The following is a 57,671-nucleotide window of genomic DNA, read 5'->3' as shown; positions in this document are numbered from 1 at the left end:
CGGAGCTGCCACGGGATCTGGGGGAGAAATACGAGATCGCTTGGCAGGGGGAAAAGGATCTATTCCTTTAGCAGGAACTGCCGTATACATGACCTCTTATTCCCGTTTGGAAGAAAATAGGCCTTGGGAAAAAGGAATGCCAGAACGAAAATGGCTGTATCAAACCCCAATGGATATCCTTATTAAAGCCTCCAATGGAGCTTCTGATTTTGGCAATAAATTTGGACAGCCATTGATCAGTGGTTCCGTGTTAACTTTTGAGCATCAAGAAGAAAATCACCATGGTAATGGGCGCAAACTAGGCTTTGACAAGGTAATCATGCAAGCGGGAGGTATTGGATACGGAAAAGCGGAACAAGCCCTTAAGGATACTCCAAAAACCGGAGATAAAATCGTTATTCTCGGTGGGGACAATTACCGAATAGGCATGGGAGGTGCTGCAGTGTCCAGTGCAGATACAGGAGCCTTTAGCGCGGCCATAGAATTGAATGCCATACAACGATCCAATCCCGAAATGCAAAAAAGAGCAGCCAATGCGGTTCGCGGACTGGTAGAAAGTGAGGAAAACTTAATTGTTTCCATTCACGACCATGGTGCGGGAGGCCATTTAAATTGCCTTTCGGAACTGGTAGAAGATACGGGTGGAAAAATAGATTTAGACAAACTTCCAGTGGGCGACCCCACCCTTTCTGCAAAGGAAATTATTGGTAACGAGTCCCAAGAACGCATGGGATTGGTGATTGGTAAGAATGATATTGCCACGCTACAGCGTATTGCGGAACGGGAACGTTCCCCAATCTATGAAGTTGGTGATGTTACAGGAGATCATAGGTTTACTTTTGAATCAGAAACTACGGGACAAAAACCTATGGACTTACAGTTGTCCGATATGTTTGGAAGTTCCCCAAAAACAATACTCAAAGACAAAACGATCACTCGGAATTACAGTGATGCTACCTATACATTGGAATACTTTCATAACTATTTGGACCAGGTATTGCAATTAGAGGCCGTTGCCTGTAAAGATTGGCTTACGAACAAGGTAGATCGTTGCGTGGGAGGATTGGTGGCCAAACAACAGTGTGTTGGACCGTTACAACTTCCTCTAAATAATTGTGGCGCGATGGCTTTGGATTATAAAGGAAAGGAAGGCATTGCAACTGCCATAGGACACTCACCCATTTCTGGGTTAATTGACCCTGTTGCCGGTAGCAGAAATAGTATTACGGAGGCCTTGACCAATATCATCTGGGCTCCTTTAAAAAATGGCTTGCAAGGAATCTCTTTATCTGCCAACTGGATGTGGCCTTGCAAAAATGAGGGAGAAGATGCCCGTTTGTACACTGCTGTGGAGGCGATATCCGATTTTGCCATAGCTTTAGGCATCAATGTTCCCACCGGGAAGGATTCCCTCTCCATGAAACAAAAATACCCAGATGCAGAGGTAATAGCTCCTGGAACGGTAATCATATCGGCTGCGGGCAATTGCAATACTATTTCAAAAATTGTAGAACCCGTATTACAAAAAAAGGGCGGTTCTATCTATTATATCAATATCTCTAAGGACGACTATAAATTAGGAGGGTCTTCTTTTGGGCAAGTTTTAAACGTCATAGGCAGCGAGGCTCCCAATGTTGAGGATGCGGCCTACGTAAAAAGCGTGTTCAACACCTTGCAAAGTCTTATCGTAGATGGACAAATTTTGGCAGGGCACGACGTTGCTTCCGGTGGCTTGATCACTAGCTTGTTGGAGCTTTGTTTTGCCGATGTTGATCTAGGAGCCTCATTGGATATCTCTGGTTTGGGAGAAACCGATACTATAAAAGTACTATTCGCAGAAAATGCCGGTATTGTGTTCCAGGCTAAGGATGACGCAACAGTAGAAACTGTCCTAAATAAGGCACAGCTAGCCTTTGTAAAAATGGGAACTGTAGTCTCTGAACCTACACTGACCATAAGGAATGCAGGAATGGAAATGGGTTTAAATGTCACTTCGCTCCGCGATACTTGGTATAAAACTTCCTTTTTATTAGATAGCAAACAGACAGCCAATAACCTGGCACAAGATCGATACGACAACTATAAAGTACAACCTTTAACGTATAGCTTCCCCTCTTCGTTTAGCGGAAAGCTTCCACAAACAGGTACTTCTAGACCCAAAGCAGCCATCCTTCGCGAAAAAGGAAGTAATTCTGAGCGGGAAATGGCCAATGCGATGTATTTGGCAGGTTTTGATGTTAAGGATGTTCATATGACAGATTTGATTTCCGGACGTGAAACACTAGAGGATATTCAATTTATAGGAGCGGTCGGCGGATTTTCCAATTCCGATGTTTTGGGCAGCGCAAAAGGTTGGGCAGGAGCATTCAAATACAATGAGAAAGCCAATACCGCCTTAAAGAACTTTTTTGCCCGTCCGGACACCCTATCTGTGGGAATTTGCAATGGATGTCAGCTCTTTTTGGAACTAGACCTCATTAATCCAGAGCATGAACACTTATCTAAAATGACCTATAATGACTCTGGCAAGCACGAGAGCAATTTTACTTCGGTAACCATTCAAAAGAACAATTCTGTCATGTTATCGTCTCTGGAAGGAAGTACACTGGGCGTATGGATTTCGCATGGTGAAGGGAAGTTCAATTTACCCATGCCGGAAGAGCAATACGCTATTGTGGCAAAATATGGCTATGAGACCTATCCGGCAAATCCTAATGGAAGTCATTATAATACCGCCATGTTATGTGATAAGACAGGACGTCATTTGGTAACAATGCCGCATATTGAACGTTCTACTTTTCCATGGAACTGGGCGCATTATCCCAAAGATAGGGAAGATCAAGTTTCTCCGTGGTTAACGGCTTTTGTAAATGCCAGAAAGTGGATAACTAAGGAGTAGAACCCAAGCCATGAAAAATGAACCTATAAAAAATGTGCAATCCAAACTCTTGTCTGACAATTGGTACAGTCTTCGGAAATTCACCTATGATTATCAAAAAAAAGATGGAAGTTGGGATCGTCAAGAACGCGAGGCTTATGATCGAGGAAATGGTGCAGCTATTTTACTGTACAATAGTAAGGACAGTACCATTATCTTAACCCGGCAATTTAGATTGCCCACCTATATCAATGGCAATCCTTCCGGAATGATGATCGAGGCCTGTGCAGGCCTACTGGACGATGAGAATCCTGAGGATGCCATCCGCAGAGAAACTGAGGAAGAAACTGGCTTTAAAATTGCTTCCGTCAAACGCGTTTTTGAAGCTTATATGTCCCCTGGCTCCGTGACCGAGATTCTTTATTTTTTTATCGCGGAATACACCGATGCCATGAAAATAAGTGATGGCGGTGGCGTAGATGAAGAATCTGAGAATATTGAAGTTTTAAAGCTTCATATCAATGAAGCGATGCAAATGGTAAAAACAGGTGAAATTAAAGATGCAAAGACCATCTTACTGCTGCAATACATAAAACTGGAAGGGATTATATAAACTAACATTAAAGGGTAATTATACTTAGCCGTACCATCAACAAAATTCCCATTCTTAGCCAGCACAGATCTCTGAAAACAAACAGAAACATTACTGTTTTTTAAGGGAAATGTTAAACCTTATCTCCTTCAATAACACAGAAAAGCGAAATTTGAAGTATTGAATTATTCAAAAATTGAAAGGATTTTATTGGGTTAATCTTCAATAATTTCCCCTGTTTTTTAGCAAGCTTGTTTTAAAATCCCATTTCCTTTTCCTATTTTGCGAAACACTAGCATCCCGTTACAGCTATTTAATTGCAATTTATTGGATGCAATCGTATAAATACGATTCATTTTTTTCGACTTATTTCATAACACCTATATGCAGCAGATTACTAGACTATTCGATTTTCCATACTATCAATTGGAGCAATTTAATTTAAAAGATTCCCTGGCCACGAAATACAATGGGGAATGGGTAAAGACTTCATCCCAAGAATTGGTAGACAAAGCCAATGCCATTAGCCGCGGCCTGTTGCGTCTAGGAGTACAACCAAATGATAAAATTGCACTCATAGCCATGACCAATAGAACGGAATGGAATATTATGGATATTGGCATATTGCAATTAGGCGCCCAAAACGTCCCTATCTATCCTACCATATCCCAAGAAGATTATGAGTATGTATTAAATCATTCAGGAGCAAGTTATTGCTTTGTCTCTTGTACCGAAGTACATGCAAAAGTAGCTGCAATTAAGGCCAATGTTCCGTCCTTAAAGGAAGTATATAGCTTTGATGAGCTGGGCAATTGTAAAAATTGGCAGGAGGTATTGGAATTAGGAGCAGATACGGCGAACCAGGAGGAAGTGGAAAAACTGAAAAATGCTGTAGACCCCATGGATCTTGCGACCATTATTTATACTTCAGGTACTACAGGGAGGCCTAAAGGTGTAATGTTGTCCCATCATAATGTAGTGAGCAATGCCCTTGAAAGTTCCAAAAGATTGCCTGAGGTAAATGAGCATGCCAGGGCATTGAGTTTCTTGCCCGTATGCCATATCTATGAGCGCATGATGATGTACCTCTATTTGTATCAGGGGGTTTCCATATACTTTGCGGAATCCATGGATAAGATCAGCGATAATTTAAAGGAAGTACAACCCCATGTCATGACTGCCGTTCCCAGACTCTTGGAAAAAGTGTATGACAAAATCATTGCTAAAGGGACGGCTTTGACAGGAATCAAGAAAAAATTATTTTTCTGGGCCGTTGAGGTAGGTTTACAATATGAGCCTTATGGAAAAAATGGATGGTGGTATGAGAAAAAATTAGGCTTGGCCCGGAAGCTTATTTTTAGTAAGTGGAGTGAAGGCCTTGGTGGAAATTTAAGATCCATTTCTTCAGGAAGTGCAGCCTTGCAACCAAGGTTGGCCCGTATTTTCAATGCGGCCGGACTACCTGTAATGGAAGGCTATGGCTTAACAGAAACTTCTCCTGTGCTTTCGGTTAACGACATGCGCAACCGAGGTTTTAGAATAGGAACGGTAGGTAAACTGTTGGATCAAACCGAGATTAAGATTGCCGAAGATGGTGAAATATGTGTCAAAGGGCCCCAAGTAATGATGGGATATTATAAAGATCCGGAGAAAACCGCAGAGGTATTAAAAGATGGATATTTCCACACAGGCGATATCGGAGAAATTGACAGTGACGGGTTTTTGAAAATTACCGATCGTAAAAAAGAAATGTTCAAAACCTCTGGAGGCAAATACGTGGCGCCCCAATTGCTCGAAAACAGATTTAAACAATCCCGATTCATTGAACAGATCATGGTGGTCGGTGAAGGTGAAAAAATGCCTGCAGCAATAGTACAGCCTGAGTTTGAATTTCTGGAAAGCTGGGCCAAGAAAAATAATATTGCCTATGAGAACCTGGGAGACTTGGTTCAGAATGAAACCGTAATCGCCCGCTACCAACAAGAGGTTGATTCGGCAAATGAAAATTTCGCCAAATGGGAAAAAGTAAAGCAATTTAGATTAACCCCAGATATCTGGAGCATTGATGCCGGACACCTTACCCCTACAATGAAATTAAAGCGAAAAATTGTAAAACAAAAGTACATTTCATTGTACAACGATATTTATCAGCATTAATAGCTATTTTGGAATTCGCGACTATTGACCTATCAGGATGATGCATAAAAAAATATGCATCATTCTGATAATCAAAACATTGAACTTGACCCTTAGGTTCTGGAAGTGCGCGTTGTTTGTTGAATTTTCTGCAAAAAAAAGGTCGTAGTTCCCTCATCATTGTTTTAATAAATCTCAAAATTTATTATGCATGCATAATAAATTTTTCGTATATTTGATATCTCATATAAATGAATATGACAGACATTACTATTGATTATGCACTACGTGCCACATGGCAAGCTGTTGCACGAATGTACAATGAAGAGGCCAAGAATTTTGATACTACCATGGCTATTGGTTTTACCATGCTCAGTATTGATCCAAAAACTGGAACTCCCTCCACGGCCTTAGGTCCAAAGATGGGTATGGAAGCAACAAGTCTATCCAGGGTACTTAAAAGCATGGAAGAAAAGGGGCTTATTGAACGAAAACCAAATCCTAAGGATGGAAGAGGTGTACTGATTCATTTAACTCCCTTCGGATTGGAAAAACGAAAAATATCAAAAGATGTCGTGATGCGTTTCAATAATACCGTCAAAGAACACATTTCAGATCAAAAACTGGAACATTTTTTTGAAGTCACTGAAACGATCAACAAACTCATTATAGAAAAGAAAATTTATTAACGACAACAATTAATTCATACGTTTTCAATGAATAAGCACATTAAAAAAGTAGCAGTTATAGGTTCCGGAATTATGGGAAGTGGTATAGCATGCCATTTTGCCAATATTGGAGTAGAAGTTTTATTATTGGACATTGTTCCCAGAGACCTTACCGATAAGGAAAAAGCAAAAGGCTTAACATTAGAACATAAAACCGTTCGTAATCGTCTGGTTAACGATTCTCTTAAAACTGCACTAAAATCAAAACCATCCCCTATTTATCATCAAAAATTTGCCAGTCGTATCACCACGGGAAATTTAGAGGATGATATTGCTAAAATAGCTCATGTAGATTGGATCATTGAAGTTGTTGTTGAGCGTCTGGATATTAAACAGCAGGTTTTTGAAAATCTGGAAAAACACAGGACTCCAGGTACTTTAATTACTTCCAATACTTCGGGTATTCCCATTAAATTTATGAGTGATGGAAGAAGTGAGGATTTTCAGAAGCATTTCTGTGGAACACACTTTTTTAATCCGGCGCGCTATTTAAAATTATTTGAAATCATTCCTGGTCCAAAGACTTCTCCGGAAGTACTGGATTTCCTAAATGGCTATGGCGAACAATTTTTGGGCAAAACCAGTGTAGTGGCCAAAGACACCCCTGCTTTTATAGGAAATAGAATTGGGATCTTTAGCATCCAAAGTCTTTTCCACATGGTGAAAGATCTTGGAATGACCATTGAAGAAGTTGACAAATTATCCGGACCCGTTATTGGTCGTCCAAAGTCGGCAACCTTTAGGACTGTTGATGTCGTGGGGTTGGATACCTTGGTTCACGTTGCCAATGGCATTGCTGAAAATTGCCCGGATGATGAAAAAATAGCCTTGTTTCAATTGCCAGATTTCATTAACACCATGATGGAAAACAAATGGCTGGGCAGTAAATCGGGACAGGGTTTTTATAAAAAGGTAAAGAACAATGACGGAAAGAGTGAGATCCTCTCGCTTGATCTGGAAACATTGGATTATCGTGCAAAGAAGAAAGCAAGTTTTGCCACTTTGGAACTTACTAAAACGATTGACAATGTAGTTGACCGTTTTAAGGTATTGGTAGGCGGAAAAGATAAAGCCGGTGCTTTTTACAGAAAAAGTTTTGCTGCATTGTTTGCTTATGTTTCCCATCGCATTCCTGAAATCACAGATGAGCTGTATAAAATAGACGATGCCATGAAAGCTGGTTTCGGATGGGAACACGGTCCATTTCAAATATGGGATGCCATTGGTGTAGAAGCAGCGCTTGCCATAATGAAAGAGGAAGGACAGGAACCTGCGGCTTGGATCGGAGAAATGTTGGCAGCCGGGATGACCTCATTTTATTCGGTAAAAGATGGAGCCACGTATTTTTATGATATCCCCAAAAAGGAAATGCAAAAAGTACCTGGGCAAGATGCGTTTATTATCCTGGATAATATCAGAAAAACCACAGAGGTCTTTAAAAACAGTGGTGTGGTGGTAGAAGATTTGGGCGATGGTATTCTCAATGTGGAATTCCAATCCAAAATGAATACGATTGGCGGGGATGTTCTAGCCGGATTGAACAAAGCGATCGATATGGCCGAAAAAGATTTTCAAGGATTGGTTGTTGGAAATCAAGCTGCCAATTTCTCGGTGGGCGCCAATATTGGTATGATTTTCATGATGGCTGTAGAGCAAGAATACGATGAATTGAACATGGCCATTAAAATGTTCCAAGATACCATGATGCGTATGCGTTACTCTTCAATTCCTACTGTTTCTGCCCCCCATGGGATGACGTTAGGTGGGGGTTGTGAACTTTCTATGCATGCGGATAAAGTTGTTGCAGCAGCGGAAACATACATTGGTCTAGTAGAGTTTGGTGTAGGTGTCATACCTGGTGGCGGTGGCTCTAAGGAATTCGCCCTACGTGCAGCAGATACTTTTAAGAAAAATGATGTGGAGCTCAATGTATTGCAAGAATACTTTTTAACGATTGGAATGGCAAAAGTATCCACATCTGCCTATGAAGCTTATGACCTGGGTATTCTCCAGAAAGGAAAAGACATTGTCGTAGTCAATAAAGACCGTCAAATCGCAATGGCCAAAGCCCATGCAAAATTAATGGCGGAAGCAGGCTATACCCAACCCCCTAGAAGAAAAGATGTGAAGGTACTGGGAAAACAGGCCTTAGGAATGTTTTTAGTAGGTACGGATGCTATGGAAGCAAGCCGTTACATTAGCGCCCACGATCAGAAAATAGCCAATAAATTGGCCTATGTCATGGCCGGAGGGGATTTATCGGAACCCACATTGGTCACAGAACAATATTTATTGGATATTGAACGAGAAGCCTTCCTATCGCTTTGTACCGAACGCAAAACTTTGGAAAGGATTCAACATATGTTAAAAACAGGGAAACCATTGAGAAACTAAATGACAAACATGAACAATTCTCAACACTTAAATCTTAATTCGCAATACCCTAAATAAAATGAAAACAGCATACATAGTAAAAGCATATAGAACCGCAGTAGGAAAGGCTCCAAAAGGTGTATTTCGCTTTAAAAGAACGGATGAACTAGCGGCTGAGACTATCGAGTATATGATGAACGAACTCCCGCAATTTGACAAAACCCGTATTGACGATGTCATTGTTGGCAACGCCATGCCAGAGGGTTCTCAAGGATTGAACATGGCCCGTTTAATTTCTTTAATGGGATTGGACATTGTAGATGTTCCCGGTGTTACCGTAAACAGATTTTGTTCTTCCGGTATTGAAACTATAGGTATTGCAACGGCAAAAATACAAGCAGGTATGGCGGATTGTATCATTGCTGGAGGCGCTGAGAGTATGAGTGCGGTACCCATGACAGGTTTTAAAACAGAATTGAACTACGACTTGGTCAATGCAGGTCATGAAGATTATTATTGGGGGATGGGAAATACTGCTGAAGCCGTGGCCCAACAGTTCAAGGTATCCCGGGAAGATCAGGATGAATTTGCCTATAATTCCCATATGAAGGCGTTAAAGGCGCAAGCCGAAGATCGCTTCCAAAGTCAAATAGTTCCCATTGATGTGGAACAGATCTATGTGGATGAAAATGGTAAAAAGGCTTCCAAAAAATATACGGTGACCAAAGATGAAGGTCCTAGAAAAGGTACTTCTTTAGAGGTACTGAACAAATTACGCCCCGTTTTTGCGGCAGGAGGTAGCGTTACTGCGGGGAATTCTTCCCAGATGAGCGATGGAGCCGCTTTTGTACTGGTGATGAGCGAGGAAATGGTGAAAGAGCTCAATATAGAACCTATTGCACGATTAGTAAACTATGCCGCTGCAGGGGTAGAACCTCGTATTATGGGAATTGGTCCTGTAAAAGCTATTCCAAAAGCCTTAAAACAGGCCGGTCTGGAGCAAAAAGATATTGAATTGATAGAATTGAATGAAGCCTTTGCTTCACAATCCCTAGCAGTTATTCGCGAATTGGACCTCAACCAAGACATTGTCAATGTAAATGGCGGTGCCATTTCTTTAGGGCATCCCTTAGGCTGTACTGGAGCCAAACTTTCGGTACAGTTATTTGATGAAATGCGAAAGCGCAATATGCAAGGGAAACACGGTATGGTGACCATGTGTGTAGGTACTGGTCAAGGTGCTGCAGGGATTTTTGAATTTCTTAATTAATGGAGTACAAACGGCTGCAAGTGATTTCAAACCTATAAGGCTACTGCCCCTTTTGAATCATTCTTTGCTTTTGAAAAAAAATAAAAATAATATGAGTACAGAAACAATAAACAAAGACATTTTACGCGGAGGACAGTTTCTCGTTAAGGAAACGAAGTGTGAAGATATATTTACCTTGGAAGATTTATCCGAAGAACAACGGATGATGCGCGATAGTACCAAAGAGTTCGTCGATCGCGAATTATGGGCCCACTGGGAGAAGTTTGAAAGTAAGGACTACGCCTATACGGAACAGACCATGCGCAATGCCGGGGCCTTGGGATTGTTGGGAATTGCAGTTCCCGAACAATACGGAGGCTTGGGAATGGGATTTGTTTCCACCATGTTGGTCTGTGATTATATCTCAGGTGCAACAGGATCTTTTAGTACGGCTTTTGGTGCCCATACCGGAATAGGAACCATGCCTATTACCCTCTATGGCAATGAGGAACAGAAAAACAAATACGTTCCCAAATTGGCTACTGGAGAATGGTTTGGTGCGTATTGTCTAACGGAACCCGGAGCGGGATCTGATGCGAATTCAGGAAAAACAAAAGCGGTTCTTTCAGAAGATGGGAAACACTATCATATTACGGGTCAAAAGATGTGGATTTCCAATGCCGGATTCTGTAATATGTTCATTGTATTCGCACGTATTGAGGACGATAAGAACATTACAGGCTTTATCGTTGAAAATGATCCCAGCAATGGAATTACCCTTGGCGATGAGGAGAAGAAATTGGGAATCCACTCCTCTTCCACCCGTCAAGTATTCTTTAATGAAACCAAAGTGCCTGTTGAAAATATGCTGTCCGAGCGCGGGAATGGCTTTAAAATTGCCATGAATGCCCTTAACGTAGGACGAATCAAATTGGCAGCTGCTTGCTTGGATGCACAACGAAGAGTAATCACGGAAGCGGTAAAATATGCGAATGAGCGACTTCAATTTAAGACTCCCATTATGAATTTTGGGGCAATAAAATCTAAAGTCGCCACTATGGCCACCAATTGCTATGCCGGGGAATCTGCAAGTTATCGTGCTGCAAAAAACATTGAGGATCGGATTACTTTACGTGAAGCAAGCGGAAACTCGCATCAAGAAGCGGAATTAAAGGGTGTGGAGGAATATGCTATAGAATGCTCTATTCTAAAGGTGGCGGTTTCAGAAGATTGTCAAGGCACCACCGATGAAGGCATTCAGATTTTCGGAGGTATGGGCTTTAGTGCAGATACTCCTATGGAATCTGCTTGGAGAGACTCTCGTATTGCCCGTATCTATGAGGGCACCAATGAAATTAACAGGATGCTCTCTGTTGGGATGCTGATCAAAAAAGCCATGAAGGGTCATGTAGATCTTCTAGGGCCTGCAACCAAAGTTGGCGAAGAATTGATGGGAATCCCTTCTTTTGACACTCCTGATTTCTCCGAATTATTCTCAGAAGAAAAAGATTTGGTAAAAAGATTAAAAAAAGTATTTTTGATGGTTTCTGGATCAGCGGTACAAAAATATGGCCCGGATTTGGAGAAACATCAGCAACTGTTGATGGCCGCTTCCGATATCTTAATTGAAATCTATATGGCGGAGTCAACAATATTGCGAACAGAGAAAAATGCAAAACGTTTTGGCGAAGAAGCGCAGACTACCCAAATAGCAATGTCCAAATTGTATTTGTACAATGCGGTGGATACGGTAATTCAAAAAGGAAAAGAAGCTATTGTCTCTTTTGCTGAAGGAGATGAACAACGGATGATGCTCATGGGACTTAAACGTTTTACAAAATATATCAATCAACCAAACGTAGTAGCTTTACGTACTCAAATTGCGGATAAAGTAGCTGCGGATAATGGTTATACCTTTGACTAATTCGAAAAAAGCTTTGTAATGAAGCAGAATGAATGACCGTTCCCCAGGGAACGGTTTTTTTTTGGAAAAAACCTTCGTTTAGGCCAAAAAAATATAATTTTGCGGGATGGAAAAGAAGCTTTTAGAATCGGTATATGATGCTGGTGATTTCAGAAAAAGAGGACACCAATTGATTGATGAGTTAGCAGATTATCTAGAGGCTACTATCCAGGAAAAATCTCCAAAAGTACTGCAATGGAATCTTCCCGATTTCGAGCATGAATTCTGGAAAGATTACACAAAATCTGGTGATGAAAAAACGCTTTTTAAAGAGGTCCTAAAGCATTCTACCAGTGTTCACCATCCTAAATATATCGGACATCAAATAAGTCCTACCGCACCAATTACCCTATTGTCTGGAATGGTGAGCGCCCTTCTTAACAATGGAATGGCTGTATATGAAATGGGCATGTCGGCAAATTCCATAGAACGTATAATCACCGATTTGATTTGTAAAAGAATTGGGTATACAACAGGTTCCAGTGGTTTTTTAACTTCTGGTGGCACTTTAGCCAATCTTACGGCGCTGTTAACAGCGCGAAAGGCAAAAGTACCCCATGATGTATGGAATCAAGGGCACACCAAACCTTTGGGTATCATGGTTAGTGAAGAAGCACATTACTGCATAGAACGTGCGGCAAAAATTATGGGGTTGGGAGAAAAAGGTATTATTAAAGTTCCAACGACTGCGGATTACACCATTGATACCTCTAAGTTGGAGACCTGTTATGAAGAGGCAAAAAAAAATGGAATCCACGTTTTTGCCCTTGTGGGCAGCGCCCCTTCAACCGCTACAGGAATTCATGATAATTTAGAAGCTCTTGCCGATTTCAGTAAAAAACACAATTTATGGTATCATGTTGATGCTGCCCATGGCGGGGCTGCTATATTCTCTTCTATCTATAAAAAGGCACTTCATGGAATAGAAAAATCGAACTCTACGGTAATCGATGGTCATAAAATGATGATGATGCCCGGAATTACCACAGCTTTACTTTTTAAGGATGATAGGGATTCCTATACTACTTTTAGTCAAAAAGCAGATTACTTACTAGAACAATCTACAGATAGAGAGTGGTACAATTCAGGAAAACGCACTTTTGAATGCACCAAGAGTATGATGTGCCTCCATTGGTATACCTTATTGAAAACCTATGGTGAAGGAGTATTCGATACCTTTGTTACTACATTATACGATGCAGGTCATGCCTTTGGAAATACCATTCAAGAAGATGATGAATTTGAGTTGGCCGTTGCCCCCAAGTCCAACATTGTCTGTTTTAGATGGTGTGCCCCCCATTTAGATTCCAATGCCTTAAATAAAATTAATGAAGGGATTCGACAACAATTATTGGATGATGGGGAATTTTATATCGTTCAAACAAAACTGAGAGGAACGCATTATCTGAGAATTACAATAATGAATCCTTTTACTACGGAAGATCATCTGCAAAAACTTCTGGAACGCATAAAAAAAATTGCTGCCCAGATTACAAGTACCATCCTATAATTCGGGCTAAGGCCATCTTCCTGTTTTATTTAGAAAAAATAAAACCCTAACTATTCATTTCTCGTAAGTAAGTCCAAAGGCAGTTTAGCATACATGCTATTGGGTTATCATGCGTTTCAGAAAAAACGCAATAGTAACGGCCCCCATATCCTTTTCGTTATTGCGCAGCTGGATATGTTTTTAAGATGGCGATGGGAAGTACAGCCTTTTAAAGAACGACGCAATGGATTTAAACAAAAAACAATTATTTCGTGATACTTCCCCTAAAAAAGGCGTGCACTCCGAGTGCTATAACACTATGATAGTAGATTTTCCTTTCTTGAAGATTGTAACCGATAAAGAAGCATGGGGCGATACACTAAAACGTATTGACTCTTATGATTTTTATCATACTTTTGATTATCACCAACTATCAAAAAAAAATAACGAAGAGGCCTTGTTAATTGTATATGATGCGCCTAGTACACTTATTGCCCTTCCCCTGCTAATACGTCCTATTGAAGGAACTTCTTATAATGACGCGACTTCGGTATATGGGTATGGGGGACCTGTCATTAAAGGTATTCCGGAAAACGCTGATTTTACGGATTTCCATATGGCTTTGAATGCATTTTTCAGCGTCAAAAACATTGTAAGTGTATTCACTAGATTACATCCCTTTATAAAAAATCAGGAAGCAATTCTAAACCATATGGGGCATATTGATGAATTGGGAAATGTAGTCCATATTGATCTTGCCAAAGACCTTCAAGACCAACGAAAAGCTTTTTCTGGTACAACGAAGAGATATTTAAATAAAATACGAAAATCCTATCACACTAGAATAGGAAATTCTAAAGCAGATATCCTACGATTCATCGAGCTTTATTACGAGAATATGAATAGGGTAAATGCTAAAGAAGATTACTATTTTTCTGAAGACTACTTCTTTGATTTAATGGAGAGTTCAGAATTTGAGACCTTAATTATTTTCGCTGTAAACAATACCACTAAAAAAGAAGTTTCCGGCGCCATGATGATAAGGACAAATAATGAAATTATCCAGTATCACCTATCCGGAACCATGAACGACTATTTAAAGGTAACCCCTTTACGCTTGTTGATCGATGAAATAAGAATTATGGGTACTAAAGATTGCTATAAACATTTTAACCTTGGTGGTGGTGTCAATAGCGAAGAAGACTCGCTCTTCTTTTTCAAATCGTCCTTTTCCAAAAACTTCAAAAAATTTAAAGTTTGGAAATACATTGTAGATTTGGAAGCCTATTACAGTCTAAGCCAGCAAAACAGCACTAAATATAACTATTCTAGTTTCTTTCCAGTATACCGAAGAAATTAATGATCCTTCATCGACTGCAAAACCCCTTCTTCCTGTGCTTTATTTGAAAAATTAATGGCACATTCAATTAATGCCAAATGGGAATACGCTTGAGGAAAATTCCCTAACAAACGCTTCGATTTAAAATCAATATCCTCACTATATAGTCCCAAGTGATTGCTGTAACCCAACAATTTTTTAAATTGAACCAAGGCCTTCTCTTCTTCACCAATTTTGAAGAGACTATTGATATACCAGAATGTACATATTGTAAATGATGATGAAGGCAAGCCAAAATCGTCCTTGTTTTTATACCGATACAATAATCCATCATTACTTAGTTCATCCCCAATTGCCCGTACCGTACTTACAAATTTAGGATCTTTGGGATCTATAAAGCCATAAGATTCCATAAGCAGTACAGATGCATCCAAATGTATAGTACCATAAGACTGTGTAAAAGCGTTAACCTCTGGATTCCAAGCATTTTCAAGAATATCTTCCCGAATCTCCTGTTCCAAGGTCTGCCATTTTTCAATTTTATGGGTCTTTTCAAAAATATGGGCCACTTTTAACGCGCGATCAATGGCCACCCAACATAACACTTTGGAGAATGTAAAATGCCGCTCTTCCGTGCGGAATTCCCAAATTCCCTTATCGGGTTCTTTCCAGTGTTTATCTACAACCCACACAATACCTTTGGTAATGGTCCAAAGCTCTTCTCCATTTTCCAAATCAACACTAAATTTTGCCAACTGCTCATAAATAACATCCATTAAAATTCCATAAATATCATTCTGACGCTGTTTATAGGCCGCATTCCCAATACGTACTGGCTTTGAGTTTTTATAACCACTTAAGTGGTCCAGACTTTCTTCCGTTAATTTTTTCTCTTTATTGATGCCATACATAATCTGTAATTTCTCATCCTTATCGGGAATAAGATCAATAATGAATTGCAAATAACGACGTGCCGTATTCTTGTGCCCCAACTCAGAAACTACTTTGATGACCATGGAGGCGTCACGTATCCAACAAAAGCGATAATCCCAATTTCGTACTTCCCCAATGGTCTCGGGCAATGAGGTTGTTGCCGCCGCCAATACTGCTCCAGATTTGTCATAACTTAATAACTTTAGGGTCATGGCACTCCTAATAATCTCCTTGTTGAACATTTTATAGGTAGGTGTGCGATCCACCCAATTTAACCAGTACACCTTTGTACGCTCCAATTCCAAGTAGATTTTACGTAAAGTAGGTTGAAAAATCTTTTCATTGTATCCCAAGAGGAAGTACCCATCTTCTGTTAATTGAATCGTATTTCCATCAACGATAGCCTGCTTATCAAAAGAGGTATACAAAAACAGCGTATCAAACTTCTCGGTATCGGTAAGACTTACGATAAAATCCTTCTTTATGTAGGTTATGGTCTCCCCCACCGCATATTCAAGCTTAGGGTTATAGGCTACTTTAAATTCTGGACTACCCGAGACGTATTTGATGTAACGTACAATTTCTGGAGGCGCATGGTAGCCTCCTCCACCATCTTTGTAATAACGGGGCATAAAATCATGGAGTTCAAAAATATGGGGTCCGCTGGCATACCTTGTGACCAAGATACAGCTGTTTGCCTCATATTCTTGGGTTATCGTATAGTCCTCCGAGACTAAGACCTCAAAACTCCCTCCAATTTCCTCATCTAAAATTTTAGCAAATACAGAAGAAGAATCAAATTCCGGCAAACAGCACCAGTCCAATGAACCCGTCTGAGAGATTAATGCGGCACTCCTACAATTACCGATGATTCCATAATTTAAATTGTTCATATTTCAGAAAATCTTAAAAACTGACATCCAGTTGGTTTTACAATCTATTTTGACGAAATTTAGGAAAATTTAACTTTAAAAAACCCAATAACCTTACATTTTATGAACAAAACTATCATAATCTCGAATAGACTCCCCATTCAACTCAAAATTCAAGATCGTAAGGTAACGGCTATTCCTAGTGTAGGAGGATTAGCAACAGGAATGAAATCGGTACATGCGGAAGGAAGCAGCCTATGGATAGGTTGGAGCGGATTAACCATAGAAGAGATTCCCCAAGAACTTGAAAAAAGTATTGATCAAAATTTAGCGGAGTACGATTGTTCCAGGGTTCCTTTGAATAAGGCAGAGGTTGACGGCTTTTATTTTGGATTTAGCAATCGTACCGTTTGGCCACTCTTCCATTATTTTTTGGAGTATTCTGAATTTGAATTGGAGAATTGGAATACCTATAAGACCGTAAACCAAAAGTTTGCCGATGCCATTATTGCCCAAGCAAAGGAAGGAGATACTATATGGGTGCACGATTATCAACTAATGCTGGTTCCGCAGATGGTGAAAGAGAAATTACCCCAAATTTCCATCGGCTTTTTTTTACATATCCCCTTTCCCTCTTATGAAATCTTTAGAACCTTACCTTGGAGAAAAGAAATTTTAGAAGGACTTCTGGGCGCTGACCTCATCGGATTTCACACCTATGATTACGAGCGTCATTTTTTAAGTTCCGTGCGGAGATTGTTGGGGGCAGAAGTAAGTTTCAATGAGATTTACAGGGACAATCGCGTGATAAAAGTGGACTCTTTCCCCATGGGTATCGATTATAAAAAATTCCGTTCTGCTGCCAAAGAACATGCGAAAAACACTTCGGAACAACAATCCGAATTGCAAAGAAAACTGAATACTCATAAAGAATCCACGCCTAATGGTAAATTGGTACTCTCCATCGATCGATTGGATTATACCAAGGGAATTGCCAAAAGATTAAATGCCTTTGAATACTTTTTGAACAAGTACCCCCAATACAAAGAGAAAGTGCGTCTGATTATCCTTGCAGTACCCTCACGGTCCAATGTTCCCCAATATAAGCTGCTCAAAAAGGAAATCGATGAACTTGTAGGACGTATCAATGGCGAATTGTCCACAGTGAGTTGGACTCCTATTTGGTATTTTTATCGTTCTATGCCTTTTGAAAATCTTATTGACCTGTATACCTCTTGTGATATTGCCTGGTTGACACCCATTCGGGATGGAATGAACCTGGTAGCCAAAGAATATATTGCTACGCGTATTGATAAAACTGGGGTGCTCATCCTAAGTGAGATGGCCGGTTCTGCTAATGAGATGAACGAGTCGTTATTGATTAACCCGAATAATTTTGAGCAAATCGCCGACGCCCTCAACAAAGCGATTACCATGCCCTTGGAAGAACAGAAAGATCGCAATGCCCCTATGCAAAAGCGATTAAAACGTTACAATGTGGAAAATTGGGCCAATGACTTTATGACTTCGCTCAAAAATCAAAAAAATAACCAGAAGGCCAATGTCTCCAGGCAGATGAACGCCTCCATTTTAACATCGGTGACCAAAGCATATGCCAACGCCAAAAACCGTATTCTCTTTTTGGATTATGATGGTACCTTGGCCAAATTTCACAATGACCCTCAAAAAGCCGGGCCGGATGAAAAACTCTATGCACTTTTAGATGCACTTAACGCCCAAGAGGGCACAACAGTCTATCTTATCAGTGGCCGGGACAAGGATACTTTTTCCAGATGGTTTCTCCATAAAAAATACAATATGATCGTGGAACACGGTATTTGGATTTCCCAAAACGGCACCCCTTTTCGATTGCTGGAAAAGGTGAAAAATGATTGGATGAAGAAAATACGCCCCGTCTTGGAATCTTTTGTAGATCGCAGTCCTGGTACTTTTATCGAAGAAAAGAATTATTCCCTGGCTTGGCACTACAGAAATACGGATCCTGATTTTGGGAATAAAAGGGCTACCGAACTAACTACCGTACTGACTAGTTTAATAGCAAATGACCACCTGAGCGTATTGCCCGGAAATAAGGTTCTGGAAATTAAAAATAGTGGCGTAAATAAGGGGCGCGCTGCCATGCGCGTTTTATCTGAGCAAGAACCTGATTTTATATTTGCTATAGGGGATGATTGGACCGACGAGTTCATGTTTGCTGAACTCCCTAAGGAAGCTATTACTATTAAAGTAGGTATTCAAAAGACCCAGGCAAAGTATTATATTGAAAATACAGCCCGCGTACGTGAAGTTTTGGGTAATTTTGCTGGAATATAAAACTGCCGAAATGAAAAACGTTCTCCTCCTTTGCGCCTATCTCTCTTCTGTCTACATCATGGCACAACCCAATACCGAAGTCTTTCTTTTAGATATTTCGGAGAAAAATGGAAGTCTGGATTTTACAAACCCTAGAAATATTTCAAATAATGATGGTTATGACAATCAACCATCATTTTATGATAAAGACATGGTTTCTTTTTCATCTACTAGAAATGGTCAAACAGACATTGCCCAATACCATTTGGATACCCAAAAACTCCACTGGATCAATGATACGCCCGGTGGTAGTGAATATTCTCCTTTAAGAGTACCAAAAAGCAAACATATTTCCGCCATTAGATTAGACACTACAGGCTTGCAACGATTGTACCAGTACAACACCTCCACCGGGAAAAGCAAAGAATTGCTCAAAGACCTAAAAGTAGGCTATCATGTATGGTACAATAAGGATATTCTAGTATTTACGGTTTTGGTCAATGGTGGAATGGACCTGATGATTGCCCATCTACAAAAAGGAACCCAGAAAACCGTTTACACAAAGGTAGGCCGTTCATTGCATAAGATTCCCAATTCCGATTTGGTAAGTTTCATTGGGTATGAAAACAATCGCTCCTTTGTTTTTTCTTTAGATCCGAACTCTGGTGAAACCAAAAAACTAATCTACTTGCCGTCAAAGGTACAGGATATATGCTGGTTGGGCGATGGCAGCATTTTAATGGCACAAGGAAATCGTATCATGAAGTTCAACCCACAGCAGGATGCCAACTGGAAAGAGATCAAACAATTTGATCAAAAAGAACTGTACAGCCTCAGTCGAATGGCGGTTAGTGAAAATGGAAAATTGTTGGCCGTTGTGGCTGAGGAATCCCCGGAAGTTATTGTTCAAAAACAATTGGATGCCTACAATGCCAGGGATATAGAGGCATTTTTGGCAACCTACAGTGATAATGTAAAAGTGTACAATTACCCACATACCTTATCCTATGAAGGAAAAGCCAATATGAAAACAGGATATTCCAGTCTCTTCACCAATGTGACTGATTTAAATTGTGTGATAAAAAATAGAATTGTTATTGGCAATAAGGTAATCGATGAAGAATACCTCACTATGAATGGAAATAACTTCAGTGCCACGGCAATATACGAAGTGGCGAATGGAAAAATAATTGCTGTGACTTTTATACAATAAATCCCTCTTGAAGCCTAAATTACATATCCTTCCCACGATAATATTATCACAATTTGCCTGCACATCCTTATGGTTTGCAGGGAATGCCATTGTAGATGATCTTACTTCCAAAACAGGTTTGGGAACTGAAATCATTGGTTATGTGCTATCTTCTGTTCAATTGGGTTTTATTGTGGGTACCTTGGTTTTTGCTCTTTTGATGATTGCTGATCGGTTTTCCCCATCCAAAGTGTTTTTGATTTGTGCCTTTTTAGGGGCACTTTGTAACCTAGTTTTGTTATACGAAGAGATCGGCACTACCCTCTTATTGATAGTTCGATTTGGTACGGGATTTTTCTTAGCAGGAATCTATCCGGTAGGAATGAAAATTGCGGCGGACTATTATGAAAAGGGACTGGGCAAAGCCTTAGGTTACTTAGTGGGTGCCCTAGTATTGGGGACCGCTTTTCCCTATCTTATCAGTGGTTTGGATTTTAAGGATTATACTATTGTAGTTTTTACCACTTCTGCTTTTGCTGCTTCTGGTGGGCTTGCCATGTGGCTTTTGGTACCCAATGGCCCTTTTAGAAAAGCGAGCAGTCAACTTCAATTGAAGACCGGCTTCACCTTATTCAAAGACCTTCATTTTAAAAAGGCGGCCTTCGGCTATTTTGGGCACATGTGGGAGCTTTATGCCTTTTGGGCCATCACACCTTTAGCGATCAAAGGATACAATACTTTATACGGTACTTCCTTGTCGGTTCCTTTATGGACTTGTGGTATTATTTCCATTGGAGCGCTTTCCTGCGTCTTGGGCGGATACACTTCGTTACGAATTGGGAGTAAAAAAGTGGCCCTCTTCGCCTTGACCGTTTCCGGTCTCTTCTGTGTGTTATCCCCCTTATTTTTTGAACTCCCATCATTTTTGTTTCTCATTATTTGGTGTTTATGGGGTATGGTGGTCATTGCAGATTCTCCTCAATTTTCCACTATGGTAGCGGCCACAGCTCCTACTGCAATAAAGGGCACTGCACTAACACTGGTCAATTGTATTGGTTTTGCCATAAGTATTTTGAGCATCCAACTCTTGCTTTATCTTTTAGATTATATTGATATTCGGTATATCTTCTTGTTTTTGGCGCTGGGTCCTATAGGAAGTTTATATTATTTTCTTAAAAGGAGCTCTTAACTTTTTTTTAAGAATTTATCCTTTGATATAAACGTACATTGGGGCGACTAAAAAATTTGAATAATGAAAAAATTAATTACCACTTCTTTTCTTCTCCTGAGTACCGTTCTCATTGCACAAACGGATATGCGTATTTATGATATTATCGACGCCATATCTGAAGAACGTATTACAAAGGATATCACCACCTTGGCGAATTTTGGTACGCGGCATACGTTGAGCGACACCGTTTCCAACACTAGGGGAATTGGAGCAGCACGACGCTGGATCAAGAAGGAATTCGAGAAAATTTCAAGTGCTTGTAATAATTGTCTTGAAGTATCTTTTCAAAAAGACCTCGTAAAAAAAGGAACCAATGCCCGTATTGTACACGATGTATGGGTAGTAAATGTTGTTGCTATTCAAAGAGGTACCAAATATCCCAATCGCTATATCATTATGAGTGGTGATATTGACTCTAGGGCAAGCGATGCTGCAGATTTTACTTCAGACGCTCCAGGGGCAAATGACAATGCAAGTGGTATGGCGGGTACTATCGAGGCCGCTAGGATATTGTCCAAATATAAATTTGAAAGCAGTATTATTTATTTGGGATTGTCTGGCGAGGAACAAGGATTGTTTGGAGGGCAAGGCCTAGTAAAACAGATGAAAGAAGGCAATTGGGATTTGATCGGAATTTTCAATAACGATATGATTGGAAATATCCGGGGAGTTGACGGGGTAATTAGCAATAGGGATTTTCGAATTTTCTCTGAGCCTGTTCCTGCCACGGAAACCGCACAACAACGGAGAGCCAGACGTTTCTATGGTGGTGAAGTTGATGGAATTTCAAGGCAATTGGCCCGATACGTCCATAAAACGACCAAAACTTATATGCCGGAAATGAACCCTATGATGATCTATAGATTAGATCGTTTTGGGCGTGGAGGTCACCATCGGCCTTTCAATGATGCAGGTTATGCCGGTATCCGTATTATGGAAAGTCATGAAAACTATACCCAACAGCATCAAGATGTGCGTGTAGAAGATGGCATTGCGTATGGAGATGTTTTGGAACACGTAAATTTTGGGTATGCAAAAAAATTAACGGCGGTCAATGCAATCAACATGGCCTCCTTGGCCTGGGCTCCTCCTTCTCCGAAAGAGGTTAAAATTGGTGGTATTGTAGAACCTTCAGCACGTTTTAAATGGTCTAAAGTAGACGGTGCCGTAGGATATAAGATTTACTGGAGAGATACCACTTCCCCAACTTGGGATCATAGCAGATATGTAGGAGATGTTGATGAATTTACGCTAGAAGGTATTGTTATAGATAATTTCTTCTTTGGTATTGCCGCTGTTGGGAAAGATGGACATGAGAGTCCCGTGGTTTTCCCCAACGCTATTTTTAGATAGACATCGTCCAAATGGGCAGCTTGGGCTATAAAATCCTTACTTGCTCTCCCTTTACCCTTAACACTTTGTTATTCTCAGGCTATGAAAAAAATAGTACGGTTTTTCCCAGTATTCCTTCTAATGGTATTATCATCCCATGGACAGTTTACAGCACAAGATACCCTTAGGGGAAGTATTACCCCGGAAAGGGCTTGGTGGGATTTAAATTTTTATCATTTGGATATTAAAGTTGATCCAGAAACTAAAACCATCTCGGGGAAAAACACCATTCGCTATCAAGTCAAACAAAAACACAAGGTACTACAAGTAGATCTACAAGCCCCCATGAAGATTACTAAAGTAGTACAGGATGGAAAAGATTTAAAAGTACGTTCTAATGGCAATGCCCATTTTATTAGTTTACAAAAAAAGCAAAAAAAAGGGGCCTTTAATGAAATTGTAATCTTCTATTCGGGGAAACCTAAAGAAGCTGTTAACGCTCCTTGGGATGGAGGTCTGTCCTGGAAAAAAGATAGCAATGGAAAGCCTTTTGTGGCGACCTCCTGTCAAGGTTTGGGTGCCAGTGTGTGGTGGCCCAATAAAGATCATATGTACGATGAAGTAGACAGTATGGCCATTAGTGTTGAAGTTCCCAAAGATCTCATGGGTATTGCCAATGGTAGGCTTCGGCAGGTGCAAAAAAATAGTACCACCACCACCTATCATTGGTTTGTTCAAAACCCGATCAACAATTATGGCGTCAATGTAAATATTGGTGATTATGTACAGTTCCAAGAAACCTATAAGGGAGAAAAAGGAATATTGGATATGGATTATTATGTATTAAAATACAACTTGGAAAAGGCGAAAAAACAGTTTAAAGATGCTCCAAAAATGATGAAGGCCTTTGAACATTGGTTTGGTCCATATCCCTTTTATGAAGACAGTTTTAAATTGGTGGAAGTCCCCTATTTGGGAATGGAACATCAGAGTTCCGTAACCTATGGCAACCAATACATGAACGGATATCTTGGACGGGATCTTTCAGGTACGGGATGGGGTTTAAAGTTTGATTTTATTATCATCCATGAGGCCGGCCACGAATGGTTTGCCAATAATATTACCTATAAAGATATTGCGGACATGTGGATTCATGAAAGTTTTACCGCCTATTCGGAAAGTATCTTTTTGGAATACCACTACGGAAAGGAAGCCGGTGCGGAATATGTGAGGGGCACACGATCTGGTATTCGCAATGACAAACCCATCATTGGCATCTATGGTGTAAATCAAAGAGGTTCTGGAGATATGTATTACAAAGGAGCCAATATGTTGCACACCCTTAGACAATGGGTAGAAAGTGATGATCAATGGAGGAAACTTTTACGCGGGTTAAACAAACAGTTTTATCACAAAACGGTGACTACGGAAGAAATTGAGGCGTATATAGCGACACAGACCGACAAGGAACTGACGGCCTTCTTTGAACAATATTTGAGAACGACAAAGATTCCACTTTTGGAATATGAAGTAGAGGGCAATACCATTACCTATCGCTATAGCAATATTGTTCCCAATTTTGATATGCCCATACGGATTTTCATCGAAGGAAAGGAAAAATGGTTTTTCCCAACATCGGAATGGGCTACAGAGACTTTTCCCGGGGATACCTCTACTTTGATCATCGATCCCAATTTTTATGTCAAAACAAAAAAAATCAATTAAATCCGCTCAGGTTTTGAAAATCTATTTTCCACAATGGCAAGGTTCTGGTACAGGTACGAATATTGAACCTGGAGCCCAAACAGTATTGGAGTATCTGGGTGATCCTGAGTATGTCCAAGTTCCGCTTTCCCCATTGGAAGCGGGAAAAAATGGCAGAAAAATGTATGATATCAACAATTTTGATGCTATCACGGAACAATTGACCCGTCTAAAAAATACGTTGGCGGAACATCAACCCAAGACACTCAAAACTATAGGAGGGGATTGTGGCCTAGAAATTGTCCCTGTTTCCTATCTTAACAAAATCTACGATAAACTGGGCGTCATTTGGTTCGATGCCCATGCCGATATCAATCGGCCTTGTGATTCTGCCAGTTGTAATTTTCATGGGATGCCTTTGCGAACGCTCTTGGGAGAAGGTGAGGCAAAAATGGATCATTTGCTCTTTTCCAATATAAAGGCCTCACAGATTCACTATGTAGGGTTACGGGATATTGATGCTACGGAACAGCTACGGATCGACGAAGGAAACATTTATGCCCCTAAAACTGTGAATATTCCTGAATTGGTGCAGCTATTACAACAAAAAAATATAAAACACCTATACCTACATTTTGATTTCGATTGTCTTGACCCCTTGGATTATGACAAAACCTACTACCAAGTTCCCCATGGCGTTAAAATTAAGGAAGCAGAAGCTTGTATTCAGGAACTGCAACGTAATTTTACCATTGTAGGAAGCAGTGTTTTGGAATCCATTACCACAGACATGGAGAAGTTAGGCCCTATTCAGGGCATCATTGATCTATTATTAAAATAAGTATCCTATAAAAAACAACCGAAGATGTCTAAATATCTCTTCTTTCTCAGTTCTTTGCTTCTCGTCGGGGCTTGTGGTTCCAATGGGGCTACACAAAATACGGATAACCCCAAAAATGAGGTGCTGGTTTTAGGAGCCATTCATAGTGGACATAGAACCGATAGTATCTACAACACCGATTATTTGGATAAACTTATACGCGAAATAAAACCCGATTACATTCTTGCTGAAATTCCACCTGATCGTTTTGATGCTGCCATGGAGGGTTTTCAACGGGACGACAGTATTTCGGAGCCCCGCGTTTTGCGCTTTCCAGAGTATGTTGATGTTGTTTTTCCTTTGACCAAGGAAATGGATTTTGAGATTATTCCAACCGCCGGATGGACACTTCCCATGGCCCAGGAACGACAACAAAAATTACGGGCAATAAGCAGGGACAGTTCCAGAACGGCAGATTGGAAAGCTTATACGGAAGCCAATCAACTTTCGGACTCTGTGTATAGAAGTACTGGAAAAGTAAATGACCCCTACTTTATCCATACCCACACCTATGACAGTATCCAAGATATTAGCCTTCAGGTATACAACAAATTGTTCAATGTAGAACTAGGTCTTGGTGGCTGGGAAAATATTAATATTGCCCACTATTGGAATATTGAAAAAGCGTTGGAAAAACACCGCTACGAAGGAAAAAGAGTGCTTATTATTTATGGTGCCGGACACAAAGGATGGTTCTTGCGACAATTGCGCAAACGCGATGATATTTCCCTTTTGGAAATGAAACCTTTTTTGGATGCTATCCAATAACCACTTTATCATGTAACGTTAATATCCCTTTCTAAATAGCATTTTATGAAGGCAGCAGTTTTTGAAAAATTTCAAGGTCCAATTGAGTTAAAAAATGTACCCGATCCAACACCCAAAGGTCACGGCGTGGTCATCGAGGTCAAAGCCACTGGCCTTTGCCGTAGTGACTGGCATGGATGGATGGGACACGACACCGATATCAACTTACCGCATGTACCAGGTCATGAATTGGCCGGAACCGTAGCTGCCATTGGCAAGGATGTACGCAATTTTACTATTGGAGATCGGGTTACGGTGCCTTTTGTTTGCGGATGTGGGCATTGCGGGGAATGTATTTCCGGAAACCACCAAGTGTGCGATCACCAATCCCAACCTGGATTCACCCATTGGGGATCGTTTGCAGAATATGTGGCCTTAGATCGGGCAGATACCAACTTGGTAGTGTTACCGGAGGAAATCAATGATGTTACCGCAGCCACTTTAGGCTGCAGATTTATCACTTCCTTCAGGGCAATTGTAGCACAAGGAAAAGTAAGTGCTGGGCAATTTGTGGCCATACACGGATGTGGCGGTGTAGGCTTATCGGCAATTATGATCGCCAATGCCCTAGGAGCACAGGTAATCGCTGTGGATATTGATGATGTTACCTTAAACTTGGCAAAGGAATTGGGAGCCGTTGCAACGGTCAATGCCAAAACCCAAGAGGATGTTGTTGGGCACATCCGTGAATTGACCAAAGGTGGCGTTCATGTTTCCATGGATGCTCTTGGGAGTGCCACCACTTGTTTTAATTCGGTAGCCAATTTGCGCAAAAGGGGAAAGCATCTTCAGGTTGGCCTAATGACTGGAGATCATCAACATCCTAAAATACCTATGGATCAGGTGTTGGCCAATGAACTGGAAATTTTGGGAAGCCATGGGATGCAAGCTTATAAATATCCAGAACTTTTAGAAATGATCAAGCATGGAAAATTGCAGCCACAAAAATTAATCGCAAAGACCATCAGCCTGGAAGAGGCCACTATTGCCCTACCGCAAATGGGTAATTTTGAACATACGGGAATGCAGGTCATTAATTCCTTCGCATAATAATCTAAACTCCCCTAAAACTGCTTTCTCCTGTGCAAATGGGAAAGTGGGCAAGAACACAAGAATTTTTAACTTCTCAAGGAACAATCTTTAGAATTTACCTTGATACAAATTGCGCATTTGAACTATGCCATGAGCTATAATCCAGTATCTTTAGGGTATCTTTTATATCCAGCTATTCAAAACATCAACTTTTTATATGAGTCAGCGCTCCAAAGAATTTCGAAAATATGCCTATCAATTTGTAGATTGGATGGCAGATTATATGGATAATGTTGAGGATTATCCCGTTAAATCCCAAGTATATCCCAAGGAAATATACCATCAACTTCAGGGGAGCATTCCAGAGGAAGGAGAGTCTTTGGACATTATTTTCAGCGATTTCAAAAACATTATTCTTCCAGGGGTGACACATTGGCAAAACCCTAATTTTTTCGCCTATTTTCAGGCCAATACCAGTACGCCATCCCTATTGGCGGAAATGTTGACGGCGACCCTGGGCGTACAAGGCATGAAATGGGATACCTCCCCTGCCTCCACGGAGTTGGAAGAAAAAGTAATGGAATGGCTTAAAAAACCTATGGGAATTCCGGAGCATTGGACTGGAGTGATCCAGGATTCCGCTTCATCCGCTACCTTGGCGTCGATCATTACGGCTAGGGAGCAAAAATCCAAGCATCAAGTCAACAAAAAAGGCTTTGAGGGGTTTACAAAGTTTCGCATTTATTGTTCGGAAGAAACCCATTCCTCTATTGAAAAAGGGGCTAAAATAGCAGGAATAGGAAAGCATAATGTGATAAAAATACCCACCAATGCCCAGCTTCAATTGCGAACAGAAGTATTGCTGGAAAGTATTCAAGAGGATATTCAAAATGGATATGAGCCCCTATGTATTGTTAGTGCTTTAGGCACTACAGGAACTCTAGCTATGGACCCTTTGGCAGAAATTGCGGCAATTGCTAAAAAATTCAATATTTGGCTACATATAGATGCGGCTTATGCCGGTTCTGCCCTATTATTACCGGAATATCGAGCATTGCTGTCTGGTATAGAAAAGGCCGATAGTTTTGTCTTTAATCCACATAAATGGCTATTTACGAACTTTGATTGTTCGGCCTATTTTGTCAAAGATAAAGAGGCCTTGGTCCATACATTTGCCATATTGCCCGAGTATCTCAAAACAAACACGGATGGAAAAGTCAATAATCATTCTGACTGGGGCATTCCTCTAGGAAGGCGTTTTCGTTCCTTAAAACTATGGTTTGTACTCAGATATTATGGTTTGGAGGGATTACAAAAGAAACTTCGTTACCATATTGAATTGGCCAAATGGCTGGAAAATCAAATTGTAAAATCGCCCAACTTTCAATTGGTCGTAGCCCGAAGTATGAATTTGGTATGCTTTCACTTTGCTCCAGACACTATTCAGGATGTCCATAGCTTGAATACCATAAACAAAACACTATTACATGAACTAAATGCAACAGGCCGCATCTACCTGACCCACACTGTAGTGAACGGTATTTATACCTTGAGAATGTCCATAGGACAAACCCATGTAGAACGAGAACATATAGAAAATGCTTGGGCCTTGATTACAGCAAAGGCAGCGGAAATCGTGCTCCTTAAAACCTAGAATTATCGAAACGCATATTGTTCCTTTTCAAGAAAAGCCAATCCGTTTGCAAGAATATGGAGTGGGTATTTTTAGTACTGTCCCAACAAAATCTGCCTTAAAAAAAGCAATAAAAAAAGGAAGGGTTTTTGTCAATGGAAAAGAAGCTTCCACTGCCATACAGATTAGAGGGAATGAAATCATCACGCTCCATGCCCCTGCCCCTATTTCATCTGGAAAACAGCTCGTTATGCCCCTTGAAGTTCTTTATGAAGATGATGACCTTGCCGTTATTCATAAGCCTGCTGGAATTCTAGTCAGCGGGAATCATTTTAGAACCATTTCCAATGCTCTGGAACAAAATCTAAACCAAAGCGCTAAGTTGGATGCCGTTAGGCCGCAGCCCGTGCATCGTTTGGATTATCCTACTACCGGAGTATTGCTTGTGGGAAAAACAAGTTCTAGTATCACTGCTTTAAATAGTCTTTTTGAACAGCAACAGGTCTCTAAAACGTATTTGGCCATTACTATAGGGGACATGCCACTTCAAGGATCTTTAACCACTCCTATTCATACAAAGAAAGCGCATTCTGACTATACGGTCTTAAAAACAGTACCCTCTGCACGATTTGGGAAATTGAATTTGGTATCCCTATCCCCTAAAACGGGAAGAAGGCATCAATTGCGGATACATTTAGCAGGTCTGGGCAATCCCATTTTAGGGGATCAACACTATGGCCAAACTCCCCTTATTCTCAAGGGCAAGGGGTTATACCTACATGCCTTCTCTTTGGAGTTGCCCCATCCTATCACGGGAAAAAGAATGGTTTTTAAGAAGGATCTCCTTCCCAAGTTTCATTCTATTTTTCCAAAAGATCAAGAGTCCCTATGATATCGTGACTAAAACGGAATTCCTATGGTTTAAAAAAGAAGAATTCCTTTTAAAAACAATATATTTCGCTGATCTTTGAAATGCTGTTCTTTTACGCTAAAAAAATCAATATGAAATTCCTATTCAGAACCCTTCTTTTTCCCATCATTGTTACATTGTTCCTTGGTTCCTGTAAAGGAGAAGTCAAAGAAACGGACGCTTCTATACATCAAAAGGAAAAAGCCCCTGTGAAAGCTACATTAATTCAGCATACCGTTCTCTCCGATGGGCATCCTTTGGCTGTTTGGGAAAAGAGTCCAACAAACCCCAAAGGAGCAATTCTATTTGTTCATGGAAGGACTTGGAGCGGTGTTCCTGATTTTGATCTACAAGTGGAAGGGGAAGACCTTTCCTTAATGGATGGAATGGTTGCCGAAGGTTATGCTACCTATGCCATTGATCTTAGGGGTTATGGCGGTACGCCCAGGGACAGTACGGAATGGAATACCCCTAATAAGGCCGCCAAAGATGTACATGAGGTTCTACAATGGATTTCCGAAAAACAGCATAGGGCTAAAGTGCATTTATTTGGGTGGTCCATGGGATCTACGATATCTCTTTTGGCCGCTCAGCAAAAAACGGATCATATCGCCAGCCTTAGTCTCTTTGGTTTTTGGTTAGATTTGGATAATCGTATCCCTGAAGATCCTAAAGATCATCGTTTGGCCAAAATAGTAAATACCCCGGAAGCTGCGGCCAGCGACTTTATTGTTCCGGGCAGTATTAGTCAAAAGGCCATTGACACTTATGTGAACGTAGCCTTACAAGCGGACCCTATAAAAGTGGATTGGAAAAACTTGAACGAGTACAATCAAATTGCACCCACCACCCTTGAACTGCCGGTGTTGGTACTACAAGGGGAATTGGACCCCATTGGTCCCACGGATCGACAAACAAAATTGTTTACACGCTTAAAAACAGCAGATAAGAGTTGGGTGGTCATTAGCGGAGGAGATCATGCCGCATTTATGGAAAGGCCTCGTCCCCATTTTATCCAAGCCTTTAGTGGGTTTATCAATAGGTTTAATCCTTAACTGAAATCTTGAAATGACGAAGAACGTATTAGGATTTCGTTTTATTTTGATATTTTTTATCGCTACGCTGGCTCTTGTGCAATGTACCACATCCAAGAAGGACATTTCCAGACCTACTGACAGTGATCTTCTCCATTTTCAGGTATCAGAAGCTGTAAAGCAAAGTGATTATTTTGGCATATGGGATTCCATCATGCCCAAAAAAGGAATCTTAGCTCCAGATTTCACTATTCATTCGGTTGAAGGGGATATCTTCAATTTATCCGAACAACTTAAGAAAGGACGTCCCATATTGTTAGTCAATGGAAGCTATACTTGTGATTTAAGCAGACGATCATTGCCCAAAATAGATGCACTCTACCAAAAGTACGGTTCCAAAATCGATATCTTTATAATCTATACTATGGAGGCCCATCCCATGAACCATCCAAGCCCGTATTCTCGAGAAAATAGCATTTGGATTCGTTCAGAAAACCTTAGGGATAGTATCGCGGCCAAGAAACCTGAGACCTATGGCGAACGTAAAACATTGTCCAGGCAATGGAAGGAAAAATTTAAAATACAACCTAAAATTCTTTTGGACAATCCTGAAAATGACTATTGGACCTTGTACGGGCAAGCCCCTAACATGGTGTATTTAATTAATTCAGAAGGCATCATCATAGAAAGACAAATCAATTTTCACAGGAAAAAAATTGAGGATAAAATGAAGGACCTCCTCAAGATGTAAAAACGGATATCGCACGATTGCGGTATTCACTTAACAGAAGAGTCTATGATAGATCAAATGGGAAGAAAAGTAAATCTTCTTCAAAAACCATCCCGTATCATATGCCTAAATCCATCCCAAACGGAACTTCTTGTAGATTTAGGATTGGAAGAATACATTGTTGGTGTTACCAAGTTCTGTATACATCCGGTACACCTTAGAAAGAATAAAACCGTAGTAGGTGGAACAAAGCAAATTTCATTGGCTAAGATCGATGCCTTAAAACCAGATATTATTCTTTGTAATAAGGAAGAAAATACCAAGGAAATGGTTCTTGCCTTGGAAAAAAAATATCCAGTGCATGTTGCCGATATTGCAACAATTGATGAAACGTTGGATTTGATTAGGCAATATGGCGTCCTCTTCCAATGCGAAGACAAGGCTATAGCGCTCTGTACCATCCTAAATAATAGAGTGGCTGATTTCAAACAGTTTGTTTCTACTACATCTAAAAAAAGAGTGGCGTATTTTATTTGGAAAAACCCATGGATGGCTGTAGGAAACAATACGTTCATTCACCACCTTTTAGAGCTTAATGGATTTGTTAATATTTTTGGTACAATAGCACGCTATCCGGAAATAGATATGAATGCGTTAGATCAGCATAAGCCCGATTTCCTGTTACTTTCCTCAGAACCCTTTCCTTTCTCAGAAAAACATATTGAAGAGGTAAAATTGATGCCTACCAAAGCTAAAGCTGTTTTAGTGGATGGGGAATACTTTTCTTGGTATGGCTCCCGCCTAATTCATGCCTTTGATTATTTCAAAGCCTTGCATACCCAGTTACAAGAGATATAATAGCTTGAAAAGGAAACTCCCACAACATTTGTGTCATTTTTTGCTTCATCTGTTGTATTGTTCCGATGTCCATCTTGCTACTTTTATGGCATGAATTTCAATAAGGATTTAAGGCAAGAAATCTTATTGGACCATGTTATTTTTAAAGTTTGGTTAGCTTAGGTTGGGTCGTTATACGACCCAACTTTTTAGCTTTCCTAAACAAAACTTTCATCTCCCTTTTTTTAATAGCCTATACTTCCTAGCCCATACTATAAACTGGGAGCATTGTATCGAATAAATTGTAGAAAATCATTGTTCTTGACAGAGAGGATATATTCTTTTTCTTTAATTTTTATCAATGCCAAGTCTTTGACATCTCCCTCCGTAAACAGACCACTGCGCGTTGCCATTATTGGAGCGAAACCTCCCTTTCCATTTCCTTTTAAAAATAAGCCTTTTCCAGCATCTGCCCTTGGCGTTTCCACTTCGGAGGCATAGAGATTCCCTCCAATGACCACATCCAATTTTCCATCTGCATCAAAATCCTTGGCTAAAATCTGATTGATAGGGGCCAATTGCGCTTCATTGGGCAATTGATGTGGTATATATTTCCCATTTTTATTCTCCAAATACAGACTGGCAAAGGACTTTACTTGATAGTGCAAGCCTCTTTCCAATTTATTCTCGTCATAGACATCGGTCAATGTGGCGGTGGAAAATTCATTATAACTTTCAAATTTCTTTTTTATGGAGGGAATTTGCTGAGAAGAACATTCACGACCGCGCACGGGATACTTCTCCCCATCATTATAATAACTCAATACAATATCATTGCGTTTGTTACCATCAAAATCATTAAAATACACATCAAAAGTCTCATCACCCTGAGCCTTATACTTATAGTTTAATCCCAGGTTTCCAGCCATGAGATCAATATCCCCATCATTATCAAAATCCTCACTGATAAGACTGAACCACCAACCTGTGGTATCTGTTAGGCCTAAAATTTCAGAAGTTTCGTTGAACTTCCCCTGATTATTTTTAAAGACACGAATGGGCATCCATTCTCCCGCTACAATAAGATCGGTCCAACCATCTTGATCATAATCTACCCAATTCGCCGTGGTCACCAGACCTAATTTCGTTAATTGCGGGGCTACTTTTTTTGTGACATCCCTAAACTTTGGAGTTCCTTTAGTGCTAATGTTTTCCAAAATATAACTGTTTGCCGGTGCGGGATAATTTGTAGGCACTAACCTTCCACCAACAAAAAGATCTAAATCCCCATCCTTATCAAAATCATTGGCATATACCCTACTCCCACTTGAGATAATCCAAGGAAGCGACGAAATATTTTTGGAAAAATTCCCCTTGCCATCATTGATATAGAGGCGGTCTCTAAGCATAGGGGAATCATGTTTAAATTCGTTCCCACCACTGACAATGTACAGATCATTATCCCCATCGTTATCTGGATCAAATAACAATGCCCCCATATCCTCATACTGTCTATCCTCTAATAAAATCTGCGACTTTTGCTGTTCAAAGCTACCATCGGCTTGTTGAAAGTACAGCCCTCCAGGGTACTTGGAGGCAGCACCCACATAAAAATCGTCCAATTGATCCCCATTGATATCGCCTACGGCAATGCCCGGACCAAATTGGGAGGTTTTATGAGGTAAGAGTATTTCATATTTAAAGTCATCATAACGGTTTTCTTTGTGTTTATAGATGGCCAAAGTATCTGAAAAACTATCAAAAAGCATTCTTTCATTGCCCGTAACTGCAGAAGCCACCCTTGCATTTGTATACTCCAAGGTCAACAATTGATTGGCCGCTACACCTTGTATTACCTCTTCTTTTCCATCGGGCCAGGACACTTTGATTTCATCAATTTTAGCTATTTGTCCCAATCCAAAGTGCAATTGCGGGGCTACGGAAGATTGAAATCCTCTACTTAGTGTCAATTCCTGTGTTTGCACCAAATCGCCCGCAGTCAGGACTAGTTTGCTCCCCAAACCAAATTCATTTTTAGGAGCGCCTTTAAAGCGAACAGAAAGATAATTGTTGGTTGTGGCACTGGTATTCTCAAAAAGAGAAGGTGCTTCATCAATATTATTGGTCACAATTTCCAAATCCCCATCATTGTCCAAATCCACATATACCGCACCATTAGAAAAGCCTTCATGGGAAAGTCCCCAATAATCATTGGCACGTTCAAAGGTTAAGTTCCCTTTATTGCGGAATACATAATTATCTATTTTTTCCGAAGGAATCCTTAGGCTTTTGATCAGGAGGCTATCTTTATTTTTCTTCTCGCCTTTCAATGCATTAAAGTAATCTTTATTGTTGATTTCCCTGCGTGTACCATTGGAAATAAAGACATCTTTCCATCCGTCATTATCCAAATCGGCAAAGAGGGGGGCCCAGCTCCAATCTGTAGAGGATAACCCTGCAAATCTGGAGATATCACTAAACTTAGGTACATTGCCCTTTTGCACTCCATTCCCTACTTGCAATGAATTTTGCATAAACTGGTATTGAAAACCGATCCGTTCAATATTTTCGAACATCAGGGGGTTCATACTGGCCATATTGGCTTTGGACCTTCTATTAGAGGCCGCGTCCATGTCCATTTGAAGAATATCTGCAAAACCATCGTTATTAAAATCAGCAATATCCACTCCCATCCCGTAAAAAGAAGTATGTTCCGTAGATTCTTTAATCACATTGCTAAAAGTTCCATCTTGGTTATTGATGTACATACAATCTGGCGACTGAAAGTCATTGGACACATACATATCGGGCCATCCGTCATTGTTAAGGTCACTTACGGTAACGCTAAGCGATAGGCTGTATACCTTTACTTGGGCTTCTTCTGTAACTTTGGTAAAATGGCCATTATCATTTCGGTACAAATTATCCGTTTCCACGTCAGAAACATGGTCCATTCTATTCCTGTAATTTAAACTATTGTATTGGAAGGGTGTGATAGGGTAATTGGCTACAAAAACATCCAAATCCCCATCCTTATCATAATCAAAAAAAGAGGCATCCACACTATTTCCAATATCGTTCAGGCCATATTCTTTGGCCCTCTCCGTAAAGGTATTATCTCCGTTATTGATGTATAACAAATTGTCTTTGGGGTTAGATTGCCCCGCCACCATACAATAGATATCCAAATAGCCATCATTGTTTACATCGGCCATCGTAGTTCCGGTAAACCATCGGTCATCACCTCCGATGCCGGCTTTTTCGGTGATATCTTCAAACTGGAGATTTCCTTTATTCAGATAAAGTCGGTTAGACACCATATTTCCCGTAAAAAAGAGATCGGCCAATCCGTCGTTATTAATATCCCCAGTAGCTACTCCCCCTCCCATATAGAGATAGGGATAGGTAAAATAATTCAGGGTATCTGTTTCCGTAAGCACATTGGCAAATGTGATTCCGGTTGACGCCGCATCTAATTTTGAAAATATTTTTCCAATGGCCCTGGATTCTTCCGATACGGTCTTGGATTGTTCTCCACTACAAGCAATACATACGAGTATAAGAAGGGAACAACAGATATAAGCAATACCTTTCATAGCGTAAAAAAGTTTAAACCTCTAAAATACCTAATCTTATGTAATTTTTTAAAAAATAAATCTTAATATCAACATATGGATATGATAAAAAAAGCAGAGAATTTATCTCTGCTTTTATATGCATTTTTTGAACCCAATAGATTAAAACCCTGGATTCTGATCCGCTGTGGTCAGAGCATCATTGGTATCAATTTCTGTCTGCGGTATGGGCATGAGACGGTGTATATCCGGACTATACCCCCGAGGAAACCCGTTATCATCTACAGCCAATTCCTGGGCATCCAAATTCCATCGTATCAAATCATCAAAACGACTCTGTTCTGCCGAAAGTTCTACCATGCGCTCATGAACAATGGCATTAAACACCTCCGCCGGTGTTGTTACCGGAAATCCCCTACTGTCCATCTCTGCACTACCATACAACGGAAGCTCGGAACGTGTTCTTAATTGATTAAGAAAATCAATAGCAGCCGCATCATTACCCAAAGCATTTTCCACCTCCGCTTGCATTAAGACCACATCCGAAAACCGGAGCACTCTTGCATTGGTAGCTCCGAAATCTGTCGTGGCATCATTTTCATACAATTGGGAAAATTTAAACCAGAGGTTACCATTGGTATTTACTTGATCATCAGCAGCGCCAAAAGTATCTCCGGGTAGTAAAATATGATCTGCTAGTCTATGATCATCCGGTTCATATTCGTCAATCATTTTTTGAGAAGGTCGTGCGTTGCCCCAACCGGTATACTCTTGGGCATGAAAAGTTACTTCACCCAATCCTACACCATTGGCGTTCCATCTTTGGTCCATGGCATCTTCACCGGTAAATATGACTTCGAACATGGATTCATCATTGAATTCCCCTCCATCGTTAAAATTATCCCGGTATTGTTCTCTAGGCAATAAGGTATAGCCTGTGATTTCGCTTAACACCTGTCTCGCTTCGGCATGCATTCCCCGTTGTAAAAAGACTTTTCCCAACATCCCCAGCGCAGCTCCCCGGGTAGCTCTACCAATATCTTCAGCCGCCAATGTTTCCTTGGTAGGCAATAATTGGGTAGCTTGTTGTAAATCACTGATAATCGCCGCATAGGTTTCATCGACCGAACTTCTTGGGATACCGGTTAAAGGGGTTTCTTCGTCCAACTCCAGCGGAACACCTCCATATCTTTTCACTAGAAAGAAATAAAATAAGCCTCTCATAAAACGCGCTTCTCCCAGAGCCATATCCGCATCTGCTTCGGTAATATCCGAATTTCCTATTCTTGCACGAATCGCTTCTTCATTTCTAAGTAGAAAATTACATCTGGAAATCCCATTATAACAGGCCGTCCAATACAAAGCAGTTTGATCCAAAATAGGCGTGATTCTAAATTCTGAAGAGGGCAAAAAGTTGGCATCCTCCGAAGGTACCATTTCATCACTAAAGGTATCGGGTAAGATATATGCGAAACGCTGATACAATCCTTGCGTTTGTAAATGTGCATAGGTTGAACTTGCCGTAGCCGCTAAACCAGCTGCATCTAAATTTGCAATAAAGGATACTTGTGGCAATTCGTTCTCATTTAGCACTGTAGCATCATCGCTACAAGATATGATGAAGGCCATAGCAGCAATCATCGTATAGAATAATTTAAAACTTAATCTTTTTCTCATAGTCTAATTATTAAAATTCAATTTGCAATCCAGTTAAAAAGGTTTTAGGCTGTGGTCCTCTACCCCTATCGATATTCAAGCCTTCAATGATTCCAGCAGCACCATAGAAAGGCTCTATTTCTGGATCAAGTCCTGAGTAATTCGTTAGTGTCACCAAATTCTGGCTCTGCACATATAATCGCACCTTACTGATGGTGCCATTGAACACTCTATCCAAAAGATCTGCAGGTAGTGAATACCCTAAAGTGACATTCTTTAAACGGGCATAGGACGCATCTTCAATAAATCTGGTAGAAATTTGATTGTTGTCATTACGTCCAAATCGAAACCTTGGTACATCGGTGATGTCACCAGGATTTTGCCAACGGCGCAATACCTCCACACCAGCATTGTTTACTCTTTCCTGTCCTTCTAAACTGAATACGTTGGTATTAAAAGCATCCGCCCCCTGAACCCCAGTAATTAAGGCGGAGAAGTCAAAGCCTTTATAGGATGCATTTAAATTTACCGCATAGGTGAAATCAGGATTGGGATCTCCGATTATCGTTCTATCTTCATCTGTGATATCCCCATCGCCATTGATATCTCTAAAACGGGCATCTCCAGGTCTTGGTTGATAGGTGGCTCCTGAAGTAGGATCTAAATTATCTGCGCCTAAATCATCAATGATTTCCTGTTCTGTAGAGTACACCCCTTCGAAAATTCGTCCGAAAAAGTGATATAAAGGTTGTCCCGGAGCCAATCTACTTACACTAGCCTCTAAGGGATTGATTCTTGCTTGTAACAATTGATCTTGTTGTCCCAAACTATTCACCGTACTTTCTGTGGTGGTGAAATTAGCACTGGCACTCCATTTAAAATCCCCTTCATAATCGTTATAACCTACCGTAAATTCAAAACCAGTTACTTCGATATCACCAGCATTTCGGATAATACCCAAACCTTGGTTCCCGCCACCGCCTCCAGCACTGGCCCTAGCGGTTTCATTGACCAAGAGACCGTCACTGGAATTTATGAAGTATTCTCCGGTAAAGGTTACTTTATTGTTCCATAAACCTACGTCAACCCCAAAGTTTTGTTTTGTAGCTTCCTCCCATTGTACATCTGGGTTTGCAATTCCGTTTACGGCTGAAGCCAATGAAGTTACCCCTCCTACAGGGTATATTAAATCAAAAGCTACGTTAGCATTGGCCACATCAAATGGAATTCTATTGTTTCCGGTAACCCCGTAACTGGCCCTGAACTTTAAGTTGTTGATGACTTCGCTATCCGCTAGGAAACTTTCTTTAGACGCTACCCATCCTACAGAAGCAGATGGGAACCATCCTACTTGGTTATTAGGTCCAAATCTGGATGATTTATCCCTACGTATCGCAGCCGAAGCTAAGTACTTCCCATCATAGTTGTAGTTCACACGCCCTAAATACGAGATTAAAATATTATCTTCCGTTCTACTGTTGGTACCTCCGGTACCCACCAATTCGTTGATGGCAGAAGTAAGTTCATTGGTACTAGAACCTGTAAGCGTTTCAAAGCGTGTATCTTGACGCTCAGAGACTAAAGTAGCTTCAAAATTATGGACTTCTGCAAAGGTTTTATTAAAAGATAGTGAGTTGGTAAAAATTCGAGAGATTTGACTCGCACGACCTTTATTGATACTGGTAATATCTCTTGAAAATTCACCTACAGAGAAAGCCCTTTGTATATTGTCCTGAAAGGAAAAGAAGGCATCCAAGCCATATTGACTTCTAAATTTAAAACCATAAGGAAGATCGTATTCCGCATACAAAGAACCTATTAAAGATGTAAATCTGTTTAGGTTATCATCTGAATCTTGTACCCGTAATTGATTTCTTGCATTGTTATTATCGCCATCCTGAGCTCCTGCAAAAGTACCATCTGGGTTTCTAACAGGAACATAGGGTGCAGATGCTAAAAGGTTGAACAAGGGTTCGCGACCGCCAGCTACTTGCGGCGCAATTCTTTGTGAAAAACCAAGGGAAAAGGTCTCACCAACCCTAAACTTATCTGTAACATTAGCTTCACTATTAATATTAAAGGTCTGTCTTTTAAAATTAGTATCCACATAAATACCATCTTGATCAAAAGCGGAAAATCCAAAATTATACCTTCCGATTTCCGATCCACCCGAAACGTTAAAATCATAATTTGTTATGGGTGCAGACCGAAAGAACTCGTCTTGCCAATCGGTATCTATACCATTTCCATCAAAATTGGGATCATCGTTTATTCTTGGAATAGGAGCACCTCCAGCACCGGGAATGAAGGATTGTGCATTCACTTCTCTAATGTATTGGATATATTGCTCTGTATTCAATACATCATAACGCTTATTGGATTGTTGAAAACCTGCATAGGTACTAAATTTAAAATTGGCCTTTCCTCTAGTTCCTTTACTCGTGGTAATGATAATTACCCCATTGGCCCCTCTAGATCCATATATTGCGGTTGAAGCCGCATCTTTCAACACATCTACCTTTTCTATGGAACCAGGGTTGATGCTATTGATATTATTGGTAAATACGCCATCGACAACATATAAGGGATCTCCACTACCAAAGGTGCTTAAACCCCGAATACGTATGGCAGTACGTTCTCCAGGGGAGCCCCCGTTGATTACCGTGATTCCTGCTGCACGCCCCTGTAAGGTCTGCGCTATATCCGCGGCAGGAATTTCACTGATCTGATCCGCTTTTACCGTAGAGACGGCATACGTAAGCTCTGATCGCTTTTGGGTTCCATAACCGATCACCACCACCTCATCCAAAGCCTTAGCGTCCTGATCCATAACCACATTGATTTCTGTTCTCCCATTCACGGCAACTTCTTGGGTAACATAACCTATATAACTGAATACCAGGACAGCATCCGAAGGAACTTCGTTTAAGGTATATAATCCATCGAAATCTGTGGAAGTGCCATTTGTGGTTCCTTTCACCACTATGGTCGCCCCTGGCAATGGTACTCCATCACTTGTGACCGTACCGCTTACCGTTTGTCCTAGCGCAAAGCCAGAAGACAATACGATCATCATAAACAATAGCGTTCTAAAAAATTTAATCTTCATAAAAATCGGTTAATTTTAAATTAATTCCAGTTTGTAGTTTACTTTGTCAATAGTGTGAAAACATCCTAAATGAAACCTTAAACATTTCACAAAATTAATAGCCCATAAATCTAGCTTTGCTATACGTAAAATAGATAACACTTATGATGCATTTAATAACAATTTTGTTGCATTATGCCTATTTACATGGGCTTAGGGAACATTTAGGCAAAGTAAGGCCTGATAAAAATTTAATTTTACCCTAACATTTTGTAAACAAAAAACAATGTTAATTTAAAGGGGTGTCGGTAGGTAAATACCCAAATTCTGCTTTGAAGCATTTGGTAAAATATGAGGGTGAAGAGAACCCTACTTTATAGGTGATTTCACTGATATTGCCTTCTCCTGATTCCAGCAATTCTTTAGCTTTTTCCAAACGGACTTTTCGGATAAATTCGTTTACGGAAACTCCGGTAAGCGCTTTTGTTTTTCGGTATAACTGACTTCTGCTCAAGAAGAATTGTGAGGCCAATAGTTCTACACTCAAATCTGGTTCGCTAATATTTTTATGGGTGAAATCGAGCACCTTTTGGATGAATTCATTATCTACGGAGGTCGTTTTTGTATGGGACGTTTTGGTTACCCCCTTGTAGTATTTATCGAATAAAATTTTGCGACTGCTCAGTAGTTGCAATAGGGTAGCCTTCAAAATTCCCATATCAAAGGGTTTGTCCAAGTAGGCATCGGCCCCTGAATCAATGCCTTCCAGGCGATCTGCAATCATGGTTTTAGCGGTAAGCATCAACAATGGTATATGGCTGGTCTTAAGGTCTTTTTTTATTTGTTTGCACAATTCCATCCCGTCCATTTCAGGCATCACAACATCCGTGATAATGATATCAGGGAGTTTTTCTTGGGCCATTTTTAAGCCTTCGGCTCCATTTTCTGCGGTAATGATCTTGAATTGTTTTCTAAATTCTGCCTGTAAGTATTCCAATAAAGCTGCATTATCCTCAACAATCAAGAGGGTGTAGGGGTTTTCAACGGTTTCAACAGCTTCTGTTTCCTTGGCATCCGGCGCATTTGTACCGAGGGTTTGTCTATTATCCAAAACATAATCATCCTCTTCTTTTCGAAACAATTCATTCTCCGAAAAATGTGCCTTCCCCAAAGGAAAAGTCATGATAAACTCCGTTCCTTTCCCAATTTCACTTTCCACTTCGATCTTGCCCTTGTGCAACTCCACAAAATCTTTCACTACTTCTAGTCCGATCCCAGTACTGCCGTAATAGCTTTTGTTCAGCTTGCCTACTTGATAAAATCGTTTAAAGATGCGCTTGTATTCCTTTTGGTCTAGTCCTGGCCCTGTATCCCTTACCGAGAGCTCAAAAACCTCCACAGCCTCTTCGCTACTTACCAAAGGAAGTTGAACACTGCCTTGTTTTCTAGAAATAAAAACACTAATTCGGCCATTATTTGGTGTCACCTTAAAAGCATTGGATAGGATATTAAAAAGAATTTTTTCCAGCATATTGGAATCTAACCAGGATTGAAGTTTCTCTACTTCTGGTTGAAATTCCAACACGATTTGCCGATTGACCGCCTCATCCTCAAAATAGGTCAGAATATCCCTTACTTGCTGCACCACATCCATTTCCCTAACCTGAATCAATATTTTATTGGATTGCAACTTTCGAAAATCCATTAACTCATTGATCAATCTAGAGAGACGATCAGAATTCTTATAAATAATCTGATGCTTTTGCTGAACTACATCTGGAAGGTCCAAATTTGGATTCTTGATCAGATCTAGCAATGGATTCATAATCAAGGTCAGTGGAGTCCTGAACTCATGGGAAATATTCGTAAAAAACTGAATTTTTTTAGCATTCAAACGTTCTTCCTGTATCCTCTTATCCCTTTCGAACTCCACTGCTCTTTTTTCTCTATAACGATTCTTTTGAAACGCGTTTACCGCAAAAACTCCGATAAAAAATAGGATTACATAAGAGACATAGGCCCAATTTGTCTTCCACCAGGGAGGCAATACCCTAATTTTTAAAGTTAAGGGCGCAGTATTCCATACACCGTCATTATTGGCCGATTTTACCTTGAAAACGTAGTCTCCATGTGCCAAATTGGTATAATTGGCCGTACGCACATTTCCCACATAGTTCCATTCAGAATCCAAACCTTCCAAAAAGTAGGCATATTGCGTTTTCTCGGGACGCGTATAATTGATTCCCACATATTCCAAACTAAATACAGATTGTTTATGTTTTAAGGTAATGGTTTTTGTTTCTGAAATAACTTTGTCCAATGGGGAATTAGCTCCTCCCGGAAGAACACTTTTGTTGAACAACTTAAAATCTGTAAAATAAAGCGAAGGTTCACTTGTATTTTCAGGCAGCCTATTGGGGTTAAAATAATTGACTCCCAAATAACTCCCAAAATAGAGTACGCCATTATCATCTACATATATGGCATTATCGTTAAAATCATTTACAAGCAAGCCGTCATCCACAGTGAAAATCGTTGCTTTGCTAAAATCTGCCTCCAGTTTTGCAATGCCAGATTTCCCGCTGATCCAAAAGGTGCCATTCTTATCTTCCACTATGGCACTTATTGATTTTAACGAAAGTCCCGGCACATTGTTGAGTGCCTTAAAATTATCTTCTTCGGAATCGTATATAACGAGTCCGCCGCCATCCGTACCTACCCATATTTTACCATCCTTAGCTTCGTAAACCGATTGGATCAGGTGGGTACTGGGGTGTTCTTTTAGCTTCTCGGACATTCTATTTTTTAAGGAAACAACGGTGAAAGCCCCGGAACTTTCTCTCCTCACCTTAAAAAGGCCACTAGTAGTGCCCAACCAAATATTATCGTTCCGATCAGCCAGCACAGTTCTTATATTGGCATCTACGAGCGCATGATCTGCAAAGGGTTTATCCGTACAAGGAAAAAATCTATTTTGGTAGGGGTCATAAAAGTGAAGCCCATTCTCAAAAGTTGCTATCCAAATGTACCCTTGGGAATCTTCCGTTATACTGAATATTTTATTGGACAATAAGCCGCCATCCGTATTATCTATAGTGTAATTAACAAATTCCTTACTTCCATTTTTTAAGAAATAAATACCTCCATTCCAGCTCGACACCCATGAATTTTCTTGACTATCTATAAAAATGGAGATGATCTGATTGGTTGTTAAACCGCTATATTTTGTGGTATTACTATTGTTGATATGTTCGATCTTTCTAGTATCGGGGTCATAGATATCTATTCCTCCCCCATCCATGGTAATCCACAATTTTCCAGCGGCATCTTTTATAATTCCCGTGACCGCTCCATTCTGTAGCGAATTGGTTTCATTGGGCAAACTCTCAATAGCATGGAACTTATTGTATAGTCTGTCGTACACTCCTACCCCACTATTAAAGTAGCCTAACCAAATTCTATCTTCCTTATCTTGGTGAATAGACCAGACAGAATTGGATTTTATACTGTTCTTATCAAACTTGTTATTGACATATCTTTTTAAAATCTCACCTTCACCATTCAACAGCAGAAGACCATCATTTTCTGTTCCGCATAAAATCTTGTCACCCTCCAACTCCAACATCGAAAAGATTTTTTTATTGGAAACAAGGTATCGCTGTACTTCTGGTTTGCCCTCATGTTCGGGAATCTTAATAATTCCTTGCTCCGTGGTCCCCAACCATAAATTATCCCGGGAATCAAAAATTATGGCATTTATGGGTTCGTCAATACTTTTTATGTTCCCTGCTTCCGAATATCGATATCGGACCAATACATTCCTATTCCTATCGTATTTCTTTAAGCCCAAATTAGTGACGGCATAGATTTCTCCTTTGGAGTTTTTTGCTACATTATTAATTTCAAAAAAATCATATACGGGTTCTTCCAAAGGAACTCTGGCCATTTCAAAAGTATCCAGATTCAATTTTAACAAACCTGCATTGGTAGTTCCCACCAATAGATTCCCCTCTCCATCCTCGAGCAAACACTCCACCAAAAAAATACTCTCTATCCTAGGATTCAGTCCTTTGTTCAAATCAATACGAATAAATTCATCTAAATCCCGATTGTAAAGGTTCAATCCGTTATCAGTGCCTATCCAAAGTCTGTTCTCCTTGTCCAAATAGGTACAATAGATCAGATTACTACTTATACTGGTATCTTGACTACCATCATAACTATACGAAATATAGTTGATGCCATCATACCTATAAATGCCCGCGCCAGAAGTCCCTATCCACTTAAAACCATGATGATCTTCTATCATGGTAGACACGGCTCTTCTAGATATTCCCTCTTTAATGTTCACAAAACTAAAGTCCTCAAAATTTTCCTGGGGAATTACCGCGGTACTCCACATCAAGAGAAGAAATAAAATAAAAATGTGGTTAATTCTGGACATCATTTAAATAGCGAAAACATATTTGTGTAGGGGTCAATATCGTATTGATGCTTTCCTCATACGAAATGCATCAAATTTACAGCCAAGATATAGAATACAAAAGCAACAATACAAATTAGGAATGGTATTATAACATAATCTGCATTCTACTTCATGTCTTATAAAAGATAAATTTGGTTTTGGTTTACTTTTCCTCAACTTGAATGGAAGAATTCACACCCCCATAAGACAAAATGTATTTTTTAATAGGATGAATGCTCTAAAATGTTAAAAACAACGGGATTGCTTTTTTGAAATCCGAGCAATTGGCATACTCTAAATGATTTTAATACATTTGAGAGCATATACACTTTCAATCAATACTCAGCATTAAAAAATATAATGACATGAAATCATTGCGCATTGCTCCCACATACGTATTCTACTTATTGCTTGCTTTTAGTCTTAGCCAATGTAAATCCGAACCTAAAAAAGCAGAAGATGGCAAACAAGCTGAAATTGCAGCGGTTTTTGATTTTGTTTCCCATCCTGTTGAAGTACCGGAACAAACCGTAAAACCGCTGAAAATTGGCGATAAAGCTCCCGATTTCAGGCTTCCGGGAACAGATGAAAAATATCACGCCTTAGCGGACTACGACGATGCTTCTGTTCTGGTGGTTATTTTTACCTGTAACCATTGTCCAACTGCCCAAGCATATGAGGAGCGCATAAAACGTATTGTAGACGATTATGCCGATAAGAGTGTTCAAATTATAGCCATTTCACCCAACAGTCCTTTGGGGCTTCTCTATGAAGAATTGGGATATTCCGACCTAGGTGACACGTATGAAGATATGATTTTAAGGGATAAAGCCCATAATTTTAATTTTCCTTATCTATATGATGGTGACAATCAAAAAGTGTCTCTTGCCTATGGTCCTGCCGCCACTCCCCATACTTTTGTCTTTGACCAGAATAGAATTTTACAATATATAGGAAGAATAGACAATTCTGAAAAGCCTGGTACGGCCAATGGTGAAGATTTAAGGAATGCCATTGACGCGATATTAGATGGTGCTTCTGTTGAACAACCAGTGACCAAGACCTTTGGATGTTCTACCAAATGGGGATGGAAAACCAAAACACGAAAAAAGATTGATACCGAATGGACTCAAAAAGAAGTGTCCTTGGAAGATCTTTCCATTGCCGATGTAAAGGGTGTTATGAAGAATGAAAATAGTGGGAAATTGCGTTTGGTAAATATTTGGGCGACCTGGTGTGGCCCCTGTCGCATTGAGTATCCGGAATTCATTGTTATTCAGCGTATGTTTGGAGCTCGTGATTTTGAGTTCGTGTCGATTTCCGCCGACAAAATTGAAAAGAAATCCCGTGCCTTGGACTTTTTAAAAGAAAAGTATTCGGCTGTAACTAATTACATCGTCACTTCTAAGGACAATTATGAGCTTATAGAGGCTATTGACCCCAATTGGAATGGTGCGCTGCCCTATACCGCTTTAATAGAACCAGGCGGAAATATTGTTTGGGAACATCAAGGAGAAGTTGATTTTTTGGCATTGAAGCAGACCATTGTAGATCATAAAATGATTGGAAGAGTATATTAATCTCCTATTTTTTTTTGACGGTTTAAAAAAACGTCTCAACGCTTCTTTTGAAGGCGTTGAGACGTACTCATTCATCAAATTGATCAAATAATTATGCCGAAAAAGGATCGTAACCCGGAAGTGATCCGTCACTACAGACGCTATCACAAGGTACCGGAATAGCAATAAAATCTGGCGGAGGAACGGTGGGATCTAGACAAACACATCCCGTACCTGTGCCACCTGGTCCGTTACTTGGGCCATCAGGTCCTGTCAAAGGAGAATTCCCCCCAAACATTTTTTTTAGCTGATTAATTTCAAGCTTTTTGATTCCCTCTATTTTCAAAATTTCTTTTAACATAAATATATCTTTTCAAACAGTTATTAAGGCTCTAAACATTTACAGACACTTAGAGTTTGTGTCTTTCTTTCGCGAAAAAAAGTGATTTGTTTAACAAGTCCTGTTCTCATGTATCGAGAAAAACTATGATAACACTTACAATTTATAAATTATAATCTATATTTAAAGAAGAAAATACGTTAATTTATTGTTTAATTTTTAATAAAAAGAAAGAAGCCACAACTTGGCTTCCATTACACTTTATTTTCAAGCTTAAAAAGAGCCCATTACCCACCAAGAAATAATGTATAAAAGCCGTGCCGAAAAATCGTAAATATAAAAGGCATAAAAAAAGGAGGCCTATATTGCCTCCTTTTAAATAACATATTAACCTTTTTAAGGAAGGATGCTTATTTCCCATTAAAGTTTACATTAACAGCTACTAGAGGCGTCAATAGGGGTTCTTGTCCCTCCTTAAGGGTGTACACGAAATAAATTTCTTCGGCCCTAACATCCATTTCAGATTCCATATTTATAAATACGGCACCTCCCGGTTGTCCTTTTAGGGGAGTAGGCATACTGCCTTTCCCTAGAAGTTTACCATCGGGAGCATTTAAACGCATTTCAAAATCCACTCCCCGAACAGGAGCATCTTGCCATGCCACAGTAATCATTGCAGAACGCACCCCTGTAAGATCGATATCCTTTAAAGCAAACCAACCTCCTTCGCCAGGAAGCACCAATAAATCCATGCCATTAAAGCTTATGGGCGTAAAACCTTCCATGGGGATATTATCCGGATTGGAAAAATTAATCGTACTACTTTTTAAACTAACGGATTTCACTCCGGTTAGCGGTTTTGCCCCATTATTTCCATTATCCGTGTAACTTGCGGTAATGACCATAAGATTATCTCCTGTTGCCGGTTTGGGCATAATGGTACCTGAAGGCGGTAATGACTTTTTCTTTTGATTTTCAGCAGCTAAAGACTGAATATACAAGGAAATCTGCCTAGTTTCGTCCGAGCTGATATTAGGATGCGCAGGCATGGTAACTTCGCCCCATACGCCACTACCTCCTTCTACGATTTTTTGTTGCAAGTACGCCAATCCATTGGGGTTATCCTTATATTTTTGGGATATTTCCAGATAATTGGGGCCTATGGATTTTTCCGCTTCCTTATGACATGCTTTACAATCCATACTTTCCGTAAGTGCTTTCCCTGTAATTGCAGCTGAAACCTGCTGATGTCCTAAAGAGAGTGAGGCGCCATCCAAACCTTGAAGGTAATCTACGGAAACATAGATATTGGAAGGATCTATTTGATCTTGCCCATCACTATCGGTGACAGATACTTTATAATTTACCGCTTGTCCCGAAATAAAGAAGGATGCATTTCCGCTCAAAATATCAATATTGATTTCCGGTCTGTCATTTCCTGCCACTACGGTCACGGCATCACTTTTTGCTTCGGCGCCTTCCGTATCTTTTACGGTTACCTGTATTTTGTATTCTCCAACTTTATCAAAGGTATGGGAAATCTCGGGCGTCGTAGTTTCTTGGCTCGTGCCATTCCCTAAATCCCAGATATACGTGACCTCATCTTTCTCTCGATCTCTGGCATCTACCGTTGCTTTAATCGTTAAGGGTAACTGTCCAGAAGTTTTATCTACTGTGATTTCCTCGATAACCGGAGGTCTGTTCCCACCATTGTAATCTATAAAGGATAGCCCTGCATTTTCGTTCTTGGCAAACCAACCGCTTCCGTATTCCAACAAGTAGATCCGTCCTTCGGGTCCTACTTCCATATCGATCAATGAATTTACCTTTACTTCAGGAGCAAAAGGTTCCATCTTATTAAAATCGCCATTAGGAAATTGACTTACCGCCATCATCCAACCCCGCATCCAATCATAAATGATCAATTTTCCATCATAATATTCCGGTAATGCAGTTTCTTTGGGATATAAATCGGTATAATAGACCGGTCCGGCCATAGCATTCCTACCACCAGAAGTCAATTGTGGAAAATCCTCAGAATCTCCATAGGGATACCATAAATAGGCAGGCATCGCCTTAGGCAGTTCTTGTAAACCCGTATTGTTCTTAGAGGTATTTAGGGGGTTTTCCGGATCAAAAATAGCTCCGCTCTCCCCTTTGGAATAATCATATTCATAATACGGTTTATTATCGGCAATAAACAAGGGCCAGCCAAAATTACCAGCCTTACGGGCCTGCCCTACCTCATCATATCCTCTAGGACCTCTGGTTTCCAGACTATCTACGCGAGAATCTGGGCCAATATCTCCCCAGTATACAAAGCCGTTTTTCTGATCTACAGAAATACGATAGGGGTTCCGATGTCCCATGGTATAGATTTCCGGACGCGTTTTTGCAGTTCCTTCGGGGAATAGATTTCCTTCAGGAATATCATAGGTACCATCATCATTTACTTTTATACGAAGAATTTTGCCCCTTAGGTCATTGGTATTTCCTGAGGAACGCCGTGCATCGTATTGTTGGCGTCCTGGAATATCATTCAAGGGTGCGTATCCGTTATTGACGTATTTTACGCCCTCTTCATTAAAAGGAGTAGAATTATCCCCTGTGGATAAGTATAGTAATCCATCTCCCCCAAAAGCAATAGATCCACCGGTATGGCAGCATATTTCACGCTGCGAATCCACATCGAGAATGACTTTTTCCGAACTCATATCCAAGGCATCATCTTTGAAAGTAAAACGGGATAAGCGATTTACCCATTTGTCCCCTGTGGGGCTATAAAAGACGTAAATCCAATTGTTCTCCTCAAAATTGGGGTCTTTCTGCAAGCCCATAAATCCTTCTTCTGCATTTACCCCCGGTGAATTTAGCGTTCGATGATAGACATCCAAGAATCCAACTTGACTTACTTTTTTTGTTTCGTGCTTATACAACAGCAATTCACCTCTACGTTGCGCAATAAGAACGTCCCTATTGGGGAGAACAGCCATTTCTGTAGGTTCAAAAAACTCGCCAAAGGCCAAGGAGTTTTTAGAAAAACGATCGGCGTCGGGTGGAATCAGGGATTTTGCCTTGCTATAGTCCAAATGTTCATTTTTACCTATAGCATATTGGATACCCCCTAGTAGATGTTTTAGGAAATTCTCTTCGGTATAGCTCTCTTCCGTATGCCCTAAAGCCGTATAAAAGGATCTCCCCCCGTCGTATTCATGATACCAACTCATAGGATGATTATCCCCGTTCTCTCCTCCTTCATATGTGCTTTCATCTACCGTCAAGAGTACCTTTACATCTGGATTGATCTTCTTGAAATTATACAATTCGTCTTTCCGCGTCCATTGGGTTTCCGTGAAAAAACTGGTGGCTCCGAAAGTATTGTCCGTAATGGTAAATGTGGCTTCAGGAGTACCATTGGGATGACTTTGAAAATAGGCTCCCACCAATTTTCCGTACCAATTCCAATCATATTCCGTGTCCGTAGCGGCATGTACCCCTACAAAACCGCCCCCGGCCTGAATATATCGTTCAAAAACAGCTTCCTGTTGATTGTTCAATACATCTCCCGTAGTGCTTAGGAAAATGATGGCTGCATATTGCTTCAGCGCCTCTTCTTCAAAATAGGCTCCATTGGAAGTCGTATCGACTTCAAAATTATTTGCTTTCCCCAATTCCTGAACGGCTTTTATTCCAGAGGGAATTGAAGGGTGAACAAATCCAGAAGTTTTTGTAAAAACCAAAACTTTAGGGTTGCCATTACGTGTATTGCCACAGCCAGATAATAAAAAGGCTATGACCATAGCGGTCATAAAAAAAATTCTTTTCATTCGTGTTGAAATTTGTATTGTCGTAAAAATCGATAGGTGGCAAGAACTTCGTTTTTACGTGGTTTTGTATGTTGTTTTGTTCAAACAGCGCTAAAATTAATAATAAATATGATTACCTTATATGAATAATATGGTTATTTTATTCAAAAAAAGAGGTCAACACTATCCAAAAACATGAAAACAATACCTGAAATTTATTTTAAAAACGATCAGGAATGGCGTAATTGGCTTCATGAAAATCATAAGAGTTCTACAGGTATTTATCTGATTCTTTATGGCGTAGATCATAACATGGAAAGCATGCGTTGGGAAGAAGCCGTACAGGTGGCACTCTGCTATGGATGGATAGACAGTACCGTAAAAAGCTTGGGAGATGGAAAACGAAGACAGTATTTCTGCCCAAGAAAACAAGGTAGCCCTTGGAGCAAACTCAACAAAACCCATATCAAGGCCTTGATTGCAGATAAATTAATGCATCAGAGCGGGTTGGACAAAATCAATAGTGCTAAAAAAGATGGGTCTTGGGTTTTATTGGATGACGTGGAAAATGGAGTCATTCCTTCTGAATTGGCCACGGCTTTTAAAGCACATCCAGAAGCCTATGAAAACTATCAAAATTTCAGTAAAAGTTATCGAAAAAATTACCTCTATTGGCTCAATCAGGCAAAACGTGAGGACACTCGAAACAAACGCATTGCCGAAATCATACGCCTTTGCGCAGCGAATATTAAATCGCGCGATCAGGGATAGTGCCAAGTTCTTTTCCTTAACAACTCTTTAAGAAAAATTATCTTGTAAATTAGTACTTTCGACCATCAAAAATCCACATCATGTATAAAGTTATTTTCACTGCACTCCTTCTTTTATCGTTCGCGCCTGTTCAGGCTCAAGAAAGCAAAAAAAAAGAAAAATGGGATGTTGCCAATCCTCAAGGCGACTTCAACTATAAGGAACACCGCTTTAGTACGGATGAAGGGACTTGGATGAATCTGGATGTGAGTCCTGATGGAAAAACCATTGTGTTTGATTTGTTAGGGGATATCTATACGCTTCCTATAAGTGGTGGAAAGGCAAAAGCCCTGCGTTCCGGAATACCCTTTGAAATCCAGCCGAGGTTCAGCCCGGGTGGAAAGAAAATTGCATTTACCAGTGATGCCGGAGGAGGTGATAATATTTGGACCATGAATAGTGACGGTAGCGAAGCTAAAATCCTTACCAAAGAAAATTTTAGATTACTCAATAATCCGGCCTGGATGCCCAATGGTGATTATGTTGTGGCTAGAAAGCATTTTACTTCAGGACGCTCTCTTGGAGCAGGTGAGATTTGGCAATACCATATCACCGGAGGCAGTGGTATTCAATTGACCAAAAGAAAAAATGATCAACAAGATGTCAATGAGCCCGTAGTTTCTCCCGATGGGAAATACGTATATTACAGTGAGGACGTATACCCCGGAGGAGCTTTCCAATATAATAAGGATGCCAACAAACAAATTTATGTGATAAAACGTTATGATCTTGAAACAGGAAAAACCATAACCATTACAGGGGGTCCTGGTGGGGCTGCACGTCCACAAGTGTCCAGAGACGGGAAAAAATTGGCCTTCATCAAAAGAGTTCGTACGAAATCTGTGTTGTACATCCATGATTTAGAAACTGGGGAAGAGTGGCCTCTTTACGATGCCTTGAACAAAGACCAGCAGACAGCTTGGGCTATTTTTGGAGTGTATCCCGGTTTTAGTTGGATGCCCGATAACAAGCGTATTGTTTTTTGGTCTGGAGGAAAAATCAACAGTATTGATATTCAAAGTTTAACGGTACAACAAATTCCATTTACGGTGGATGCCAATATTAAAATAGCTGAAACCGTACATTTTAATAATCCAGCCTCTCCTAAGGAATTCGAGGCTAAGGTTATTCGTCATGCAGTGACATCCCCTGATGGGAAAACCCTGGCATTTAGTGCTCTGGGGCATTTATGGAGTAAACGACTTCCTAATGGGAAACCAAAAAGATTGACAAAGAGCGAGGATTTCGAATTTGAACCTAGTTTTTCGTCCGATGGAAAAACCATTGTTTATGTCACTTGGAACGACGAATCTTTGGGGAGTATCCGTACCATTCCCACCAAAGGAGGTTCGGCAACCCAATTGACTTCAGAAAAAGGCATCTACAGAACCCCTGCCTACAATAGTACAGATACCATGATCGCATATAGAAAAGAAGGTGGAAACAATGATCAAGGGAGGGTATTTACCAAAAATACAGGTATTTACACCATGTCCGCCACAGGAAAAAACAACAAATGGGTCACTGGAGAAGGAGAATATCCCATGTTTACCCAAGATGGAAAACGCATTTTTTATCAAACTGGAGGCACTTATTTTGGGAATCTTACGAAAACATTGGCAACGGTAGATTTAAATGGACAAGATAAAAGAACCCATATTAGCTCTAAATATGCCAATAGATTGGTGCCTAGTCCCGATAATAAATGGATCGCCTTCACCAATTTACATAAAGCCTATATAGCACCTTTAGTGTTAAATGGAAAAACGGTGAACTTGGACCCCAATTCCAAAATAGTTCCGGTAGCACAAATTTCCAAAGATGCCGGTATTAATTTACACTGGGCTCCGGACAATACTAAAGTTTTCTGGACCTTGGGGGATGAATATTTCACAAATGCCATAAAAGATCGATTTACTTTTCTTCCCGGATCTCCCCAAAAAACCCCGGAAATTACGACCAAGGGAATAAAAATTGGTCTCGCCGTAAAGACAGATACCCCTAAAGGCAGAATTGCCTTTACCAATGCCCGCATCATTACTATGGAAAATGATGCAGTCATAGAGAACGGAACAATTATCATTCATGGAAACCGTATTGAAAAAATTGGAAAAACTACAAATATTACCATCCCTAAAGACGCTAAAATCTATGATGTTTCCGGAAAAACCATAATGCCGGGAATTGTAGATGCCCATGCCCATGTAGGAGCATTTAGATATGGACTAACAACACAAAAGCATTGGCAATTGTACGCCAATTTAGCTTTTGGAGTAACCACCTCCCATGATCCTTCAGCGAATACAGAAACTGTTTTTGCAATTTCCGAAATGATCAAGAGTGGCGATATGGTAGGTCCCAGGCTATATTCTACAGGATTTATCCTTTATGGTGCCGATGGCGATTTTAAAGCCGTGATCAATAATTTGGAAGATGCACGATCTTCTATCCGAAGGACCAAAGCTTTTGGCGCCCATTCTGTAAAAAGTTATAATCAACCCCGAAGAGAGCAACGTCAACAGGTAATGCAGGCAGCGCGTGAGCTAGGCATCAATGTTGTCCCAGAAGGGGGATCTACATTCTATACAAATATGTCTATGATTATGGATGGGCATACGGGTATTGAACACAATATTCCAGTAGCTCCGGTATATAAGGATGTTCATGAGCTTTGGAGCAATAGCAATTCAGGATATACCCCTACCCTTATTGTAAATTACGGAGGATTGAACGGAGAATACTTTTTCTATCAAAAAGACAATGTATGGGAAAATGAACGCTTATTGAAATATACGCCTCGCGCCATTGTAGATGCAAGATCCAGACATCGTACCATGGTACCCGATGAAGAGTATGAAAATGGACATATTTTAGTATCCAAAACCACGACTTCCCTTGCCAATACAGGTGTAAAAGTAAATCTAGGGGCGCATGGGCAGTTACAGGGCCTTGGAGCCCATTGGGAACTTTGGATGTTGCAACAAGGAGGAATGACCAATATGCAGGCCTTACAGGCTGCTACGATAAATGGCGCTACCTATATTGGAGCCGGGAACGATATTGGTTCTCTTAAAGAAGGGAAACTGGCCGATCTTATTGTTTTGGACAAAAACCCTTTGGAAGAAATTCGAAATACGGAAACCGTACGCTATACCATGGTCAATGGTCGCCTTTATGATACGGAAACGATGAATGAAATAGGAAATTCCTCAAAAACCCGCACGCAGTTTTGGTGGGAAAACACAAAGCAAAATCAGGCCTTCCCTTGGCATGAAACTGCACAGAGTTTCACACGTCCCGGATGCGGGTGTCACATAGGTCATCATGACTAATGGATCGGTCTTAAAGACTCCTTATTAAAATTTGCCTTATTAGGGCATATTTTGGCAATACTGAACCTTTGGTAAGGCAGATAGAAATCGGAAAATTGCCTTCTTAGCGTCATCTTGATTTCCAAAAGGGCAGTTTGTATGTAAACAGATTTTATTTGAACCGATTTATAGGAGATGGAAAAGGCTGTAATCCCTAATTTATCCCTATTTTAGGGCTCTCCTAAATTTCATATTATGAAGTACTTTCTTTTGTGTATGATCGCTTTCTCTTTGGGGGCTTGCACTTCTGAAAAAAAAGAGCATTATGATGTGGTCATCTATAATGGCAATACTATAGACCTCGCCTCGGGCGCCATAGAAAAACAGGATGTGTTTATTTCCAACGGAGCCATTGCCAAAGTCCTTCCGGCGGCAAGTTTTACTTCCTATTCGGCAACACAGAAAATCAATGCCGAGGGAATGTATCTTGTACCGGGCTTTTGGGATAATCATGTACATTTTAGAGGTGGGGATAGTTTAATAGCCAATAATAAAAATTTCCTTAAACTCTTTATTGCCAATGGTGTCACCACGGTTAGGGATGCGGGTGGCGACTTAACCTCTGCTGTTATGGCATGGCAGGAAGAAATGGACCATGGCGAGCTTGTTGGACCTACCATATTTACTTCTGGTCCTAAAATTGATGGCCCCAACCCAACTTGGGCTGGCTCTTTGGAGGTTTCCAATGAAACCGAAATTGCCAATGCTCTGGATTCTTTGGAGCAGTTAAATGTGGATTTTGTCAAGTTATACGACAGTAGAATTTCTGGCGAACATTATATTTCAACGATCCAAGCGGCTGAAAAAAGAGGTTTGTTGACCTCGGGTCATATGCCATTTACCGTGACCTTGGAAGAAACTGTAGATGCAGGTATTGATGCTATTGAACACCTGTACTACATCATGAAGGGATGTTCTCCCATTGAAAAGGAAGTAACCCAGCAATTGATTCGTAAAGAAATTGGTTTTTGGCAGGCCATGCCAGCGCTTATGGAAAGCTATGATGCCGCCACCGCTAAAAATACTTTTGCCTACTTAAAACAAAAGAATGTCTTTGTGGTTCCCACCTTACATATCGGAGCAACCCTGAGTTATTTGGATGAAGTGGATCATGCGAACGACCCTTATTTAAAATTTATGGGAAAAGGCATTATTGCCACCTATCAAGGCCGGATCGATCGGGCCTTGAATTCTTCGGAAAAAGCACGTAGTGATAAAAAAGCCCTGGATGCTTTCTTTGGTCGACTGGCAAAATCCCTTAGCGATGCGGACGTCTCCCTTTTAGCAGGCTCGGACAGCGGCGCTTTTAATTCCTATACCTATCCCGGGATATCCCTTCACAAGGAAATGGAAGCCATGGTGAATGCGGGGATAACGCCCTTGAAGGCGCTACAGGCTTCAGCCTATAATGGATCTCGCTTCTTCAATAAACAAAAAGATTATGGCAGCATCGCTCATGGAAAAATTGCCGATTTGGTACTTTTACAGGCCAACCCCTTAACGGATATTACCAATACGCAACGCATTGCGTATGTTATTCAAGGGAAGAGGGTACAGGATATTAAAAAACTAAAGGCCTTATTGGAAAGCGCAATCGTACATTAAAATTGGTATTATGAAAAAAGTCATTTTTATATTGGGGCTCATCTTATGGTCCTCCTGTAAAACCGAAATAAAAGATAACCCTACTTCCACTCCTATTGATCTACAGGAATTGACCATTGCCCAAATTCATGAGGCTTATAGTTCCGGAGCGTATACATCCGAGGCCCTGGTTCAGGCTTATATAGATCGCATGACAAGGAAAGATAGTAGTCTAAATGCTATTACTTTCATTAATCCGGAAGCTTTATCCGAAGCTCGGAAATTGGATAAAATCTATAAAGAAACCGGTATTTTAAAGCCACTACACGGTATTCCTTTGATCGTAAAGGATAATTTCAATACCAAAGGCATGCCCACTACTGCCGGGGCTCTGGCGCTAAAGAATTTTATTCCCGAGAGCAATGCGACTATGGTACAGCAACTTCTGGATGCCGGTGCCATAATTGTTGCCAAATCCAATATGGCCGAATGGGCCTTTAGTGCCATGCACACCTATAGCTCAACGGCCGGCACCACACATAATCCATACAATACCGCACATGTTCCTGCAGGATCTAGCGGAGGTACGGGAGCGGCCATAGCGGCAAATTTTGGTACTATTGGTTTGGGTTCTGATACGGGAAATTCCATTCGTGGTCCTTCTTCCCACAATGCTCTGGTAGGCTTTCGCTCTACCATGGGATTAACCAGCCGAGCAGGCATTGTACCCCTATATTTAAGAAATGACATTGGCGGTCCCATGTGCAGAACGGTAGAAGATGCCACCAAAGTACTTTCGGTAATTGCCCAATACGATAGTAAAGATACCATTACGGCCTATGGCAAGGGAAAGAGGCAGGAAGATTATACCCAATTTTTGGACGCCAATGGACTTAAAAATGCTAGGATCGGGGTGTTACGGGAATTGAGCGATGTGGATCCAGATCCTGAGATCACTACACTTTTTAATACCGCTTTGGCAGATCTGGGAGCAATGGGAGCCACGGTACTGGATAGCATTAAAATCCCAAATTTTGATGCCCTCCGGCGCAATCAATGGTGCGATGTTTTCCGGGAAGACCTGGAAGCTTATCTTGCTGAATTTGTAAAAAATGATACGCTCTCTTCTATTGAGGATGTCATTCGCATAGGTACCACATCTCCCTATGCCGAAGAAGGTCTTGCCTATTTTAAAGATGCCAAATATGAACGCCCGGGAAAAGTAGAGGT

The 57,671-nt window shown here is 40.4% G+C and carries 34 protein-coding genes (2 of these 34 running past the window's edge); 27 read left to right on the top strand and 7 right to left on the bottom strand.

Annotation, left to right across the window (positions count from 1 at the left end; genetic code table 11):
• The 9 genes from purL to ACEXOE_RS19760 form a co-directional block, all read left to right on the top strand.
• On the top strand, window positions 1-2,899 hold the 3' portion of the coding sequence (purL, locus tag ACEXOE_RS19800) for a phosphoribosylformylglycinamidine synthase (RefSeq protein ID WP_394750593.1). 776 nt of this gene lie to the left of the window's left edge; the window shows 2,899 of its 3,675 coding nt (coding positions 777-3,675); the start codon falls outside the window, past its left edge; it ends in the stop codon at window positions 2,897-2,899.
• Between the two features lie 10 nt (window positions 2,900-2,909).
• Window positions 2,910-3,491 carry a GDP-mannose pyrophosphatase NudK gene (gene nudK / locus ACEXOE_RS19795; protein WP_394750592.1) on the top strand — a complete coding sequence of 194 codons (582 nt, stop codon included), beginning with the start codon at window positions 2,910-2,912 and terminating at the stop codon, window positions 3,489-3,491.
• Between the two features lie 363 nt (window positions 3,492-3,854).
• Entirely contained in the window at window positions 3,855-5,627 is a 1,773-nt protein-coding gene (locus tag ACEXOE_RS19790; protein WP_394750591.1) for an AMP-dependent synthetase/ligase, read from the top strand.
• Window positions 5,628-5,863: 236 nt separating this feature from the next.
• On the top strand, window positions 5,864-6,295 hold the full coding sequence (locus tag ACEXOE_RS19785) for a MarR family winged helix-turn-helix transcriptional regulator (RefSeq protein ID WP_394750590.1): 432 nt from the start codon (window positions 5,864-5,866) through the stop codon (window positions 6,293-6,295).
• A 27-nt stretch (window positions 6,296-6,322) separates the two neighbouring features.
• Window positions 6,323-8,728: a 3-hydroxyacyl-CoA dehydrogenase/enoyl-CoA hydratase family protein gene (locus ACEXOE_RS19780; protein ID WP_394750589.1), complete on the top strand. Its 2,406-nt coding sequence runs from the start codon at window positions 6,323-6,325 to the stop codon at window positions 8,726-8,728.
• 58 nt (window positions 8,729-8,786) lie between these two features.
• Complete coding sequence (locus tag ACEXOE_RS19775; RefSeq protein WP_394750588.1) at window positions 8,787-9,977, top strand: acetyl-CoA C-acyltransferase; 1,191 nt, start codon at window positions 8,787-8,789, stop codon at window positions 9,975-9,977.
• Between the two features lie 91 nt (window positions 9,978-10,068).
• Complete coding sequence (locus tag ACEXOE_RS19770; RefSeq protein ID WP_394750587.1) at window positions 10,069-11,880, top strand: acyl-CoA dehydrogenase family protein; 1,812 nt, start codon at window positions 10,069-10,071, stop codon at window positions 11,878-11,880.
• Between the two features lie 106 nt (window positions 11,881-11,986).
• Window positions 11,987-13,429, top strand: a complete 1,443-nt coding sequence (locus ACEXOE_RS19765; protein ID WP_394750586.1) for a pyridoxal phosphate-dependent decarboxylase family protein — start codon at window positions 11,987-11,989, stop codon at window positions 13,427-13,429.
• Between the two features lie 223 nt (window positions 13,430-13,652).
• Window positions 13,653-14,768, top strand: coding sequence for a GNAT family N-acetyltransferase (locus tag ACEXOE_RS19760; protein WP_394750585.1), 1,116 nt, complete (start codon window positions 13,653-13,655; stop codon window positions 14,766-14,768).
• Here ACEXOE_RS19760 and ACEXOE_RS19755 read toward each other — a convergent pair.
• Complete coding sequence (locus ACEXOE_RS19755; protein WP_394750584.1) at window positions 14,765-16,573, bottom strand: glycoside hydrolase family 15 protein; 1,809 nt, start codon at window positions 16,571-16,573, stop codon at window positions 14,765-14,767. The two genes, ACEXOE_RS19760 and ACEXOE_RS19755, sit on opposite strands and share 4 nt — an antisense overlap.
• 102 nt (window positions 16,574-16,675) lie before the next feature.
• Here ACEXOE_RS19755 and ACEXOE_RS19750 point away from each other — a divergent pair, with 102 nt between their 5' ends.
• The 13 genes from ACEXOE_RS19750 (at window position 16,676) to ACEXOE_RS19690 (ending at window position 32,208) form a co-directional block, all read left to right on the top strand.
• Window positions 16,676-18,886: a bifunctional alpha,alpha-trehalose-phosphate synthase (UDP-forming)/trehalose-phosphatase gene (locus ACEXOE_RS19750; protein WP_394750583.1), complete on the top strand. Its 2,211-nt coding sequence runs from the start codon at window positions 16,676-16,678 to the stop codon at window positions 18,884-18,886.
• Between the two features lie 10 nt (window positions 18,887-18,896).
• Window positions 18,897-20,078, top strand: coding sequence for a nuclear transport factor 2 family protein (locus ACEXOE_RS19745; protein WP_394750582.1), 1,182 nt, complete (start codon window positions 18,897-18,899; stop codon window positions 20,076-20,078).
• Window positions 20,079-20,085: 7 nt separating this feature from the next.
• The gene (locus ACEXOE_RS19740; protein ID WP_394750581.1) at window positions 20,086-21,246 is read left to right on the top strand and encodes an MFS transporter; all 1,161 of its coding nucleotides are present in this window, start codon (window positions 20,086-20,088) and stop codon (window positions 21,244-21,246) included.
• Window positions 21,247-21,309: 63 nt separating this feature from the next.
• Window positions 21,310-22,641, top strand: a complete 1,332-nt coding sequence (locus tag ACEXOE_RS19735) for a M28 family peptidase (RefSeq protein ID WP_394750580.1) — start codon at window positions 21,310-21,312, stop codon at window positions 22,639-22,641.
• 81 nt (window positions 22,642-22,722) lie between these two features.
• Window positions 22,723-24,345 (top strand): M1 family metallopeptidase, encoded by a 1,623-nt coding sequence (locus ACEXOE_RS19730; RefSeq protein WP_394750579.1) that lies wholly within the window; start codon window positions 22,723-22,725, stop codon window positions 24,343-24,345.
• A 13-nt stretch (window positions 24,346-24,358) separates the two neighbouring features.
• Entirely contained in the window at window positions 24,359-25,165 is an 807-nt protein-coding gene (locus ACEXOE_RS19725) for an arginase family protein (protein WP_394750578.1), read from the top strand.
• A 24-nt stretch (window positions 25,166-25,189) separates the two neighbouring features.
• Window positions 25,190-25,972 (top strand): hypothetical protein, encoded by a 783-nt coding sequence (locus tag ACEXOE_RS19720; RefSeq protein ID WP_394750577.1) that lies wholly within the window; start codon window positions 25,190-25,192, stop codon window positions 25,970-25,972.
• A gap of 45 nt (window positions 25,973-26,017) precedes the next feature.
• Window positions 26,018-27,061: a zinc-dependent alcohol dehydrogenase family protein gene (locus tag ACEXOE_RS19715; RefSeq protein WP_394750576.1), complete on the top strand. Its 1,044-nt coding sequence runs from the start codon at window positions 26,018-26,020 to the stop codon at window positions 27,059-27,061.
• Window positions 27,062-27,260: 199 nt separating this feature from the next.
• Window positions 27,261-28,697: a pyridoxal phosphate-dependent decarboxylase family protein gene (locus tag ACEXOE_RS19710; protein WP_394750575.1), complete on the top strand. Its 1,437-nt coding sequence runs from the start codon at window positions 27,261-27,263 to the stop codon at window positions 28,695-28,697.
• A gap of 46 nt (window positions 28,698-28,743) precedes the next feature.
• Window positions 28,744-29,568 (top strand): RluA family pseudouridine synthase, encoded by an 825-nt coding sequence (locus ACEXOE_RS19705; protein ID WP_394750574.1) that lies wholly within the window; start codon window positions 28,744-28,746, stop codon window positions 29,566-29,568.
• Window positions 29,569-29,678: 110 nt separating this feature from the next.
• Window positions 29,679-30,641 carry an alpha/beta hydrolase gene (locus tag ACEXOE_RS19700; protein WP_394750573.1) on the top strand — a complete coding sequence of 321 codons (963 nt, stop codon included), beginning with the start codon at window positions 29,679-29,681 and terminating at the stop codon, window positions 30,639-30,641.
• 13 nt (window positions 30,642-30,654) lie between these two features.
• A complete protein-coding gene (locus ACEXOE_RS19695; RefSeq protein WP_394750572.1) occupies window positions 30,655-31,371 on the top strand; it encodes a TlpA family protein disulfide reductase in 717 nt (238 codons plus the stop codon).
• Window positions 31,372-31,416: 45 nt separating this feature from the next.
• Window positions 31,417-32,208, top strand: coding sequence for an ABC transporter substrate-binding protein (locus tag ACEXOE_RS19690; protein ID WP_394750571.1), 792 nt, complete (start codon window positions 31,417-31,419; stop codon window positions 32,206-32,208).
• Between the two features lie 251 nt (window positions 32,209-32,459).
• Here the strand turns inward: ACEXOE_RS19690 and ACEXOE_RS19685 are convergent, their stop codons facing one another.
• The 4 genes from ACEXOE_RS19685 to ACEXOE_RS19670 form a co-directional block, all read right to left on the bottom strand.
• On the bottom strand, window positions 32,460-35,783 hold the full coding sequence (locus tag ACEXOE_RS19685) for a VCBS repeat-containing protein (RefSeq protein ID WP_394750570.1): 3,324 nt from the start codon (window positions 35,781-35,783) through the stop codon (window positions 32,460-32,462).
• A 141-nt stretch (window positions 35,784-35,924) separates the two neighbouring features.
• Complete coding sequence (locus tag ACEXOE_RS19680; RefSeq protein WP_394750569.1) at window positions 35,925-37,439, bottom strand: RagB/SusD family nutrient uptake outer membrane protein; 1,515 nt, start codon at window positions 37,437-37,439, stop codon at window positions 35,925-35,927.
• Between the two features lie 10 nt (window positions 37,440-37,449).
• The gene (locus ACEXOE_RS19675; RefSeq protein WP_394750568.1) at window positions 37,450-40,527 is read right to left on the bottom strand and encodes a SusC/RagA family TonB-linked outer membrane protein; all 3,078 of its coding nucleotides are present in this window, start codon (window positions 40,525-40,527) and stop codon (window positions 37,450-37,452) included.
• A 268-nt stretch (window positions 40,528-40,795) separates the two neighbouring features.
• Window positions 40,796-44,908, bottom strand: a complete 4,113-nt coding sequence (locus ACEXOE_RS19670) for a hybrid sensor histidine kinase/response regulator transcription factor (protein WP_394750677.1) — start codon at window positions 44,906-44,908, stop codon at window positions 40,796-40,798.
• 428 nt (window positions 44,909-45,336) lie between these two features.
• Here ACEXOE_RS19670 and ACEXOE_RS19665 point away from each other — a divergent pair, with 428 nt between their 5' ends.
• The gene (locus ACEXOE_RS19665; RefSeq protein WP_394750567.1) at window positions 45,337-46,551 is read left to right on the top strand and encodes a redoxin family protein; all 1,215 of its coding nucleotides are present in this window, start codon (window positions 45,337-45,339) and stop codon (window positions 46,549-46,551) included.
• 91 nt (window positions 46,552-46,642) lie between these two features.
• Here the strand turns inward: ACEXOE_RS19665 and ACEXOE_RS19660 are convergent, their stop codons facing one another.
• Both ACEXOE_RS19660 and ACEXOE_RS19655 read right to left on the bottom strand, forming a co-directional pair.
• The gene (locus ACEXOE_RS19660; protein ID WP_394750566.1) at window positions 46,643-46,891 is read right to left on the bottom strand and encodes a hypothetical protein; all 249 of its coding nucleotides are present in this window, start codon (window positions 46,889-46,891) and stop codon (window positions 46,643-46,645) included.
• 389 nt (window positions 46,892-47,280) lie between these two features.
• Window positions 47,281-50,697, bottom strand: a complete 3,417-nt coding sequence (locus tag ACEXOE_RS19655; protein WP_394750565.1) for a ThuA domain-containing protein — start codon at window positions 50,695-50,697, stop codon at window positions 47,281-47,283.
• 174 nt (window positions 50,698-50,871) lie between these two features.
• Between ACEXOE_RS19655 and ACEXOE_RS19650 the strand changes: the two genes are divergently transcribed.
• The 4 genes from ACEXOE_RS19650 to ACEXOE_RS19635 all read left to right on the top strand — a co-directional run.
• On the top strand, window positions 50,872-51,447 hold the full coding sequence (locus ACEXOE_RS19650; protein ID WP_394750564.1) for a YdeI/OmpD-associated family protein: 576 nt from the start codon (window positions 50,872-50,874) through the stop codon (window positions 51,445-51,447).
• An 80-nt stretch (window positions 51,448-51,527) separates the two neighbouring features.
• On the top strand, window positions 51,528-54,818 hold the full coding sequence (locus ACEXOE_RS19645) for an amidohydrolase family protein (protein ID WP_394750563.1): 3,291 nt from the start codon (window positions 51,528-51,530) through the stop codon (window positions 54,816-54,818).
• A 234-nt stretch (window positions 54,819-55,052) separates the two neighbouring features.
• Window positions 55,053-56,462 carry an amidohydrolase family protein gene (locus ACEXOE_RS19640; protein WP_394750562.1) on the top strand — a complete coding sequence of 470 codons (1,410 nt, stop codon included), beginning with the start codon at window positions 55,053-55,055 and terminating at the stop codon, window positions 56,460-56,462.
• Between the two features lie 10 nt (window positions 56,463-56,472).
• Window positions 56,473-57,671 carry the 5' portion of an amidase gene (locus ACEXOE_RS19635; RefSeq protein ID WP_394750561.1) on the top strand. Its footprint extends 340 nt past the window's final position, so 1,199 of the gene's 1,539 nt are visible here — the first part of the coding sequence; the start codon lies at window positions 56,473-56,475; its stop codon lies beyond the right edge, outside the window.

This window comes from Spongiimicrobium salis, assembly GCF_043678055.1.
GTDB lineage: Bacteria > Bacteroidota > Bacteroidia > Flavobacteriales > Flavobacteriaceae > Spongiimicrobium > Spongiimicrobium salis.
This window is presented reverse-complemented; position numbering and strand designations above follow the sequence as displayed.

Excerpts from the sequence above, each read along its gene's own strand:
- ACEXOE_RS19760 (WP_394750585.1), top strand. The coding sequence starts at position 13,653 with ATGGATTTAAACAAAAAACAATTATTTCGTGATACTTCCCCTAAAAAA.
- ACEXOE_RS19670 (WP_394750677.1), bottom strand. The coding sequence starts at position 44,908 with ATGTGGAGTACCGCGGTAATTCCCCAGGAAAATTTTGAGGACTTTAGT.
- ACEXOE_RS19790 (WP_394750591.1), top strand. The coding sequence starts at position 3,855 with ATGCAGCAGATTACTAGACTATTCGATTTTCCATACTATCAATTGGAG.
- ACEXOE_RS19765 (WP_394750586.1), top strand. The coding sequence starts at position 11,987 with ATGGAAAAGAAGCTTTTAGAATCGGTATATGATGCTGGTGATTTCAGA.
- ACEXOE_RS19775 (WP_394750588.1), top strand. The coding sequence starts at position 8,787 with ATGAAAACAGCATACATAGTAAAAGCATATAGAACCGCAGTAGGAAAG.
- ACEXOE_RS19685 (WP_394750570.1), bottom strand. The coding sequence starts at position 35,783 with ATGAAAGGTATTGCTTATATCTGTTGTTCCCTTCTTATACTCGTATGT.
- ACEXOE_RS19735 (WP_394750580.1), top strand. The coding sequence starts at position 21,310 with ATGAAAAAATTAATTACCACTTCTTTTCTTCTCCTGAGTACCGTTCTC.
- ACEXOE_RS19780 (WP_394750589.1), top strand. The coding sequence starts at position 6,323 with ATGAATAAGCACATTAAAAAAGTAGCAGTTATAGGTTCCGGAATTATG.
- ACEXOE_RS19655 (WP_394750565.1), bottom strand. The coding sequence starts at position 50,697 with ATGAAAAGAATTTTTTTTATGACCGCTATGGTCATAGCCTTTTTATTA.
- ACEXOE_RS19700 (WP_394750573.1), top strand. The coding sequence starts at position 29,679 with ATGAAATTCCTATTCAGAACCCTTCTTTTTCCCATCATTGTTACATTG.
- nudK (WP_394750592.1), top strand. The coding sequence starts at position 2,910 with ATGAAAAATGAACCTATAAAAAATGTGCAATCCAAACTCTTGTCTGAC.
- ACEXOE_RS19750 (WP_394750583.1), top strand. The coding sequence starts at position 16,676 with ATGAACAAAACTATCATAATCTCGAATAGACTCCCCATTCAACTCAAA.
- ACEXOE_RS19680 (WP_394750569.1), bottom strand. The coding sequence starts at position 37,439 with ATGAGAAAAAGATTAAGTTTTAAATTATTCTATACGATGATTGCTGCT.
- ACEXOE_RS19770 (WP_394750587.1), top strand. The coding sequence starts at position 10,069 with ATGAGTACAGAAACAATAAACAAAGACATTTTACGCGGAGGACAGTTT.
- ACEXOE_RS19675 (WP_394750568.1), bottom strand. The coding sequence starts at position 40,527 with ATGAAGATTAAATTTTTTAGAACGCTATTGTTTATGATGATCGTATTG.
- ACEXOE_RS19695 (WP_394750572.1), top strand. The coding sequence starts at position 30,655 with ATGACGAAGAACGTATTAGGATTTCGTTTTATTTTGATATTTTTTATC.
- ACEXOE_RS19715 (WP_394750576.1), top strand. The coding sequence starts at position 26,018 with ATGAAGGCAGCAGTTTTTGAAAAATTTCAAGGTCCAATTGAGTTAAAA.
- ACEXOE_RS19785 (WP_394750590.1), top strand. The coding sequence starts at position 5,864 with ATGACAGACATTACTATTGATTATGCACTACGTGCCACATGGCAAGCT.
- ACEXOE_RS19730 (WP_394750579.1), top strand. The coding sequence starts at position 22,723 with ATGAAAAAAATAGTACGGTTTTTCCCAGTATTCCTTCTAATGGTATTA.
- ACEXOE_RS19755 (WP_394750584.1), bottom strand. The coding sequence starts at position 16,573 with ATGAACAATTTAAATTATGGAATCATCGGTAATTGTAGGAGTGCCGCA.
- ACEXOE_RS19645 (WP_394750563.1), top strand. The coding sequence starts at position 51,528 with ATGTATAAAGTTATTTTCACTGCACTCCTTCTTTTATCGTTCGCGCCT.
- ACEXOE_RS19640 (WP_394750562.1), top strand. The coding sequence starts at position 55,053 with ATGAAGTACTTTCTTTTGTGTATGATCGCTTTCTCTTTGGGGGCTTGC.
- ACEXOE_RS19720 (WP_394750577.1), top strand. The coding sequence starts at position 25,190 with ATGTCTAAATATCTCTTCTTTCTCAGTTCTTTGCTTCTCGTCGGGGCT.
- ACEXOE_RS19665 (WP_394750567.1), top strand. The coding sequence starts at position 45,337 with ATGAAATCATTGCGCATTGCTCCCACATACGTATTCTACTTATTGCTT.
- ACEXOE_RS19745 (WP_394750582.1), top strand. The coding sequence starts at position 18,897 with ATGAAAAACGTTCTCCTCCTTTGCGCCTATCTCTCTTCTGTCTACATC.
- ACEXOE_RS19690 (WP_394750571.1), top strand. The coding sequence starts at position 31,417 with ATGATAGATCAAATGGGAAGAAAAGTAAATCTTCTTCAAAAACCATCC.
- ACEXOE_RS19710 (WP_394750575.1), top strand. The coding sequence starts at position 27,261 with ATGAGTCAGCGCTCCAAAGAATTTCGAAAATATGCCTATCAATTTGTA.
- ACEXOE_RS19650 (WP_394750564.1), top strand. The coding sequence starts at position 50,872 with ATGAAAACAATACCTGAAATTTATTTTAAAAACGATCAGGAATGGCGT.
- ACEXOE_RS19660 (WP_394750566.1), bottom strand. The coding sequence starts at position 46,891 with ATGTTAAAAGAAATTTTGAAAATAGAGGGAATCAAAAAGCTTGAAATT.